This is a genomic window from Ruegeria sp. HKCCE4148 (assembly GCF_017872495.1).
Lineage (GTDB): Bacteria > Pseudomonadota > Alphaproteobacteria > Rhodobacterales > Rhodobacteraceae > Ruegeria.
Genome location: NZ_JAEDOS010000003.1, coordinates 117,843 through 175,513 on the forward strand (window position 1 = coordinate 117,843; position 57,671 = coordinate 175,513).

Consider the following 57,671-nt stretch of genomic DNA (forward strand, 5'->3'; position numbering starts at 1 on the left):
CTAAGAAACCAACGCTGAAAAGCATTGTCGAAGATGCACTGAAGAAGCACGGGATGCCAGTGGGCGGAGCAAACAAAATCAGCAATCAGATGAAGGGCGAGGGGTGGATTACCACCGTAAATGAAAAGCGGCCCAATTCCGAAAATCGGACGGGAATAAAACGTTCCATCGTCGGCCCGAATGACCCGCATGAAGACGACGAGGAATAGCCGAAATGTATGAGAGTTAGAAATTTGCCTATATATAGAGAGGTTCTAACTCTTCTCACACTCTCACAAGTGGCGGTGAAAAGTGATGAAATCAGCCTTCAATCGTGCGCCCCCTACTATGAGCGGCCCGCCCGCCTGTGGCGGGGCGGGACAGGCGCGCCACTCACAACGGATGGCAATTAGTGAGAGGTGTCAGAGGAGTGTGAGAACAGTCCTCTCACAACTCTCACAAGTCGGCGCGTGGCGAGCGCCACATGACCTGCAAAGACATGCAAACTTCAGTTCTCGCCAAAACCAAAAAGTGGTATCATGATACCGCAAATTGATAACTAAAACTGCCCAGCCTGGAGAAACAAGAGATGCCCAGCACTCCGAGAGCAAAGGTTTCGAAACAGATATGCGCCAAGATGGAGCTGACCAAAGAAGACATCCTGATCGATCTGGCCGAAAGCTGGCGGAATGCCACTGGCGACCGCAAGATCAAATTGGGTCTCGCCCTGCTGCCGTACTTCATGCCGAAGCTGAAAGCCGTAGATATGACTACGACACAGGACGTGAAAGTGACGGTCAGGATCGGTGGGGAAGAAACGCTGCCCATCGCAGCAGAGTAAGAGAGCGCGTCATGGATGCAGGGAGCCGCGCTGCGGGCAGAGAGCGTCGACTAGCGGCACTGAGGCGGTACAACGAAAGTGGTCGGGGATCGGTCGCCCCGTTCGGCTCAGGCAACCACAAGCGCTGCAATGCGACGCGAATGGACGGCCAGCCCTGTCGCGGTTGGGCAGCCTTCAGAACCCCGAAATGCATCAAGCACGGGGCGCGAGGGCTCGCGGGCAAGCCCAGTCCCAATCGCGAGGTGCGCGCTGCGCGCAACTGGCTCATGGAGAACCGGCCATCACGCGAACTGGTAAACACACCGGAATGGCGGGCGACGGATACGCTGGGAACGAGGAATGGCATCCTGCGAAAGGCGGCCTTAGTGGCCGCATGGGAGGCGGCCCAGCAAGGCGACTGGCGGCTTTGGCGGATGCTGCAGCAGAACCCTCTGCCCCAGAAAATCTGGGCTCAACCCGACGATAATGGATAAGAGCGGGAGAGTTCGTCTTTAAGCTGTTGATTGATTGTAACCCGACGACTGCGTGAGACGCGCATTTGCGGCTTTGGTCAAAATTGACCTTTGTTGTGCAGCTTCTCAACTATGCTATCCCGATAGAGCGGCAATGTAATCTTCCCAAATTCTCTGCGCCTCAAGCCTGCGTTCGAGGATTGTGGATTTGTCGTATGTGCCCGCTAGACCGGGGCGTTTGTGTCCGATCATCCGTTCGGCAGTGTCGAAATCGACCCCGAGTTCGGTAAGGCCGGTGCGGTAGGTGCGGCGCAGACCGTGGATGGACAGGCGGTCGTCGCCGTATGCCTTACGGACCGGGATGATCCGCTTGGACCAGCCAGAGATTGCGGTGTTGGGCGCGCGTGCGCTAGGGAAGATGAGCGCGTCGGTCTTGCCGGGTTTCGCACCTGTCAGTTTCGCGAGGTCCTTGAGCAAGGCGCGCGACAATGGACCGAGTGGGACCGTGTGGGTGGTGGCAGTCTTGGTTCGGTCGGCGGGGATAGTCCAGAGGCTGGTTTTTGTATCGAGTTCTGCCCAGCGCATGTGCGCGATTTCGTTGCGGCGCTGGCCGGTCAGAAGCGTTAGGCGCATCAAGGCTTGGTAGATCGGATCAGGTGAGGTGTTCAGGGCTTTGAGGAACCGCTTAACCTGCTCGGGGGAAGTCATGGTCCATTGTTCGTCCGAGAGGCGCTGTGCGCGCGTCTGGCGAGGCCTGCGGTAGCCTGCGAGAGGCGAGACAGGGATGTGTCCCTTGTCTGCAGCGAAGTTCAGGAAACCAGTGGCGTTCTTGCGGAAGTAGTCGGCAGCGCCGGGACGACCGGATTTTTCGATGCCGTCGATGATCGCGGTCAGGTCGAGGCGGGACAGATCGCCAATGGGACGAGTGCGGTGCGGGTACAGGTTCGTGCGCAGCGATTGCATCATGTCGGTGGTGCGGACGATCTGGCGCGCAATCAAGTCCTGTTCGTAAAGATCCAGAAGCCGGGCTGTAAGGATCGCACCGGTTTGCGGGACGCGCGGGTCGATTCCATTGCGCAAATCGAGGATGTGAGAGCGAGCAAGGTCGCGCGCTTGTTTGAGCGTGATCGTGCGGGTGTCACCGATCTTGATCTGGACGCGCTTGGCTTGGCGACCGGTCCCGAGGCGTGAGCGCAGAATGTAGACCTTTGCTTCGGTCCCAATACGCAGTGCGAGGCCGGGTACATCCGTGTCATTGATTTCGTATCGTTGGGCATGTGGCTTTGCGTTACGAACCTTGGCTTCAGTCAGGGACCGGCGCTGGGCGCTTTGTTTCGGGCTAATCTGGACGATCTTAAGAGCCGTTTGGGACATGAACTGTTTTCCTTGTTGGTAACCACCGCTGGCGACCACATGGCGACCACCGATACGCGCACTCATCACAACAAGACATAACTCACCGCAACATAATGTAAAAGGTTTCAAAAGGTTCTGGCTGCCTTGTGCCTCTAGCGCCACACAGAGCACTCCCTTGGTAAGGGAGAGGTCGAGAGTTCAATTCTCTCCAGCAGCACCATCCATACATCTCCAATATCGTGACCACCCTTGTTTCTATGATTTCGGTCCGCCGAGTTCTAAGCAGGGAAGCGTTAAACAGAAGAGCGTTTAGAAGAAATCCCTTGCCATCTCATGGGGCCGCCAAACCTCAAACTATGGAGCTGCGACCTGCCCGGCGGACACTCGGACCGGATATATTCAAGTGTTAATCCGCCGTTCTCAAAACGACCTTGTCGCTGAAAAATGCAATTAGTTTGATCACCCGATTGGCTTTCTGGCAATCTGACTGACATAGGACATGAAACCAAAAAACGTGTTACTTGAAACGCGACTGCGTGCTTCTGCTTTCAGCGCTTCTGCTGTCTGAGGGAAAAGGACACCTGTTTCGACCATTCGGTCCGCCCCGCGATCTATCACTGTCAGGAAATACCCGGCTTCGCCTTCGGCCACATAGCCATGTCCACAGCGTCGGCCAAGTTCGAACCCTGCGGTACCCAGCAACTCTCCGATCTGACGCATGACCCAAAGATTGGTGACATTCTGGTTGATCATAAAGCGGACAAGCTGATCCAACGGGTCGAAATCTGCAATCTGGGCCGTCGCCGTATCATAGTCGCCATCGCAGACGGCAACCAAACCGCCCGGTTTGAGTATCCTGTGTGCCTCGCGAACGGCGTCTTGCGGATCGGGAACATGGCACAACAGTGTGTGCATCAACACCAGGTCAACAGATGAGGATGGAAGCCCTGTATTCCTTGCATCACCAACCTCAAACCTCAAAGATGGTTTTCCGTCAAAACGTTGCCGCGCTCTTTCAACCATTATTGGTGATGGCTCGATGCCCAGCGCCTTGGTCGCACCGGCCATCTCGATCAAGTCGTTGGTAACGTGCCCAGTGCCAGAACCGAACTCAACTGCATACGCTCCCTCAGGCAGATCAAGATCTCTGAGATAGGCTTTTCTGATCTCAACCTGAGCAGGCTCCAAACAACGGGCATCCATTGCGTCGGCAATACGCGCCTGCAACGCATCGTCTTCGTTGGCCAGATTTGAATATGGGTCAGACATACCTTTCTCCCTTGAATTTTTGGTCTCCACAACACCGCATCAATCAGGGGAAATTCTAACACATCCGGCTTTTTCAACAACGTCAGCGCCTGGCTACAAAGCTTGCCAACCTAGTTCATCTTGCGAAAATTGGCTCGGATGAGGAACACAAGAGCAAGTTGTTCGACTCGCCCTATCGAAAACGACTACTCTTTGGAAACCGTCGATTGTCCGACGAAACCGATGCCCACAATTAAGGCAAAGGTTAAGAAATGTAGGCACAAGAATCTCATGGATGACAAGTTCTCGCAATAGTTATGCCTACATCGCAATCTATTGGTAAATAATCCTGCCGATCTGTTGACTAGTCCGGTTTTAATGAGGGGGTATCTCGGCAGGGTTAGGGGGATGCCCGCTCAGGTCCGATTTGGACCGATGAAGCACGGCATCCCCTGCCGTTTTAATAGTCCTCTTTCCCGCTCAGACGCTTCTCAGTCGATCTTGTTGCGCTGTGCGTGCGGTGTGACACCAAAGCTGGATCGGAACACGCGCGAGAAATGGCCCGGGTTTTCGAAACCACAAGCAATTGCGATCTCGGTGACTGAAGCCTCGGTTTGCAGCAGCAACTTTTGGGCACGTTCCAGGCGCAGTTCCATAAAGTACTTCTTGGGCGATGTGTTCAGATACTTGCCGAACAGCCGCTCTAGCTGCCGGGTGGAAATGCCAAGTTCTTCGGCAATAAAGGACGGCGAGATTGGGGTCTCGATGCTGTCCTGCATGATGTTGATGGCCTTGGCCAGGTGCGCATTGCGCATCCCGTTGCGTGACTGCAGCGAAACCCGCTGTTTCGCCGTTGCATTGCGCACCGCGTTGTAAACCATTTGATCTGCCACATCGATTGCCAACTCTTCGCCATGGTCGCGCTCGATCAGATGCAGCATCAAATCTGCCGTCGCGGTTCCGCCCGACGCGGTGATGTGTTTTTCGTCAGCAACAAAAACACTGCGAACCAGATTAACCTCGGGAAACGCCTCCATGAAGGCATCATGGTATTCCCAATGGATCGCCGCCTGCATCCCGTCCAGAAAGCCGGCTTCGGCCAACACCCAGGCACCCGAACATAGGGCACCGATTGGGGTGCCGCGGGCGCGCGCTCGCCGCAGGGTGGCCAACAGGCGGCGGGTGACGTGCTTACGCATATGAATGCCCGACAGCACAAAAAGCTGGTCGCATTTGGCCAGGTTTTCCAGCCCGGAGTGAACCAGCGTAACTGACCCATTTGAGCACACCGCCTGTTCGCCATGCTCAGACACGAAGTTCCAGCTATAAAGTTCTTCCCCGCTCACAAGGTTCGCAATCCTCAGCGGTTCCACCGCGCAAGAGAACGCAAGGTGCGAGAATTCCTCGACCAGAAGAAATGTGATGCGCCGCGTCTTAGGCATGAGTTGATCCGTTTGAACTTGGGACAGCGCCCGAAAGTGAGTCTATTTTGCAGGAGCCTATGCTGCACGAAATTTTTTTGTATACAAGTTGTATTTTCTTAGCATACATAACCGTGACAGATCGATTCGACCGCTTTATGAAAGATGGATGAGCTAAGGGATGAAAGACGAAGCCAAGTCGCGAAAAGGCGCGTTACAAGAGCACCTGAAAACATCCATTCTGACTCTGCGCTTGCAACCAGGCACAGATCTGGACGAGGCGCATTTGTCAGATGAATTCGGCCTGTCACGCACACCGCTGCGCGAGGTATTCCGGCAACTGGCGGGGGAAGGCTATCTCGACCTGCGTACAAACCGCAGCGCGCGGGTGTCCGAGATGTCTTACACGACCCTGCGCGATTTCTTCCTTGCCGCACCAATGGTGTATGGCGCGATCCTGCGTCTGGCTGCGGGAAACGCGCGCCCTGCGCAGATCGACGCCCTAAAAGACGCGCAGCAAGCGTTCAAAGCCGCGTTACGTACAGGTTCGGCCGAGGATCGGGCGCTGGCCAACAATCGCTTTCACGATGTGACTGGCGAGATGTCGGGCAATGTCTATCTGCTGCCCTCGTTCAACCGGCTGCTGATCGATCACGCGAGGATCGGCATGACGTTCTATCGCCCACAGTCCGATGAAATGTCGGAAAACCTGTCACGCGCCAGCGAACAGCACGATGCCATCATCGCAGCCATCGAGGCGCGGGACGAAGCAGCAGCGGCAAAGCTAGCCGAAGATCACTGGAACCTGTCACGCGATCAGATTGAGATGTTCGTGATGCCAGACGCGCTGGATGTCCCGATGGGCGTCCCACTCCTTTCGAAACCTGCATGAGGACGGAATGAACCCGATTTTCAAGTTTGAGGGGATTTATACCCCTGTGGTCACGCCCTATCACAACGATGGAAGCGTTAATTGGGACGCCTTGTCCAATGTGATCGAATACCTGATCCAGAGTGGCGTGCATGGTCTGATTTCGGGCGGATCGACAGGTGAAAACTATGCCCAGACTGTGGAAGAACGGCTGGAACTGGCCAAATTCACACATCAGCAATTGAAAGGCCGTCTGCCTCTGGTCGTAGGGACCGGGGCCATGCTGACGCCGGATTCCATTGCGCTGGCCTCGGGCGCGCGCGAAATTGGTGCAGATGCGATCCTGCTGGCCAGCCCGCCCTATTCGGTGCCGACCGACCGCGAAAACGCACTGAACGCGCTGGCTATCGACAAGGCCGCGGACCTGCCCGTAATGCTGTACAACTACCCGCACCGCACCGGCACGATGATGGGTGAGGAATTTCTTGACCGTGTAGGCCGCAGCCGGAACTTCTGCGGCATCAAGGAAAGCTCGGGCGATATCAACAGGGTGCACCTGCTGGCGCGGGACTATCCACACATCCAGCTTGGCTGCGGTATGGACGACCAGGCGTTGGAATTCTTCGCCTGGGGTGCGCCGTTCTGGGTCTGTGGCGGGTCGAACTTTCTGCCCACCGAGCATGTGGCGCTTTACGATGCCTGCGTGATCGAGGGGAATTTCTCTAAAGGTCGGCGGATCATGTCGGCCATGATGCCGCTGATGCGAGTGTTGGAACAGGGTGGCAAGTTCATCCAGACCATCAAGCATGGCGTGACCATGAACGGGATCGATGCGGGCGCGATGCGGCCTCCGCTGAAGGGTCTGAACAAAGACGACAAGCGCGCGTTGGAACAGGTGACGCGTGTGCTCAAGAAGACAATCGCTGACATTGTGGCTGAGGGGTAAGAGACATGGATCTGCTGACACAGGACGAATACAAATCCATCGCCGCAGGCCTGACGCTGCCTACAGGCGCTTTCATCGACGGCGCCTTCCGCCCCGCGATTTCGGGTGAGACCTTTGAGACAGTGAACCCAGCCACTGGCGACAAACTGGCGGACATCGCGTCTTGCGGCGCAGCGGATGTGGACTTTGCCGTCGAAAAGGCGCGTGAGGCGTTTGACGATGGCCGTTGGTCCAAGCTGCATCCGAGCGAACGCAAGGATGTGCTGATCCGGTTGTGCAAGTTACTGACCCGCAATACGCGCGAACTGGCGGTGATGGAAAGCATCGACAGCGGCAAGACCATCCTTGATTGCGAATCCGTGGATGTGCCCGAGACGATCCACTGCCTGAAATGGCACGCCGAGGCGATTGACAAGATTTACGATCAAGTCTCGCCCGCCAGCGACGATCACATCGCCATGGTGGTGCGCGAACCGATTGGCGTCGTCGGCCTGGTGCTGCCCTGGAACTTCCCGCTGCTGATGCTGGCGTGGAAAATCGGGCCTGCTTTGGCGGCGGGCTGTTCGGTCGTGGTGAAACCCGCGACTGAGACCACGCTGACCGCTCTGCGTATGGCTGAGCTGGCGATGGAGGCTGGCCTGCCCCGCGGCGTTCTGAACATCGTTCCGGGCGGCGGCGCAGAGGTCGGTGAACCCATCGGGCGGCATATGGATATTGACATGGTCTCTTTCACCGGCTCGACCGTAACCGGCAAACGGTTCCTGACCTATTCCGCCGAAAGTAACGCCAAAGAAGTGGTGCTGGAGATGGGCGGCAAAAACCCGGCCATCGTCATGGATGACGCTGAAAACCTTGACCGTGTGGCCGCGCATGTGGTGAACGGCGCGTTCTGGAACATGGGCGAGAACTGCTCGGCCTCGTCGCGCCTGATCGTGCACAAGGATGTAAAGGCAGAGTTGCTGGAGCGCATTGCACATCACGCCAAACAGTGGAATATCGGTGACCCTCTGAACCCGGAAACCCGTATGGGCGCGCTGGTGAGCGAAGGGCATTATAACAAGGTCTGCGGTTATCTGGATCAAGCCGAGAACGTGGTGATCGGCGGCAAAGCTGACAAAGGCTTTGTCGAGGCTACGGTGGTCGAAGTACCCGGCAATGACGCCACCCTGGCGCGGGAAGAGATCTTTGGCCCGGTTCTGTCGGTGATCGAAGTGTCAGGCTTTGACGAAGCCATCAAGATCGCCAATGACACCGACTATGGCCTTTGTGCCTCGATCTTCACTGCCAACGCCAAGCGCGCCATTCGCGGGGCTCGGGCGATCCGGGCGGGCACCGTGACAGTCAACAGCTTTGGCGAAGGCGACATCACCACGCCATTTGGCGGCTACAAGCAGTCTGGCTTTGGCGGTCGCGACAATTCGGTCCACGCCCACGATCAGTACACCCAGTTGAAAACCATCTGGATCGATCTGGCCGATGACGCAGACGAGGCGGTGGATTGACGCGGTTCGAGGCCAAAAGACTGCCCCGGCAGACGGGCCCGGCCGGATGGAATGCCATCCTGCCACCCCAGACGCCCCTGCCGGAACTGGACAAGGACCTGACTGCCGACATCACTATCGTTGGCGGTGGGTTTGCTGGGCTCAGCACGGCGCGGCGGCTGCATCAACTGGATCCATCACTGAAGGTTGTTCTGCTGGAAGCAGGCCGATTTGCCGATGGTTCTGCGGGGCGGAACTCGGGATTTATGATCGACCTGCCTCATGATTTGGCCTCGGACAATTATGCAGGCGAAGGATTGGAAGAGGATCGCGCCGCAATTGCACTGAATCGCAAGGCCATTGCTTTTGCGAGCGACGTGGCCGGGGAATGCGAGTTAAATCAGGAAATGTTCGACCCCTGCGGCAAGTACAATGCCGCCGCCACCAAGGCGGGCGACGCGCACAACCGCGCGTTTGCGGAACACCTGAGGAAACTGGGTGAGCCTCACACGCTCTATGACCAGCAACAGATGCACGAAATCACGGGCAGCCCACATTACACCTCGGGACTTTACGCGCCAGGAACAGTGATGATCCAACCCGCAGCCTATGCGCGGGCGCTTTCGGCCCAATTGGCTGATCAGATTGACGTGTTCGAAAACTCACCAGTCACCAGTTTCGAAAAGCAAGGCACAAGCTGGGTGGTCAAAACCACCAAAGCCAAGGTCAAGACCGGGCGGATTATCCTCGCCAATAACGGCCATCTCGAAAGCTTTGGGTTCTACCAAAGACAATTGATGCATATCTGCCTCTACGCGTCGATCTCAGCACCTTTGACTGAGGCACAGATCAAAACGCTTGGCGGGCAATCGCGCTGGTCGGTGACACCTGCCGATCCGATGGGCACATCGGTGCGGCGCATTTCCGGCAGCTACGGCGATCGCATCCTGATCCGCAACGGTACCAGCTTTCACCCGACAATCGAGACCAGCCCAATGCGGCTGCGCAATGTCGGCTGGGTTCAGGACCGCAAGTTCATGGAACGTTTCCCGCACCTGTCAGACGTAACGATGGAGCACCGCTGGGCCGGGATGCTTTGCCTAAGCCGCAATGGGTCTGCGGCCTTTGGTGAACTTGAGGACGGTGTGTTCTCGGCCTGCTGTCAGAATGGCCTGGGCATCGCCCGAGGAACCTTGCAAGGCATGGGCATCGCAGAATTGGTGATGCAAGGCGGATCAGAGATCGCCAGTCACTTTCTGGAACAGCCGGATCTTCCGCGATTGCCGCCCGAGCCATTCGCCTCGCTTGGGGCAAACAGCTATTTGATTTGGAAAGAATGGCGATCCGGTAAGGAGTGATGCGTTGGCGTCAGGGAAGGCTAAGCTTGGCCATGCGCCCACCATCTACGGTGTAGACCTGCCCGGTGATAAAGCCCGCCTCCTCTGACGCCAGAAACGCGACGAGGGCTGCAACCTCTTCCGGCCGACCGGTCCGTGCAACAGGGTGGATTTTGGCTATATCATCACGGAATGCAGCAGGGTCAGGCATGGAATCGATGAAATCTTCGTTCAGTTCGGTATCGATCCATCCGGGTGCCACGGCGTTGCAACGGACACCTTCAACCCCGTGATCCACGGCAACGGCGCGGGTCAGACCATGCAGCCCTGCCTTGGACGCGCAATAAGCCGCGTGACCGGGATTGCTGCTCAAACCTTCAATGGATCCGGTATTGACGATATTACCGCGGGTTTGACGCAGATGCGGCAGCGCGGCTTTGATCATCAGGAACGGAGCGGTCAGATTGACCGTCAGATTGCGGTGCCAATCCTCAAGGCTCATGTCTTCGACCAAAACTTCCTGCATCATACCCGCGTTGTTGACCAACACATCCAGGCGCCCAGCATCAGATACCACTTCGCTGACCGCCTGTGCCGGGCTGTCGGGATCGGTGAAATCCGCTGCAATGCCTTGAAACTCGCTGTCTTCTCCACGTTGCGCGGTAAAGACCTGCGCGCCCTCGTCCCGCAACCGACGGGCAATGGCCTGACCGATGCCGCTGCGCCCGCCTGTGACCAATGCCACCTTTCCCTCGAACCGCTTCATGAAACGGGCTTCCCTCCGTTGACCTCGACCAGCGTACCGCAAACATAACGCGACGCATCCGAGACGAGGAACATGATGACGTCTGCAATATCCTCGGGCTCGGCGATGCGGCCCAGCGGCACGCTTTGGCCCAGCTCGGCCACGGCCGTATCGGGATCAAAACCGCGCTTTTCAAAACCCGAGCGCAGCATAGGCGTATTCACCTCATTCGGGCATACAGCGTTGACGCGGATACCCTGATGGGCATGGTCCATACCCATACATTGGGTCAGGGACGCAATGGCCGCTTTTGTCATACAATAAACGGCGTGATTGGGGCCGGGGCGCAGCCCCCAACAAGACGCGGTGTTGACGATAGCGCCCCCTCCCGTTTCAGCCATGATCGGGATCGCCGCGCGACAGATACGAAACGGGGCTTCGACATTGACGCCCAGTGACAAAGACCAATCCGCATCCGACGTGTCGGTGACAGACCCGCGTGTGATGACACCTGCATTGTTGATCACGATATCGAGCCTGCCCAGCGCAGACGCCGCCGCCCTGGGCAATTGGTCGGCATAGTCTGGATCAAGCAGATCGCCCGGCAGATACGCCTCGGCCTCAATGCCATCGACCGACCGGTCCGCAACCGCGACCCGCGCCCCAGCTTGGCGCAAACGCTCAACGATTGACGCCCCGATACCTCCGGCTGCGCCAGTGACCAAAGCCGATTTTCCATTCAGGGTCATGAGATCATCCACGGTTAAAACGACGCAACAGGGGTGCCAAATTGGCTTTCATCAGGCACCACGCCCAGCCCCGGCCCGGTTGTCAACGCAATATGCCCGCCTTTGATCTGGATACCATTTTCGGGATCATAGTTGCCTTCGATATAAGGTGCGGCAAGCCAGACGCCTTCCAGCAGATCGGGCCGAACCGTTGCACCGACATGAGTACAGGCAGCGGCGATGATGTCCCCACCCCAGCTGTCATCGCAGGTGTGCGGAAGGTTTCGGGCTTCGCAAATGTCGCGGAAAGCGCGCATGGGGTTCAACCCGCCGATCCGAGTGACTTTCATCCCGAACCCATCGACCAGACCGGTCCCTGCTGCTGAGATCACAGTGTTCAGACTGGTGCTGTTTTCGTCCATGTAAATGCCGTGCGTGACCTGAGGTCGGATCTTCTGCAAATCCTCAATGGTGTTGCAGGGCTGTTCCATGATGAACGGAATTTCAGGGCATTCGCGGCTGACGCGCAAAGCGTCGCGCGTGGTCCAGCCCCGATTGCCGTCCACGGCCAGACGCGTACCCGACCCTTTGACAACCTCCCAGACCTTGCGGATGGTTTCGATGTCGATCTCGACCGGGCGGCCCCCGACCTTGATCTGCAATCGCGGGTAGCCTTCGGCCATTTTCTCGGCTGCCAGTCGGGCAATATCGTCAGGCGCACCAACGCCAGTGGCATAGTAGGATGGGACTTTGTCAGTTGTTGCACCACCCAGCAGGTCGCTGACAGGCACGCCCAAGTGTTTACCCAGCACATCGTGAACCGCAATATCGACAGCCGCTTTGGCATATGTGTGCCCGTTCAGCAGCCCATCCATCCGGCGATGCAGTGTCAGCGGCAGTGCTTCGGTGCCGATCAAGCCCGGGGCCATTTCGATCAAAGCTGCACGGGCGCCTTTTGCGTGCGCCTCAGCATATGTCGGGCCAACTGGGCAGGTCTCGCCCCAGCCGATCAATCCGTTATCGGCAACGACTTTGACCAGAGTGGTATCAAGCGACCAGACCTGTGCATTGGCCATGGTGTAGGGTCCGTTTTTGACCGGCAGGTCGTGGCTGTAGATATGGAGTTCGGCGATCTTCATGCTGCTCTGCTTGTCCTGAACGAAAAAAGGGCCCACCCGGATTGCGGGCGGGCCAGTACGGGGAGATTGTATCAGTAGGTCTGGTTCAACTCATCCGCCGCCGGGATTTCCCTTTCGCGGCGCGCGATATAGTCCAGAAGCGCTTCGTTTTTGGCTTTGTCCAGTTTTGGCTCTTGGTACTCGGCCAGTAGTTTTCGCGCGTGCTTCAAGGCGCGTTCTGTGATTTCCACTTCGCCCTCAGCCACCCATTGTTCGATCGAGTTGTTGTCAAAGAGTTCAGGCATAAAGAACGCCGTCTGGAAATTGTCCTGCGTGTGCGGGTGGCCAAGGTAGTGACCACCAGGGCCTACATCCGGAACCGCGGCAAGCGCCTGATCGAAATCGTGCCACTTCGGGCCTTCCGCCATGCGGTAAGCCATCGCGCATTGTTCGGCATCCACCACGAACTTGGCAACTGAACAGTGCATGCCCGCCTCATTCCAGCCTGCCGAATGCCAGATATAGTTGGCTCCGGCATGGATCACCGCGCTGAGCGTTGTGGCGGATTCGTATCCCGCTTGCGCGTCAAACGTTTTGGCGCCGCCCAGCGTGTTCGAAGTGCGCCATGGCACGTCGTAATACCGCGCCATCTGGCCGATCATGAAATTCATCAGGCTGATTTCAGGCGTGCCCGCCATGGGCGCACCGGATTTCATCGACACGGTCGACAGGTAGTGCCCCCAGATCGCAGGTGCGCCCTTGCGGATCACCTGTGTGTAGGCCAGCGCCGACAACGCCTCGGCTGTCAGCTGCGCTACGGTCGCGGGGACCGAAGCGGGTGTGTTCGCGCCACCCAAAACGAAGGGCGAGCACAAAACTGGCTGGTTGCGTCGGCTAAAGGCGCGCATCGCGCCCAGCATGGTTTCATCCCACACCAAAGGGCTGTTGCCGTTGCAGTTGCCGGTGGTGACAGGATGGTCGTCGATAAAGCCTTCGCCGAACAGGATATCGCACATATCCATCACATCCTCGGCGTTCTTAGGCGATGTCGTCATGCCCATGAAAGTCTTGTCCGAGTATTTCATCGAAGAATATGTGATGCGCAGGTGCCGCTGGCTGATCGGGTGATCATAAGGCTCGACAATATGGTGGGCCGAGCTGTGTAGTGCAGGCATCATGTGCGACAGCTTGTGGAACATCGCCAGATCATCCAGCGTCGGATTCCGCCGCACGTCATCCAGATCGCGCAGGAAAGGCGCGCCGGTCATTGGCACAAAGATCGAATGTTTGCCGCCCAGTGCAAGGTTCTTTTGCGGGTCACGCGCATGATAGGTGAACTGCGATGGAATGGTCGAGATCAGCTCGCGTACCATGTTGCGGTCCAGATAGACCAACTCTCCGACAACCTTGGCTCCGGCTGTCTTCCAGTCTTCCAGCGCGATGGGGTCGCGGAATTGAACACCGACATTTTCCAGAATATCCATTGCCGCGTTGTCGATACGTTCGACCTGGCTTTCGTCCATGACTTCGCAAACGGGAATGCCTCGGGTCAAACCCGGCAGCATGGCAAAGTTTGGAGCAGTACGTTGGGCGCGACGGGCAGAGCGTCCACCGGACCGCGCGGCAGTGCGAGTAGTCAAAGGGCAATCCTCCAATTTTCAATCATACTGGCGGATTCGCGGAGCGATCACCTCTCTGATTGCGATATGTGCTTGCAGGAAGCGACACGGGCCACATCGCGGGATTTTCGCGCTTGCACTGCGCAAATGAACCCTTGGTTACCTTTCGTTAAGTAACCTGCTTCACTGTCAATCAGGTGCATACATCTGCAACACGTACCCGTATGGTTGTTTCAGGAGGGGCGCAGAAATGCACCACAAAACAGAGATGCTCATCATTGGCGCCGGGTTTTCAGGGCTGACCATGGCGCTTGAGGCGCGCAAACGTGGGCTCTCCGATCTTGCGATTCTGGAAAAGGCAGATGATATCGGCGGCACGTGGCGCGAAAACACATATCCCGGCGTGGCCTGCGATGTGCCTTCACATCTATATTCTATGGCGACCCACCCTAATCCCCATTGGAGCCGCGCTTATGCCGGAGGCGCTGAAATTCAGGCTTACCTGAAGGGCGTCGCGCAGCACGAGGGATTGTATGACCTCTGCCATTTCGGCCAGGAACTGAAAGCGGCCAAGTGGGACGGCGCGCGCTGGCAAGTGGAAACCATGGACGGGCAAAGTTGGTCGGCGCGGTTTCTGGTCTCGGCCATTGGGGCGTTGCATCACCCCAGCATTCCCGATCTTCCCGGCGCGGACGGTTTTCCTGGGCCATGCTTCCATTCGGCTCAATGGGATCACGACGTTGATCTGACCGGCAAACGAGTGGCCGTTGTGGGCACCGGGGCGTCGGCGGTTCAGTTCGTGCCAGAGATTGCCAAACTTGCCCGCCACGTGACTATCTTTCAGCGCAGTGCGCCTTATGTCATGCCGCGCCCGGACGGCCCAATTGCGCCCTGGGTGCGCAAGCTATATGCCCACCTTCCCTTACTGCCGCGTATCCGGCGCAAACTGATTTTCATGTTTTTCGAGTTCCGACACCGGGTGTTCAGGGGCGAGGAACGGGCGATGAACTTTGCCCTTAAGATGTGGCGTAAATCGCTGGAGGGGGCGATAATCGACCCCGAAGAACGGCGCATTCTGACACCCGACTATCAGATTGGTTGCAAACGTATCCTTAGCTCGAACGACTGGTACCCAACCCTGGCCCGCGACAATGTCAGTGTCGTGCCACAGGGCGTTGCCCGTATCGATAGGGATACGCTCATCACGTCAGACGGCACCAAAGTCCAAGCTGATGCCCTGATCTGGGGCACCGGATTTCATGTGACCAATGTTGTCGAGCGATTGGACATCACAGGTTCCGGTGGCCTGACACTGCGAACGGCCTGGGCTGACGGCATGAATGCAAATCTGGGCACAGCGATTGCGGGCTTTCCAAATTTCTTTATTCTTATGGGCCCGCATACCGGTCTTGGCCACAACTCGGTCGTGCTGATGATCGAGGCGCAGGTTGGACATATCGGTCGCGTCCTAAGCGAGATGCAGCGCAAAGGGATTGCCGCGATCACACCTGATGCAAAGAAACAAGCGGGTTTCACCCAAGAGATGCAGGACCGTCACGCCGACAGTGTCTGGCAGACGGGGGGGTGTACATCCTGGTACATTGACGAAGACGGCAGGAACACGACGTTATGGCCCGGGACTGTTGGTGAATATCAAGCGCGTATGGCACAGTCGGGATTGGAACAATACACTACCGTCGGACAGGAGACAGCTAGATGACACTTATTCTAAGCCTGATTGCAGCCTGTATCGTCTTTCTTCTGGCCATGGCCGTTTGGACCCGGCGGTTGACCCGTCAGGGGCTGAGCACCGTACCACAAATGGGCCAGATCGTGCCCGTGCAGGGCGGCAGTATCCATTATGTTGAAAAGGGTGATCCTGACGCGCAAACGCTGGTCCTTATACATGGTCTGGCGGGGCAATTACAGCATTTTACCTACGCCTTGGCCGATCAACTGGCCGAAGAATACCATGTCATTGCGCTGGATCGGCCAGGCTGCGGATATTCTACCCGTGACACGGCAGAACTGGGGCAATTGCCGCAACAAGCCGCAATGATTGCCGAGTTTCTGGAGATAAAAGGCGTCGATCAAGCGGTTCTGGTCGGGCATTCACTGGGCGGCGCAGTGTCACTGGCGCTGGCACTGGACCACCCCGAACGCGTATCAGGTCTTGCATTGCTGGCGCCTCTGACGCACAGGCTGCCTGAAACGCCGGTGATCTTTAAGCCGCTCGATATCCGATCCGGATGGCTGCGCAGCCTGATTGCAAATACGATTGCGGTGCCTATGGCCGCGAAAACTGCACCCTACAGCCTGGGCGTAGCGTTTGGCCCTGAAACCGCACCAGATGACTTTCTGGATCGTGCGGGCGGCGCGCTTGGGTTGCGCCCCTCGGCGTTTGTTACGGCCTCGCAAGACGTTGCCGGGCTGGACGCAAGTTGCGACGCGCAGGTGTCCAGATACCCCGAGCTATCCGTGCCGGGCGGTATCTTGTATGGCCGCCAGGACGCGCTCTTGTCCCCTGCCCTTCACGGCCCTCCGATGATCAAATTTGGTCTAAGCTATGAAGAGCTGGACGGGTTGGGACACATGATCCTGATCACCGAGCCGGAAATCTGTGCCGCGTTTATTCGCCGGATGGTGGCGGAAACCAAATCACCGCAGACACCCCTGAAGGAACCAACCGCCGCGCCTGTGAAAGAAATCCCTGGTTAGGTTGATTTCCCTCTTGACCCTCCCCGGCCCCTCGCTTACATCGCCTCTCACTCAAGGCGGAGTAGCTCAGTTGGTTAGAGCAGCGGAATCATAATCCGCGTGTCGGGGGTTCAAGTCCCTCCTCCGCTACCATTAACCTTCCTATTACCTGTTGGTATTGTTGAGAAATCACCCCATGCACACGTGGGCAGTATACATTTCGATATACTCTTTACGGCTTAGGATCACATTGAACCGAGCAACTACCTGACAACTCTACTAAATTGTTGGGTACGGAACACATCAGTTTTAACGCCACAGTGAATAAACGAACCACGCATCTTAGGTCAAAACCCCCGGTAGAAACGTTGAAATTGGCGACAACGCACACAAAGTCGGCAAAAACTCACAATAAATCCGTTCACTTCGGCAATAAATGCAGATAAATCGACGAAAACTCGAGTTTGGACACCATGCTAAAGAAGATTGTCTTGGTATGCGCAGCAGCCATCACCCTGACCGCCTGTGACACTACGACGATGGGGACTGGCACAAACTTGCAAGAAGCAGGTTGGTTGTTGGTTGCGAAGAACGATGAAAGAAGCGAGTTTTACATTCGAAAAGCGGAAGGCGTTCCAGGAACCGTATATTGGGAAACGATCAGAACGAGCGACAGTGAGTTTGTCTTCCAGAGAGAGTATGACTGCAAGAACAGACGCTATCGCGATCTGATCGCCCCTGTTGAACGTACGAAGGGATTGCGACTGAAACACCGGAACAAGGAATGGGCACCGATGTCATCCCTTATTCCCGACAGCGCTCCCGCATACATCGCCGACATGATCTGTAGCGGCCGGATCGTTCCCTACGCCACATGATCTATCGCAAAAAGCTGCTTTTGATTTTAGGTCGCAAAGGTGGGCCATAGTTCGGCAGATATGGGATCAAGCCATTAGTTTGGGCGACGCCCATTGTAAAAGGTCGTCTATTTGAACCACTAAACACTCCGCAAAACGCCCCGTGTGGGGGTGAAATGGGTGTCCCCGGCGGCTGTACCGGACAGGGGGTTTTCAACTGCGCATCGGGGTTGCCGTTAACCGCTTCTATGCATTGCTCGCAGGCTCAAACCGTTTAAGTATCAAGCTAAGACACAAATGGAGATTTGACTTGGTAGATATTCCAGCCACCATAACCGCACTTTCTGGCTCCTTAGATATAATTAAAGCAATTCGAGATACCAATCACGCCTACGACAAGAGTGAACTCAAGAACCGGATGGCGGACCTATACACAGATCTTAGCGACATCAAGATGGCGCTTAGTGATGCACAGCAAGAGATAAGAGATCGTGAAGAACAGATCCGTAAACTGGAAGAGGACTTAGAGTTCAAAGGGTCTGTGATCGACATAAATGGTTTCAAGTATGACGAGGTTGAAGGTCAGCCAGTTGGGCTGCCTTATTGCCCCAGTTGTGAAGTCGATCAGGGCAAGTTTTTCCGCTTAGTTCGAATAAACAGAGACACAATGCCGAGGTGTCCAAAGTGCAGAAACTTCTACAGGGTCTTTCCTGACGGGAATGTTCCAATAATTCCCGCACCGGACAAATAAACACATACCACCAATCCCTAAAATCCACCAAACACCCCGTTTTTAGGGGGTACAGGGTAGTGAAATAGTTTTTTTGGGGGGGGGTGCCACTGCCCCCTCAGACAAAAACCCCTGTACGGGAAAAATTTTAACAGCCTCGCAAATCTAGTGTACGCAATATATCGCTTACAGTATCTCCGAAAGCGAGGTGAGCCAACAAGCCAATAGATTAAGACTTGGCAGCGGGCTCACCCCTTAGATCCAACCGTGTACCCCCTCGTTAGCGAACATCCACACAAACAATTCGGCAGGACCGCTATAGGATCTCTTGTCACGGTGGCAAACGATAGCTTTGAGACGCCAATTTCTTGTTCGTTTCTATCAACTGCCGACACGCAGGACATTTGGCAAAATGGCGAAAGACTTTGGCCGAAAACAACTTCGTCTCGGAAGCTTGGCCCCCCAAATTCAAACCAGGCAAGCCAAAGCAGTTCCTCGCTGCCAAGGCAGTTAGTTATACCTAGTAAGGAGGCTTTAAGGTGAGAGAGAATTTTTACCCAATAAAACAACCGATTGCACACGCCGTTTATAAGATCGTAGATGACGCGGTAGGAGCTGGCGAAGACCCCTTTGACGTCCACTGCAACGTTGCTGAAACAGCAATGGCGCTTCTGAGATTGTATGCAATTCGCCAAGTGGCGAACGACGCAAGATCAAATGGACTGGAAGTGAAAGTACCGGAGTTGCTGGACGCCTCTGATCGATTGGCGGCTTTGGTTTCTTCAAATTCCGTAGTGAAAGCAATTTCCACGATGAAGTCAGATATTGATGCCGCTGACCCCGTTTATTGACAATGGAAAAAATTCACGCGTGTAAAATCAGCTGCGAAACAAATCCAAGCCTCAGGACAGCAGAAAGGGTGTCGACGCTGGTTCCCAAACCTAAAAGCAACAACAAATGGCATCACGGAAATTGGACACATGAAACCCTATGATTTCACTCTCAATGAACTCTTGAGCAAACGGGGCTTTGTACTGTCGCGCACCAGGTATGTCCGACACGATTATAGGGCCTTAGCTGCTTGGCGTCGTGGTTCGGCCAATTTCGATCATTTTGTTAGTTATCAGAGAGATGATAGCTTATCCCCCTACAATGGAGCGGAAATAGCCGTTCAATTTGTCCCTCAAGGATCGACTGGCGCACTTTTCGTAGGCGCCCACTATGTCGTCGATAGCTGGACAGCAAGCGATAACCCAGAAAGAAATCCATCCCTTTGGACGCCTTTCGAGGAAGACTATGGCCAGGATTTGGACCATCGGCGGTATGACTTGGCGCGCATTGATGTCGTCGAGGACTTGGTCGGGCGTCTTATTATTGATTGGGGCGCAGCCACCAGAAGCTGGTCCCAATGGGCCGAACGAAGACCAAAACCCATAGTCGAGCTGCGAGCGACTGCTGAAGATGAAGCGTTCCCTGGTTTCGGAGAGTTCACCTCAACTGTCGAGGAGCTGCTAGCGCTTCCATCTAGTTGGCAAAACGCTTTGGCGTCAGTGAACGGGGTATACCTCCTCGTCTGTCCCGAAACTGGAGAACAGTATGTGGGTTCCGCATATGGTGATGGTGGTTTCATGGGAAGGTGGACATCATACGCCGTCAACGGTCATGGGGGAAACAAGTTGCTACTGGTAAGAAAAAGAACCAATTACGCGATCTCTATCCTAGAAATTGCTTCTCCAGACATGTCTGCTTCTGAAATCATTAACCGCGAAAGCGCTTGGAAAACCAAACTTGGCAGCCGTGCTCACGGACTAAATGCGAACTAGAACAAAAGAGTGTGCGGCAAATGTCTGATATTATACCAAATTTCGATTTTACCCACGGAAAGTCCTCTGAGCAGCGGCGTGATCCTGACGTTTTCTTGGATGCGACAAGATATGCCAAAGTTCGACCTGAAAAGGGCGGTCGTAAACTAGTGGCTATCTTTGAAGCGCAAAACCCGAATGGTTTGTTGTCGCGTTTGAGAGCGCGAAGTGAAGAGGTACCCACGAACGAGCGGTTACCTTGGAATACGATGTGGTATCCTTTGTCGCTTTGACTGCGTTCAATATAGTGACCTTCAGGCCCGGGCGAGCAAACAACGGCGTCGCGATGAAACGCGCAAAAAGATTATCTATGGCGCTGCTGTTTTGAAGCTTCTCGAGGAAATTGAGAGAGACAAAGCTGATCGGTTGCTCAAGCTTCTGCACGAACTTATCTCACGCGACTCAGATCGAGAGCTGTTAGGGCTGTAAACCCAGTTAGATCTTCTTGAGGCACTGCACGCTCTCAGAAGGTTTGGCTGACTTGGGCCTATTGAAAGAAAAAAAACTGGCGCGGCTTACCGCGCTCAGTGTCGTCAGGTGGCGACGTGAGAAACATCCTTGTCCGGCGAATAAATGTCCAGGATGTTCCAATGACCGGTCGTTGGCGTCGGGTTGTTGATCATTGGGACATCAAGGACAGTAGGTTTGCCGCTGGCAATTGCAGCTTCTAATGCGGGCAACAACTCGTCAGCAGCGCTGAGCCTGTGCCCTTCCGCGCCATAAGCTCTTGCAATGTCAGCATAACCCGGCCCGTTCGCGGGAGCTGCGGCTGATCCGGGGAACGTTGTTCCATAGGTCAGGCCGTAATGCGCCTTTTGCAAACCCGCTATAGTTCCGAAGGCGTTGTTGTTCATGACCAGCCAGATGATGCCCAGATCAAGTTCGACGGCCGTCGCGAGCATCGACGGATTTTGACCAAAGCCACCATCACCGACCAGACTGAGGACAACGCGATCAGGTGCCGCCAGTTTCGCACCGATCGCGCCCGGAGGGCCAAACCCCATAGTCGCGAACCCGCCCGGAGTCAGGATCGAACCGGGTGTCAGGATATCGAACTGTTGCCCAACACCGTTCTTGTTCCAGCCAACGTCCGTAGTGATGATGGCATCCTCAGGCAGTGCCTTGCGGGTATCTGCCAGAATGCGCTCGGGCATCATCGGAAAGGCCGATGAGGTCGCCATTTCCACGTTGCGCGCTTTGAAATCCGTTCGGAAGTCGGCGATCTTCTGTTCCAGCGCGGGGCGTTTGAAGCCGTCCGGATACATCTCGCGGGCGACCCGGTTGAGGACGCGCAAGGCGGCCTTGGCGTCCGCGACCACACCGATCTCGGTGGGATAATTCCGGCCGATCTCCTGCGGTTCGATGTCGATATGAATGACTTTTGAGCCGGGAATGTTGAACGTGTAGCCAGGATACCAGCTGGAGCAATCGGCCTCTTTGAACCGTGTGCCCACGGCAAAGATGTAGTCCGCGTTCAGGCAAGACTGGTTGACCAGCTCGGTGCCCCAAAACCCGGTCATTCCCAGCACGAGCGGATGGTCGTCCCGCAGCGCGCCCTTGCCCATCAGGGAATGCGCGACGGGCAGACCCATATGTTCAACAAACTCGCGCAACTCCTCACAGGCCTGCGCCAACAGGATACCGCCGCCGACATAGGCAACCGGGTTTTCGGCCTTCGCCAGCGCTTCGGCAATCTCTCGCGCTGTTTCATCCTCAATCGACGGTTTCTTGAGCGCGCGCGTGTTATCGCGGATACGGTCGAAGCTGTCCGAGGGGATCACCTCGGAGAAGATGTCCATCGGCACATTGACCAGCACCGGCCCGGGCTGACCGCTTTCAGCCAGATGGAACGCCTTTTCCAAGATTTCGGCCATCAGGTCGGCGCGATCCACCCGCCACGCACGTTTGACGAAGGGGCGATAAATCTCCCATTGGGCCGCGTCTGCGTGCAGGTTCACTTCCTGATGCGGATGCTTGCCGTAGTAATGCGTAGGAATATCGCCCGCAATCACGACCATAGGGATACAGTCCAAGGCCGCGTTGGCGACCCCGGTGGCGCAATTGGTCAGTCCCGGGGAGAGGTGGGACAGCACCACCGAGGCCTTGCCCGTCACGCGGGCATATGCGTCCGCCGCGTGGCTGGCGATTTGTTCGTGTCGTACTGTGACGAAATCAATTGGACTTTCGGCCAAAGCAGCCAGAACCGCGATGTTCGTGTGGCCGCACAGGCCGAACACATGTTTGACCTCACGACGTTCCAAGAAATCAACGATGTGTTCGGCGACGGTTTTACCCTCCAGTTTGCTTGCGTCCATCACGCGACCTCCTGTCCGTAGAACTCACCGAACAAGTCCGGCTCCGAGGGGCGATCCTCAGGGATCGGACGACTGACCCAGGTGTAGTTCATCATGTGTTTCATGGTGACGTTTTCGTTGGTGATGTTGCCGCCCCAGATGCCGCAGCCCAGGCTGCTGGTCATAGGCATACCATTGGTCCAGGCACCCGCATTGGCCTTGGACTGAGGCTGTCGAACCATCATGCGGCTGACCGGAGCCAGACGCGCCAACCGGTCGATGTGATCGTCATTGTGGCTGTAGATACCGCAGGAATGACCCTTGCCCCCGGTGTTGTAGATCTGGCTGACCGTTTCCAGCGCGTCATCGAACGTGTCGAAGTGATAAAGCGCCATCAGAGTGGTCAGTTTTTCCTTGGAGAACTTGTGCTGCGGGCCGATTTGCCCCTGGTTTTCAACCATCAAAAACTTTCGATCTTCGGGGATGTTAAAACCGGCGACCTTGGCCGTTTGCTGCGGCGGACAGGCGATGGTTGGAAACGTACGGTTTCCCTTTTCATCCCACATGGCCGCTTCGAGCATGGCCTTCTCTTCATCCGAACACAGGTAGCCGCCCTCGGCTTGAAGCGCCTTGACCATATCGTCGTAAACTGAGCGCTGGATGATGATGTTGCCGTCGGCCGAGCAGCCCGACCCAAAGTCGGAGGTCTTTGAAATGCGAGTGTTCTGCGCGGCGATGTCCAGATCGGCGGTTTCATCGATGACGATGGACGAATTGCCCTCGCCGACACCATAGGCCGGGCGCCCAGAACTGTAGGCCGCTTTGACCATCGGCTTGCCGCCCGTCGCCAGCGTCAGATCACAGATCTCCATCAGATGTTGCGTCAATGGGATCGACGGTTTGCGAATGGACTGAAACAAGTCCTCGGGGGCACCGGCAGCACGACAAGCTGCGCGCATGACCTCGACCATCTCAAAGGTGGTATGGGCGGTTCGCGGATGCGGGCTGAAGATGACGGCATTCCGGGCGTTGGCAGCGGAAACGCCGGTCACCGGTGGTGTCATCGCTGGGTTAGTCATTGGGATCAGGGATGCGATGACGCCAGCAGGTTTGGCATATTTCACCAGACCTTTTTCCTCATCAACCTCGACGATGCCGGTCGAGGGTGTGCGCAAGACATCTCGCAGCACCATGTGAATCTTGAAGCGCTTCGCTGGGCGGCCTTCGCGATCTCCGATACCGCTCTCGTCCACGCCTTGCTGGGCCAGCCGGGTGAAGGTTTTCTCGTTCCCTGCGTACCACGCAATGGCCTGAGACAGGCGGTCCAGCCTGTCCTGATCCCAATCCTCGATCTCGGCCATGGCAGCGCGGGCGCGTGCCAGCATATCTGCCGCCATGTTGCGGTCGTTTTCAGTGAGCTCTTTGCCCATGATGATCCTCTTGGTGTTTTGGAATTGTAGCATCGGGCATACGACGCTGTGACCGCGCCTCGCCGAATGTTCGCTTGGCTTGGCTGAGACAGCGACGCGCGTGTTCTTCATATCCCAACTCGGCAACGCGGCTTTGGTTGGGTAATTCAATGGAGTAGTCGACGGGCGGCATCCGTTCGATGATGCCGGTGAAATCGATCCATCCCTCACCGGGATATAGCCGCGCATCGCGGGCCAGTTGGATCATGCCCTCACGCGTATCGGCGATGCCGGGCAGGCAATCAGAGATATGCAGGAAGTGAAACAGGTCCGAGGGGACGTGTAGCAACTCTCCCAAATCCACGCGGCTGAGATGCAGATAAAGCGTATCAACCAGAATACCGCCATTCGGCTGATCGGAGGCGCGGACAATGTCAAGCGCCTCATCCAGAGTACGAAGGCGGGAAAAGCTTGGGAACTCCAGGTCCACTGTTAGCCCGTAGGGTGCCGCCAGTTCGCAGGTCTCAGAATAGACGTCGATCAGGAAGTCACGATCATCGCGGGTGTTGGTCCACGCGCTCATGATCATACGCTTGGCGCCCAGTTCCCCGCCGATCTCCAGCGACGGCTCGAAACTGCGCGGATCGACATCTTCGGTAATGCGCGCAAGCTCGACATCGAGGACTTTCAAGCCAGTGGTAGAGAGAGCAGTTTTGATGGCATGCACCTGTGCCTTGTCGATTGGAGATTGAGTGAATTCACCGGGCACATGCATCGGAATGAATCTGGGGCTGACGGCATCGTAACCGGCCCGCGCGGCGATATAGACCAGCTCGGGCGGCGTACAGCCAATCAGCGTCAGATGCGCCAAGGAATAGAGAGAGGGGCTTGCGCCAGCCTCTTTGGGTTTCACCATGAACGACAGCTCCACGTGTCTGCGAATCTCAAATTCATCACACGTAGTAAAAAATATCTGATATTTTTTAAAATATCAACTTTTAATACTGAGCAGGAAATGAAAGCGCCCGGGCAACTGCCCGGGCGTGTTTTACATTCTTGTTGGCAGAGCCTTAGAGAGTGACCCAGTCACCTCCGGACTGGTGAGAGCGCACGGAGGCTTCAATAAACCGGACGCCATCTGCACCTTGTTCGACACTGGGATAAGTAAGCCAATCATCCGGAACGGTAACGCCATCCCGACGCGCAGCTACGGCCATAGCAAATTCCGTATAGAGGTTGGCCCAGGCTTCGATAATCCCTTCTGGGAAGCCGCGCGCGGTCCGGATTAGACGTTCTGCGCCGGGGCCGATGCCATGCCCGTGACCTCGGCTGATGATGCGATCCGGCTCACCGAACCGATTGAACTTCAGCTGTTCCGAATTCTCCAGGTCCCACTCGAGACCTCCTTCGTTCCCGAATATGCGCAACCGCAACCCTCCCCGATTTCCGGGGGCAAGGCGTGTCGCCATCAGGGTTCCCGGAACCTCGTTTTGATAGCGGGTGAACATGAATGCTGTGTCTTCCAAAGGCTTTGGCGCGCCGCAGACATGAAATTCAGCCCGTAGGTCGGTCAAGGGCAGGCCCGAGACAAAACTGGCGAGATGCGCGGCATGGGTGCCGATATCGCCGACACAGCTGGTCGGACCAGAAATCTTTGGGTCCAGCCGCCATTTGACGTGGGGCGCATCAGCCACATCATCGGGCGTCATCCAGTCTTGCATGAACTCGACGTGGATTTGGTTGATTTTACCGATGCCGCCTTCCGCCACGATTTGTTTGGCCTGACGGATTACTGGAAAACATGACATCGCATAGCCGACAGCAAAGATGTGTCCCGTGCGCGCGGTAATCTCCTCAATCCCTTCGGCCTCCGCGACTTCGTTGGTCAAGGGCTTATCGCACAGCACGTCAATGCCCGCCTCCAGAAAGGCTTTGGCCGCTTCGAAATGAACGTGGTTCGGGGTGGTGATCATGACGGCATCTACGCCATCCGGGCGTGCCGCCTCGGCCTTTGCCATCTCGTCGAAGGACGCATAGCACCGGTCGGCCGGCAGGAACCACTCGGCCCCGCGCACCTTGCTTCGCATGGCGTCAGAACTGAGCGCTCCTGCGACGACCTCCCACCGGTCGGTCATCCGCGCGGCCGTTGCCTGCGTGACAGAGATACGTCCGCCGCCCACAACACCCAGCCGCAAACGGCGAGACAATCGGGGGAAAGGTCCGTCAAAGTTCAGGTCTTCGGAGAAAAGTCTCTCAGCCATTCTAAATCTCCATTTCCGGGACCCGTACGCCTTCCGGCAGCATTTCCACCGCCATGAAAATGCTGGGGGTAATCGTCTCGTACTGATGCCAGGGATAGTTGCCTTCGGCGTCATACATCGGTTTGTGCGTCGTGCCGGGGGCCATGAATTCTTCGAGGTAAAGGGATTCAACATCCCGCTCACGGCATTGCTGCATTTTCCCAAAGCCTACGATTTGTGTATGCACTTCGCGAAACCCCGGTACCGGGCAGAACGGATGATCCTTGTGCAATCCGACATTCAGCGGCACCGAGCCGGAATGGTACATGGTCAGCCCAACGTTACCCACAAAGACCTTTGGCGACATGTAGTGGCTGACACCGCGTAAACGCTCCTCTTGGCGAACATCAAAAGCAGATGGCCATGTATCTTTCACCCATGCGAACAACTCGTTGTCATCGGCATGGGCGTCGAAATCGTGGACAATGACTGCACGTTCCACGCCGCTAAGCGTGCTGTCTTGCACGATCACAGAGGAAAGCGGTGCAATGGTCTGATCCTCGACAGAGAGATTTCGCCCCCCAAGGTTAAGAACGATGGCGCGACCCTCGATAGAAATCCTGCGCTCGTCAGTTGTGTGCTGGACGCGAAAGAATGGTTGAGCAAAGTCGAGTGTCTCAATCGGCATGAACCAATTCCTTCCTCTCATCGTTAGGGAAATCGACCGGCAAAGGCTCCGGAGCCGCGCAACGGCTTTCTATCGTCTGATAGGCGCCAAATTTTGGTGCCCGTTCGATCGCGTCCATGACCTCGAAAACGTGGTAGGCGAGCGCTCCACTTGCACGGGGTTGGCGTCCTTCTTGCGCCGCCAGAGCCAGATCCAAAAGGCCGAGACCACGGCTGTCCTCATTGAACCCGTGTTTGTTGACGACCACCTGCCAGCCTTCGCGACCGGATGGGCGCGGCTGATGAGACCAGCGCGAGGTCTCCCGCGTTTTCAGCCAGACATCCCCCTGAAAGATGTTGGCACCATGTACCGGGTCAGGGTCTGGGATGCTGATGGTGCCTTTTTCACCGTAGATCTCGAACCGCGGCGTTTCGCTATCCCAGACGTCAAAGCTCATGGTCATCGACCCTATAGCCCCGGAAGAGAACTGCAGCAGGCTTAGGGAATGCGTGTCGACCTCGACATCCATCCATTCACCGTTGCGAGGGCCGTTTTCGATCATCCTTTTGTCGAACGTGCGCCGAGCCATTCCGGCGACCCGGTCAACCGGACCAAGGCAGCAAACCATGGCGGTCAGGTAATATGGCCCAAGGTCCAGCAAGGGCCCGCCACCGGCCTGGTAGTAGAAATCCGGGTTGGGATGGTGGCGTTCCGTCCCGTGGGTACCGACATGGGCAAAAACCCCTGTCGGTTTGCCAATGGCACCCTCATCGATCAAGCGCCGAACGGTTTGCCAACGACCGCCCAGAAATGTGTCGGGTGCGCAACCGACCAGTAGCCCCTTTTCAGAGGCCATGTGCAGAATCGTCTTACCATCCGTTCGATCCATAACCAGCGGCTTCTCGGAATAGACGTGCTTGCCCGCCTCCAACGCACGCAGGCTGATTTCGGCATGCGCCGCCGGAATTGTCAGATTCAGAACGCAGTCAATCGTCGGATCGTCAAACACCCCATCTGGCGCACAGGCCTTGGCGATACCGTATTGATCTGCCTTGGTGCGGCTTTCCGAAGGGTCAAGGCTTGCACAAGCCACGACCTCAACGTTTGAGAATTTGGATAGTGTTTTTAGATAAATATCGCTGATACGACCACAGCCGATAAGGCCGACCCGGAAGGATTTCGATGTCTCACGTGTCATCATTCCTGTCTTCGTAGAGGGGTAAGTAATTAGGGGGCATCGGCCCTTTGTTGCGGCCACCCTGGTTCATCTGTTCCCAAGCGTGGGCGAGTATTCCGACCGAGCGGGACAGGCAGAACAGCCCTCGCGACAAGGGCGCAGGAAAGCCAAGTTCGCAAAAGATCACAGCTGTCGCGCCGTCAATATTCATGGCAATTGGCCGACCGCCTCGTTGACGACCGAGTTCGGCTTGAACCTCTTCTCCGATATCGGCAAACCGGCCAGAAACTGTGCCTTCTGCCGCCGCATCTCGAACAAGTTGCATCAATCGGGGTGCGCGTGGATCGACAGGTTTGTGAAACCTGTGACCGAAGCCCGAGACGATCTTGCCATAGGTCTCGCGCCAGCTGTCCAGACCGTCCTTCACTGCGTCATTCAACGATGCTCCGCAATCCATGCGAGCTGCGATATCATAGTACAGCTCTGCACACTGCTCTCCTGCCCCGCCGTGCACGTCGCCCAGCATGTTCACCGCAGTCGCCATCGCGTTATTGAGACCTACCCCGCAGGTGGCGGCCATACGCGCAGCCGCGATTGAGGGAGCCTGTGGGCCGTGATCCACGCCTGCGACCAAAGCGGCTTCGAACAGGCGCGCTTGCGCGTCGCTGGGTAGATCGCCCCGCACCATAAGCCAGATCATCTGCGGGAAAGATACGTTTCCGATCAGGTCCTCTATGGCGTTGCCACGAAAAGAGATCTGTCCGGGTTTCATGTCGATGATGGAGGTACGCCACCATTGGCGAACGGCGCGCTCATCGTCTGTCGTCTGCGCGGTCATTGCGTCTGCACCTCTTTCACCGGCTGGGTTTTGCTTTGCGCAGCAAGGCGAATGGGTGCATTGCGCGCGCCATAACCGGCATAGCCCATACGGCGTTCAACAATTTCGAAGAAGAAGCCGTTAAAGATGGGGCGGCTGTATATCTGAAAATACTCTGCACCCGCCGCCCGATCGTAGAGAATGTTCCCCCTGCGCAATTGGGCGACCAAATCGTCATCCAATCCGAATGTCGCTTGCAGATCAGCGTAGTAGTTCTCCGGGATGGACAGGCTGGGAAAGCCAGACTTGAGCAACTGGGCTGAAGTTTCAAAAATATCATCCGACTGGAAGGCAATGTGCTGAACACCAGCCCCAAAGCCATCTTCAAGGAATGACGCCGCCAGTGTTCGACGCCCAACTGCCCCATTCAGGTTTAAGCGCACTTCGCCTTCGGGACTTTCGATAGCCTGGCTTTGCACGACACCAGACGGGTCGGCGACGTTCACGATAGGGGATTTTGCCATCTCGAAAGTCGAAATGTAGTAGAGTAGCCAGCTTTGCATCTCATCGTGACGCATCGTCTGGGCCAGATGGTCGATACGACGCAGACCGGCAGGTTGGGTGGCTTTGGTTTTCGCAACCGGCTCGAACTCAATGTCCCATACCCGATGGAGATCGGATTTCTCATCGATGAAATGAACGACGTTGCCACCAACGCCCCGAATGGCCGGGATATCCAGTTCCCCTGTTCCCACCGGTTGTGAGAAATTCGGCGCGCCCAACGCGGTCGCCCGCTGAACCGTCTGATCCGCATCTTTGACACGCAACCCCATGTCACAAACGGAGGGGCCGTGACCCAGGAACGCCGAATGGGCAAATCCTTCCTTTTCGGTATTCACAACGATGTTTATCGCGCCCTGCCGCCACAGCTCGACGGACTTGGATACGTGTTTTCGCTCCATTCGAAAACACATTGCTGACAACATATCTGCCAGCTGCGCGCCGCTTGTTTCGTCGGCTGTAAATTCGACGAATTCGAAGCCTGACGCATAGACGCGTTCCGGCAGGTCCGGGATGCCGAAATCGGTTCCCGGCTCGGTCCGGGATACCTCATCCAGGAGGTTCACCAGCGACCTGTAGCCGTCTCGGGCCAGTGTTCGGCCACCGGGTTGAGGAGCTGCTTCGTTGACGCGTGCAACCGACCAAGGCCCTTTGTATCCGGCGCGGGACAACACGCGAACGAAGCCCGCAAGGTTCAGCGACCCAAGCCCCGGCAGAAGCCCAAAGTGCCGCTTGAGCCGACGTATATCCATCTCAAGCCGGGGTGCATCGGACAGTTGCACATGGAACAGCCGCTCTCCGGGAATGTCCCGAAGGCGGGCTGGTTTGGATCCGTCGGCAAGCGAGAAGAAGGAATTCAAAGCCAACCCCAGATTAGGGCTGTCGACAGCATCAACGACGCCTAACGCCTGTTCATCCGAGTGAATAAGATCCGACCATGGCAAGCCCATATAGGCCAGACGCATCCCCATTTCTTTAGCGATTTGGGCCGCCTCGCCAAGATCTGCGATTACCTGTTCTTCGGTCGCAGCGACATCGACCTCGAAGGCAGACCCGATAAGCAGCAATTCCGTTCCCAGCTCGCTCATCAGGTCGAGTTTGCGCTTCAGTCGATCAAAGGCGCGCTCACGTCCGGCTTCGGGCTCGCCTTCAAGATTATGGAAGGGTTGTAACAGGCATATCTTCAGGCCGAGGTCCGATGCAATCTTGCGGACTTGCGATGGCGGTCCGTCAAAAGCGGTCAAATCCGGTTCGTGTAATTCGACACCCCCGAATCCCGCGTCAGCGATAGCACTCAGCTTTTCAGCCAGATCACCGGGGATCGACGTTGTCGAAACCGACAGGCACATTATCCCTGATATCCAAACATACGCGGCAACCACAGGACCAGATCCGGCATCAGCATCATTATCACCAAGGCGAAGATGAGAACCGCGAGGAAGGCCCAGATTTCGGAGATGATTTCGCGCAGCGGAATGTCCGTCACGGCGTTGATCACAAAGAGTAGAATGCCATAGGGCGGCGTGATCAAACCGATCATTGAGTTCACGACGACCAGCACTCCGAAATGCACCAGATCAATCCCGAGCGCTTCGCAGGTTGGAATGAACAGGGGCACGATCACCAGGATGATCGTTGTTGCGTCTAACACGCATCCCAGCGCGAGGATCAGCAGGTTTACGAGGATCAGGAATACAATCGGGCTAACATCCGAACCCTCCAGCAGTGCCGAGATCGACTGTGGAATCTGTTCCTGAATGACGATGAAGTTCAGAATGAACGCGCCACCAATGACCACCCCGACGGCGGCGGAGGAGCGCGCGCTGTCGACGAACACTTGATAAAGGCCACGGAAGGTCAGCGCGCGGTAGAACAACGCTGCCAGTAGCAGAGCGTAGAATGCAGCAACTGCGGCGGCTTCGGTCGGAGTGGTGACGCCGCCATATATACCGTACAGCAGGATTGCGGGCATCAGCAGTGCCGGAAACGCGTTGGCGGTTTTAGCCGGCAATTCGCGCAGAGGAACAGGTTCTTCCAATGCAAAGTTCCGCTTTCCGGCCAGATAATAGTTCATCGCCATGAGGACGACGCCCATGATCAGGCCCGGAAGAATACCGGCCAGGAACAGCGACCCGATAGAGGCCTTGGAAACGAGCGCGTACAAAACCATCGGGATCGAGGGCGGAATGATCGGGCCAATCGTCGCCGACGCCGCCGTGATCGCGGCTGCGTAACCTCGGCTGTAGCGGCCATCCTTGGTCATCATCTCAATGATGATTTTACCGATCCCCGCGGCATCCGCGACGGCCGAGCCGGACATACCCGAAAAGATCAGAGACGCTACCACGTTGACGTGCCCGAGACCGCCCTTGAACCGACCAACAGCGGCGACGCAGAAGTTCAGCAGACGGTCCGTGATCGAGCCCGCGTTCATGATATTGGCGGCGACGATGAACAAAGGCACGGCAAGCAGGATCGTGCTTTTGTAGAAGCCCTGCAGGATCTTCTCGCCTGCGAGTGCTACGTCCAGTCCGGCTGTGCCCAGATACACCAATGAGGCCAAGAGGATGGAATAGCCGATAGGTGTCCCGATGCCTGCCAGAAGAAAGAGAGCGAGCAGGCAGGAAAGAAGTTCAAAACTCATTTCTTAACTTCCTCGTCCTCTTCGACGTCGACACGGGGATGGTCGTCAACCACGTTGTACCCAACAACCAGTTCCAACTCTGTCTTTGGGGGGCCATTGCGCATGACGTCGAAGAATAGCCACGCGTAGCGCGCTGCGACGACCAGCATGAATACCGCGTAAATCGAGAATACTGTGCGCAAAGGTATCTTCTCGCCGGAAAACGGATTGCGGACAGTCGATGTCTTGCGGATTTTCATCCAATCGATGTAGTCCCACGTCGGAAGGAAGCTGTAGAGCATACCGACCACGATCGCTGCGGCCGCCAGCATCGCAAAGACCTGCCGCACGCGCATCGGCACGGAAAGGTAGATGATGTCGAACTTCACGTGATCCCGTTCGCGCACTATGAAAGCGCAACTGAAGAAGATCACCCAAACCCACAGAATGCCGATGAGTTCAAGCGTCCATCCGGCGGGGGTAAAGAAGTAGCGCAAGAGTATTTGCAATAGGAAAATCAGGAAGATTGCCGCCAGCATCCCGCCGGCAATCGCTTCGGTCAGTCGGGAGAACCCCTTTATGAAGGCTTTCATTATGGTTCTCCCTCCCTTGTCTTACTGGGCTCAGTTGCCCAAAGCGTTGATCTGATCCAGAACGCCTTCGGGCCATGAGCCAGCGAATTCGCTGTCCAGATACATAGACTGTACCTGATCGCGGAACGCAGCGAGATCGGGTTCGTAGATCTCCATGCCTTGCTCTTTCAGGAAGCTGACAAGATCTTCTTCTTTCTGAAGCTGCTTCTGACGGCCTGATTCAGCTGCTGCGTCCGCAGCTTCCTGAACCTTGGCTTGCTGTTCCGGCGTCAACCCGTCCCAAACTTCCTTGCCAATGGCGATATAGTTCAAGTCGACCAAGTGAGATGTCAGGATGATCTGGTTGGTCACTTCGTAAAACTTGGCATCAACCACGGTCGGCAATGGGTTGTCCTGACCGTCAACGGCACCGGTCGACAGAGCTGTGTAAACCTCTGAGAACGCCATTGGTGTCGGGGCAGCACCCAGCGCTTTGCCAAGGAACTGCCACGCATCTGTGCCCGGCATCCGCAGGTTCACACCCTCCAGATCAGCCGGGGTGCTGACGGTCAGTTCATCCTTGGGTTGGCGCAGGTTCACCTGACGACGGCCCAGATACATGACCGACAGCAGTTTGACGCCCAGTTCTTCTTCGGCCTTTTGCTTAAAGGCATCCATCAAGGGATCGTTGAAGACAGCCACCTGATGCGCGGCGTCCTGGTGGACATAGCCTGCTGTAAAGATCGAAAACTCGGGGAAGAACTGTGCCAGTTCCTGCGCCGAGGTGATCGACATTTCCAGGTTGCCCCGGCTGATGGCGTCCAACTCGGTGCCTTGGGCGAAGATGGTTCCATTATAGCTGGGCTCGTAGCTTGCGAAATCAGCGACCATGGGCGCGAAAACCTCGGCCATAGCGACCGAGCGCTGATCGGTCTCCGACCCTGATGTTGCGAGGCGAAGTTGGACTTTGTCTTCCGCCAGCGCACCACTTGTTGCGCTAAACAGAACACCGGTTGCGACCAGGGCTGATACAGCAGCCCGGCGGGTAAGTTTGGTAATCACTTTGCTCCTCCCTGAGACATCATGATGCTTCTTTTTTGCGATTCAGAGTTTTGACCTATTTTGGACATTTTGCAAGATTTTTTACAAAATATCTGATATTTTAGACTGCCGTCATACCTACCACTGGTGTTCTTTGTAAGTTTTTGATCCTGACCGTATCACCTGTTCTGCAGGAATTCTGAATAGCTTCAATAACTTGAAGCGTTCTGAAGCCTTCCCATCCAGACACAATCGGTTCTGCTTCGTGTCGAGCTACTTCAACAAAGTGCCTAAGCTGATTGACCAGAGGGTCAGACGCCCCCTTCTTCAGCGCGGTCGATGAGATTGGCGTCCACCAGTCCCTTTGCTCACTCTGGTAACTCCACAGGCGAAGATCGGGAACGGACAACGAACCATGAGAGCCACCTATCATGTAGCTACTCTCAGTGGTTGCAGGATAGATGGGATATTCCTGAGACGTCATCTCCCAGCTCCACGGGGCGACGATGCTGTCGGATACACTTATGGTCCCTATCGCCCCGCTTTCGAACGTCAACAGAGCACCGGCAACATCTTCGTTTTCGTAACCCCGCTGCGATGAAGCCGACTGAGCCTGAACGGTCACGACTTCTCCGGCCAGATACCGCAGCAGATCCACATCGTGGACCAGATTGACCGAGATGGGCCCTGCACCGGGTTTCTTTCGCCAGGGCGCAGCATCAAAATACTCGTCTGGCTTATAGAACCAGCAATTCGCATGGACAGCGCGCACATCTCCAATCTTCCCATCGACAATGGCTGCCTTAGCCGACCGGATCAGAGGATTGTGCCGACGATGATGTCCAACCATCAGTGGCACATTGGCCTTCTCCGCCGCTTGAACAAGCTCAAGCGCAGCTGCGGCTTCCACGGCGATCGGTTTTTCGACGAGAACGGGGCAACCATGTCGAACACACGTGAGGCCTTGTTCGACATGAAGCGTCGTGGGCGTCGCAAGCACAGCTCCGTCCGGCGTCTGATTTGCAAACATTTCCTCAAGGGTCGCGTAACATGCGACCCCGTGCTCAACGGCGTAAGCACAACCTTCATCGCTGGGGTCGACCACCGCGACGAGATCAACATGGCGCAACGCTCGGATAGCGTCTGCGTGGCGGCGTCCAACAAGACCAATGCCGACAATGGCAATGCGAAAGTTCTTAGACACTTTGCTTCCTTCCGGAGGGTCCGGAAAATCCCGAAACCGATGATAGCGATCGAGCTACTTTGCCCAACTTGGTCACGACCGTATTGGGGTTTTCGCGATTCCGCAATAATGTATGATATTTTTATTTTTACCATACATCAGTTTGGATTGCTGATTTCTCTGAAAAATGCTAACTGAACGAGGAAACTGATAATATCGGGTGAAACGCATGGCGAAACAGCCGTCTACGATAGGTGCAAGCACCTATCAGCGCATCAAGCGAGACATCATCTTCGGGGAGCTGCAACCCGGCTCCAAACTGAAGCTGGACGCCTTGAAGGAACGCTACTCGGCAAGCCTTTCGACACTTCGTGAAACGCTGAACAGGCTCGCCAGCGACGGATTTGTCGAAGCTCCCGAGCAACGGGGTTTCCTGGTCACACCAGTTTCACGAGAAGACCTGACCGAGATTTCAGAGCTGCGGGTCCTGTTGGAATGCCACGCGTTGGAATTGTCCATTGCGAATGGCGACACGGATTGGGAAGGCAACCTCGTTGCCGCACACCACAAACTGCACCTGATGGAACAGCAGCTTCTCAAGGGCGACGAGTCCGAGAAAGAAACCTGGAAACGATATGATTGGGAGTTTCACCAAGCGATGATCGCGGCCTGCAACTCCAAAAACCTTCTGTCTCTGCACTCCATCATCTACGACAAGTACTTACGGTATCAGATGCTTGTGCTGACTTATCGCGGCGAAGAGGCGGTCAAGGAGCACAAGGGCATGTTCGATGCCGCGCTGGCCAGAGACGCCGACACGGCGAAGAGGCTGTTGGAAGATCACATTCGAAATGGCCTCCAGCATACCTTGGAGGCTATGTAAGACGTTCCCATTGCCGCAATAGCGACAGCCTTCAACGCAGAGCACCCCGGTGAAGGCGAATTTCTTTTGATCGAATTCGCCAGTCAGGGCACCGCTACGACAATTGACCTTTCGGCTTACCCCTTGAAGGTCACGGCACGCATATTTTACAGAGTGTTAATGTGTGGGGTTTGTGTCCAAGACGGACCTCCGCTACCATCATCCAGAAAATTTTTTTTGAATGAACCCTTCGTGGGCGAACTGGACCTTGGCCTAGAATAAACCTCTTTCAAATCTGTCTTTGGACGACGATCAAATCTGAGCTCGTCAGTTAGCAGCCGTGACTGGGAAGCCCGCCGAGATTTCGAAAGCCGCCGCTTTGAGTTTGTGAGGCTAGAAACCGCTAATACGCTCGATAAGCCAATACATCGACACGGAACCGATGCCATAGGCGGCGACAACTGTTGCCCTTTGGCTGATCGGAAACGCAATCACACGCCAAATCATCAAAGAAAGCGCCAAGGCTGTGATGAAAAACAGCTGACCGGCTTCAACGCCCAGATTGAACGCAAGCAATGCTGCGGGGATGTCGTTTGGCGGCAGACCAATATCGGCCAATGCCCCAGCAAAACCAAGACCGTGTAAAAGCCCGAATCCGAAACAGACGATCCAGGGTTTTTGACTTGAAAGCCGGAACCGTCCTTCACCGCCTTTGACAATCTCCATCGCCAGAAAAACGATCGACAAGGCGATGACGGCCTCAACTGGTGGGCCGGGAACGTTCAGAACGCCAAAGGTTGCAAGCGCCAATGTTATCGAATGCGCAAGCGTGAATGCTGTTACAGCTCCGACCAACCTCCACGGATCGCGAACCAAAATGAACAGCGCTAAGACAAAAAGCAGATGGTCCCAGCCTTCCAGTATGTGCTCGAACCCCAACTGGAAATAGGCGACAAATACTGACGATGTCGTCTGTTCAGATGGAATGTCCTGAACCGCGGCATCTGGCGTGAAACGAAGCGTCGCGGGCTCGGATTCTAGTGGGTGCAAACGGACCAAAACATCGTTTTGCTGAGCCTCAAGGCCCTCGATGGCGATGGGTTGGCCCGCGATCGTTGCGTCGCACTCGGCAACCCAGGATGAAACCCATGCTCGCCCGTCGAAAGCCGGGTCAGGCCCACGTGCAGGAGCGCATCCATCCGGCAAAACAGCATCAATCGCCATTGGCTGACCACTCACATCTGGCTTCCGCCAATGAACGCTCCACGTACCTGGCCCGATTTGACGCATGTCCAGGTATCCCGGATCAAGCGCATGCGCTGCCACGTTACCTACGGGCCAAGCGAACAGAAGCGCAAGCACTATGCAGATCAAAGCCCTCATTCGGTCGCGCCTGACAGGTCGGGCACCACAATCTTGTACGTACCCGCAAGAGCTTCATACTGCGCTTGCGCCAGATCTTCACTCATGGCGCGACGCCAATCCCGTAAAACCGCATCGTGAATGTCTGACAAAGCCGGCGTTTGGCTGGGCTCAATGGCGGTCACCTGAACAAGGTGAACCCCGTAACCTGACCGGATCGGACCGACCCACTGGCCAGCTTCGAGCTCTAACAGAGCGTCGGAAAATCCACCTCCAAAGACCGAGTCCACCACTCTGGTCACGGTCAGGGGCATTGAGGTCGGCAAGAGTGTCGAAGCCCCGTATGCAGACATGTCTTGCCCCTCGTCTAGCGCAACCAGGGCCGTCTCAAGTTCTGCATCACTTGGCCGTTCGCCCAAAAAGACCTGATTGAACGCCACCTTGTCGGGGGTAGCATAGCGTTCAGGACTTTCTTCAAGAAACGCCTCTAGATCCTCATCTTCTGGAACCACTGATGTGGCGATCGCTTCTGTAAGAAAATCCATCTTCTGACTTAGACGAGACCTGATCACGCTATCCCCACGATCAAGGCCAAGTTTTCGTGCCTCCCGCACAAGTACCTCTTCGCGAATTGACGCGTTGACCAAGGCTTGCAGCTCAGCATTGTCGGGCGGGCGTTTCCACCGCGCTTCAAACTGAGTAGACAAAAGCGCGATATCGTCTTGGTCGAATGTTATCGTTTCAAGGTTTTCGACAGTCTGGTCGTTCGGCGCAACGATATGGAACCAAATGAAAATTGCTACCCCAATCAAGAAAAAGTGGAACAGGGGTTCTTTCAAAAATCGCATGAAGTCTCCTGCGTAAAACGTGCTCTGGTTCTACGTACTGATGCTGGCATCAGCTGATCGGGTTTTGCAAGAAAATGAATGCTATGAGCATTGCAGAAGTTTCAAACGACCACCGAGGTAGCGACGGCTACCTCGGCTTCGAAATCCGTGAAGCATGCAATTCACTCGGACGGCGTATACCAAATCGGCGAGGAATAAGCGCGTTCTTGATGCGTAAGAACCGCATCTTCGGGCAGGTCGATGCCATATCTCAGCTTGTCATACAGGATCCAACGCGGGGTTGGGATTTCCAGAGCGCGAACGTAATAAAATGCCCGCGCATTCGGATCGAAATCCGGGTCTGACCAAACGGTGACAAGTTCGGCGGTTCCGATTGTGTTGGTCCAACTGGCGGTGTCTACATCCACGGTGTTTCCAACGGCGGGGATTTTGCCGTTTTCGTCAGCTTCGCGGTTATCCGACCAGGCGACGTCATAAACCTTCTCTTGCAGCGCGCCTTCGGAATCCAGCCACCCTTTGATCACCTGCACGCGATCCAGATTGGCACCAACCGGGTCGCGCAATGCGGCGATCAGGAAGCTGGGCGCACCATCGCCCTCGCGCGGGCGCAGGTCCGAACCCATTGGCACACCTTTGGTGTAGCCCACATTCGCAAGGAAGCGGGTTTCAACATCGGCATCGCTGAAGCCCCAACCACCAAAGAACCGCAGGCCAATCCGCGGTCCCGTGGTTGCGTAAGTCTCGCGTCGCTTGAACGCATCGAAGATCGCGGAACGCGTATTCTCGGTCGCCCAAACAGCCGTGTATCCGGACGCCACAAGAAGGTCGCCGGGAATTTCGCCTAGATCATTTGCAATGAAAGGATGTTTGATCCGAGATGCAGAAGGCTCGACACTGACGGACTTCCCAAAAAAGTTGTCTTCCTCGGCAGTGGCCAAAGACGTATGACTGTCCGTCGCCCCGCCCATACCGAACTTATAGGGGTTCACTCCGAACTTTTCTTCCAGCATCAAACCGCGCTTCAGGGCTTCGCGCGCGTATTCTCCGGCTAGCATATCATCGGTCTTCAACTCGGTAATATCGAGATTGCCAACGTCCCAGTTTTCATAATCCGCAAATTCGTCATCTGGGCTCAGGAACGGGTGCGCCTCACCATCACCTTTGATTTGAGTGACCTCATAGTGGGGTTCCCATTTTGCGCGGGCCGCAACGTATTCTTCGTCAACCTTGCCGCCGTGATACGTGTCTTCGGTAGGGAACATCCATCCGTTCGACAAGTTACCGTTATGGGCAAAGGCAACGGCGCGTCCCCCTGTTTTCTCCTGATACTCTTCAAGCCAAGCATAAAGCGACTTTGGGTCTGTATCGCCGTAGGGGGGTTGCGTGACCGGGGGCACCATTTGCAAGGCCCGGATCGGCCCGTCACGCAGCATGACGTTTCGGTGCAGGTTGAATCCCTTGGGGACCGAGGTCCACTCGAATCCGATGAACGCCGTAAAGTTACCCGGATCATTATGACGCTCGGCCGCCAGAACGATATGCTCCCAAGTGAAGGCAAAAGCGTCGGCGCCCGGGCTGTACGACTCAAGAAGAACTTCCGGCAAGGTCATTTGCGAAAAGTTGGTGATGATATCAAAGGCAGTTTTCCCCGCCTCTTCGCCGCCCGCTTTGTAACCTTCGTACCATTCCAGACCTTTTGGGTCAGCAAGAACACCGGGCTTGCCGGCTTGTAGATCCGGGGCAAACCCCATCAGGTCCGTGTGGTCAGTCAGAACCATCCAATCCAATGGTCGGGCCAGCCGTACAGCTTGGCCTGTCGAGGAAATGACCTGCTCGCCTTTTGCGAACCGCCACGCTTCGTCAGGCAACAAGGTGTTTCCAAAGGCACCGGCATCAAGGGACAATCCGGTGTGCAAGTGTGTGTCGCCCCAGAGGGGACGTTCCGGAAAGGTACGCTGCGCATAAGGGGAATACGGTTGATCAGAAAACAGGCCTTCAGCTGCCTGTTCGCTCGGAACGGCGTCAGCCAGACCGTTTGTTGGTGCCAAAAGCAACGATAGAATACAGATGGAAATTCGATTCATAGTGCCCCCCTAATGCAATAATTCATGGCGAAATCGCAGAGCTTTCAGTAGCTCTTTTTATATTCGATTTTGTTCATAACATACCTGGCCAACCCGTGTTAATTGATTTGTTCGTAAGGTCATTTTCGGTGCCGGCCATCAAGGTCGGAGGGCGTAGATCCAACGCTGGTCAGAAGCCCCAGAAGTGCAATCAGGCAGTCCGTTCCGGGCTTGGGTCTGCCAGCAGAGGGATTGGACAAACAAAGTTCCCTCCCGATACTGATCGGCAATTCCAAAACCAACCTACTCAGTTGACAATTCAGTTCCCAAAACGAAGTTGATCATAAACTGAGTTGCAGGGTCTGTTTCTTCCTCAGCAGCCAAAGCCTCAAACTGTTGATGTAAAACCGTTCGCCCCCAACCCCGCGTTCCAACAGCAATTTGGACGGCCAAGTCACTATTCCCGGTTAACGCCTCAGACAGAGTTCGTACGGCTTCTGGTCTCAACCTTGGCTGCGTTGAACCGGCCTCGGTCAACGCGCGGATCAGCAATTTCTTGTCTTCTGACGCCCTTTGTGGATTCTGAAGCGCAAGGCCAATCGCTCTGATTGCAGATGTATTTTCAGCCTCTATCCCAGCTAGGGCCCATTCGTAGCCGTTGAAACCACCGGACTTCAAGGACTTGGCGAAGCCGGAGCGTATGACTGAACGCGCGTGAGGATCAGTTTTTAACCCCAGCAAACGAATTGCGGCCGACCTGCAGGCAAAGCGGTTCAAGTCATTCAACTCGCTCACAATCTGCTCTGTCGAATACCTGCCACCCAAGGGACGCACGCGTTCATACGGCGCAAGGCCGATTTCGACCAATGCCATGTTATGCAGCGCTTGATCCGGGTGCCACAGGTATTCAGCAAAGAACAAAACTCGCTCTGCGCTGTCTCTTTCTCCATAGGCCCACAGCCGACCCGTGGTTTGAAGTTTCTCAAAAAACGCAGTTCGGTCCGGGTTCATTATGAATATGCGCTGCCACGCCCTTGAAAGTCCGCGGCCAGCGTTATCCCTGTAAGTCGGCCCATACGTGAGCAGAACGGTTCGCGTCGGATCGGCACGGAATGCTCTGCGCGTAACACTATCAATCAAAAAAGGGATTTCCGGCACAGCACTAAGACGTTCGGGACTTCCTTTAAGGATTTTGCGCGCTGTAAATCTGAATGGATTTTCTGTTGTCGGGCCAGCCAGCACAATGACTTCCGCCGATAGTATGTGATCCGCGATGGATGCGTCCGGCAGGTCTGTACAAACTACACAGGCATATGAAGCCCGAGGCGCAACCAGCCCGAGAATGCATATCAGAATTGCAAGATGCTTTCGCAGCATCGGGCATACAATCTTGATTATCCAGCTTTGAACAGCCATCGGTAAATACAGTTACCAAAAAAGATGGTTTGACGGAATGCTGTCGATGTCTTTGGTCATCGCGTCGCCCGAAGCCATCGATATTTCTACGGAAAAATCACTTCGGGCGCGGCGCGCGTAGCTTCACGGGTTTGTTCCGTCCCATCAGCTTTAATGCGGACAGTCAGCGTTTCCGATCCGCTGAAACGGTCGAAATAAGCAAAATCGAACCTGTCCAGCGCGCTCATGTCCTGACATTGAACGACATAGTCCGCCTGAAATTCCGCATGACTTTCGTCGGTCGGCGATCCGCTGGACGCGCGGCCCGTATCGTTCTGATCCACAATCTGGTGCATTAGGATCACATTGGCAGAAGTCGTGAAGCATCCTGCTTCGAGCGGGACAACAAACAGGTCAAGCGGCTTGGACAGCTCGGACATCGCGATTGCAACTTTCGCGCGCTCATCGTCGTTGGAGATCGGAGCTTCGAACCCCACGACATCCACGGTTGGCACCTTGAGTTTCAGGGAAAACCCGGTCTGGGACAAGACAACATCCAGTCGACCAGCATCACGGTGATCAGGCGTTGTAACTTGCGTCGCTTGCGCCGCAAGAGCTGCGGGGAGCAGGGACATGGCCAAAACTGCACACTTCATCAACCAAACCACCACAAACAGAATCACCGCGTCAATTCTAACGGGAAGCACCCGCCGCGCAATCGCAACCGCCCGCTCCGGCCCTACCAGATATGGGGAGTGTAGCGTCACTTAAACATAGATTCCAAACCTGACAATAAAACTCAGGTTGACATTGTTGACTATTTCACTCAGTTACTCAAAGGCAATATCAGCGGGGCATTCCCGCACGAGTAGATAAGAAAGTACCACTTCCATGACAAAAATGTTTGCTGCAGCCAGCTCTCTGACACTTTGTGCAGCGACCGCTGCATTTGCCGCTGATGCGCCCGTGAAAACGGATGTGCTTGAAAACTACGCCAATATTGCCGAAGCGAAATTTGAAGACAGCCTCATTGCCGCGCAGAGTTTGCAATTATCGGTCGATGCCCTGATTGCCGATCCGTCGGATGACACGCTGAACACAGCCCGTGCGGCATGGATCGCGGCGCGCGTACCCTATCAGCAAACCGAGGTTTATCGCTTTGGCAACGCCATCGTTGATGACTGGGAAGGCAAAGTGAATGCGTGGCCTCTGGACGAAGGTCTGATCGATTATGTGGATGCGGCCTATGGCGGCGCCACCGACGAGAACGAATTCGCCGTTTTGAACGTCATCGCCAACCCTAGCTTCGAGTTGTCGGGCATGCCCATTGACGCGAGCGAAATTACCCCCGAACTGCTGAGCGAAACGCTGCACGAGGCCGATGGAATCGAAGCCAACGTGGCAACAGGCTATCATGCGATCGAGTTCCTGCTATGGGGGCAGGATATGAATGGCCACGGCGCAGGTGCAGGCAACCGCCCGGCCACCGACTATGCGAAAGGCGATGACTGCACCGGCCGCAATTGTGACCGTCGCGCCCAATATCTGAGTGCTGCTACCAATCTGTTGGTCACTGATCTTGCCTGGATGGCAGATCAGTGGAAGGAAGGCGGAGCAGCCCGCGCCGCCCTGATGGAGAACGAAGCCGCAGGCATCAGTGCGATCCTGACAGGCATGGGGTCACTGTCTTACGGTGAGCAGGCCGGTGAAAGGATGCGTCTGGGGCTTATGCTGAACGATCCAGAAGAAGAGCATGACTGCTTTTCGGACAACACCCATAACAGCCATTACTACGATGGCCTGGGTGTCCAGAACGTCTATCTGGGCAGCTACACACGCATCGACGGCACCCCGGTTTCGGGCGCGTCCCTGTCGGATCTGGTTGTCGCAACCGACCCGGCGCTGGATACCGAGATGAAGGCGAAACTGGCCAGAACCATGCAAGCATTGGGCAAGATCAAGTCGACCGCCGAAGCGGGGTTTGCCTATGATCAGATGCTGGAACGCGGCAACGAAGGTGGCGAAGCCCTGATCATGGGTGGCGTCAACGGTCTGGTCGATCAAACCAAAACCATAGAACGCATCGTGACAGCACTTGAACTGGACGGGATCGCGTTTGAAGGGTCCGACAGCCTGGATAACCCCAACGCCGTTTTCCAATAACCCCCGAGCGGGCCGGGAAGATCTGTTTCCCGGCCCATATCCCCACCTGATCGCCTGAAAAAACCGAGCCAACGACAATGATTGTCTGCCACTGCACCAACATCTCCGATCATGATATCCGCGCGACCATTGACTGGATGCGATCGGCGGACCCGTAGACAGTAATCACCCCCGGTAAAATCTATCATGCCCTTGGAAAGTCGGCGGATTGAGGCGGGTGCATGCCCCTTGTCCTAGCCACGATGCGGTCAAACGATAGTCTGGAATTACCGATGCAGCTCCGCGCTTTGCGTGCCGGAGTAACACAGGAGAAAGCAGATGAAAGGCGATCCAAAGGTCATCGAATACCTCAACAAGTCTCTGCGGAATGAGCTGACCGCCGTAAGCCAGTATTAGCTGCATTATTGGCTGCAAGAGGATTGGGGTCTTGGACATATGGCCAAGAAAAGCCGCGAGGAAAGCATCGAAGAGATGCAGCACGCGGACAAACCGATCGAGCGGATCATCTTTTTGGAAGGCCACCCCAACCTGCAGAAACTGGACCCGTTGCGCATTGGACAAACGCCCAAGAAAACACTGGAATGTGACCTTGCTGCCGAGTTGGACGCGCGTGCTCTTTATGCCGAAGCACGCGATCATTGCCGCAAAGTGGGCGACTATGTCTCAATGTCGCTTTTCGAAGGATTGATAGCGGATGAAGAAGGTCATATCGACTTCCTCAAAACGCAGCTCGACCTGTACGAGAGAATCGGCGAAGCCAATTATGCACAACTCAACGCGTCAAAAATGGACGAAGGTGAGTAGCCTTTTTGCCTTGATGGTGGCCGCTTTTGCGGCTGCCCCTGCCCTGTCTGCCGATCTGAAGGATCTGCATCTGAACATCACCCCTCGAACCACGGATGAACGCGCCCGCATCGCCGGCGTCACAGCCCCACCGCAGGACTTCAGCGCACCGCAGCCGTTTGAAGAGCTCTCTGCCGGGGCCGCGACTGTACGAGTGCGCAATGACGCAGATGCGTTTTCACAGCCCTCTGGCAATCTGAGCTTCGATCAAGAGCTGGACTTCAAGGTCGGCAATGGGTTGTTCAAAAAAAAATGGGTCTCGTCGCCTTCCTCCACGCTGGCCTCTGACGGGTTGGGGCCGCTGTTTAACGCACGATCCTGCCAACGCTGCCATATCAAGGATGGACGCGGGCATACCCCGAACGGGCTTGAAGACAAGGCGATTTCCATGTTCCTTCGGATCTCGATCCCCGGAGCGCCAGAAGATGGCTATGCCGAGATCGCAGACTATGTCGCCACCCTTCCCGAGCCCACCTATGGCGGACAGATGCAGGATTTTGCACTAGCAGGGCATCCGGCGGAGTACCGGCTGGATATCTCGTACGAGGAAATCCCGATCGCGTTGTCAGGGGGTGAAACCGCGTCACTGCGCCGCCCAACCTACCGGGCAGCCGACCTTGGCTACGGGCCCCTGCACCCCGAGGCGATGCTAAGCCCACGGGTCGCCCCTCAGATGATCGGGCTTGGCCTGCTTGAGGGGATCCCAGTCGAAGATCTATTGGTCAACGCTGATCCTGAAGATGCGGATGGGGATGGCATTTCGGGTCGTCCCAACATCGTCTGGTCCTTGGAATATGGCGCACCGATGATGGGTCGGTTCGGGCATAAAGCGGGAATGCCGACAATCATGGAACAATCGGCTGCGGCATTTGCCGGGGATATTGGAATCTCCAGCCCACTTTATCCTGCCCCGCAAGGCGATTGCACCGAATTGCAGGTGAATTGCGTTGAAGCACCTCATGGCGACAATGATTTGCGCGGGTTCGAGATTGATCAGTTGGGCATGGACCTGGTGGCCTTCTACAGTCGCAATCTGGGGGTGCCCGGTCGCCGGGATGTAGACAGCCCCGAAGTGCTGCGCGGCAAGGAAGTATTTCACGCCACCGGTTGCGCTTCCTGCCACACGCCGTCGCATGTCACCCACCGCATGGACGACCGGCCCGAACATAGTTTTCAGCTGATCTGGCCCTATACCGATCTGCTGCTGCATGACATGGGCGACGGTCTGGCAGACAATCGCCCCGAGGCCCGCGCAACGGGCCGCGAATGGCGCACACCGCCCTTGTGGGGTGTCGGCCTGACTGAACGCGTCTCGGGCCACACTCAGTTCCTGCATGACGGGCGGGCGCGCAATCTGTTAGAGGCGATCCTATGGCATGGCGGCGAAGCACAAGCTGCACGCGATAGCGTGGTGTCGATGCCCAAACCGGACCGCGATGCCCTGATCCGTTTCCTGGAGAGCCTTTAAACATGCGTTACCTTCCTCTCCTCGCTGCGTTGATAATGCCCGTCGTGTCACTGGCACAAGATCGCGCCCCAATCCTGATGGATGTGACCGAAACGCATATCCTGCCTCGGTTCGACAAGCTGCCAGAGACAACAGGTGCTCTGGTCAGTGCCGCGTTGGTGGATTGCACCCCGACCTCACCCGGGCTGCGTGCCGCATATGGTGACGCCTTCGACAGCTGGATTTCCGCCAGCCATCTGCGATTTGGCCCAACCGAGGTAGATGACCGCGCTTTCGCAATGGCTTTTTGGCCCGACACGAAAGGTTTCACCTCCAAGGCGCTGTCGCAACATATCGCCAGTAAGGATGAAGCGGTCCAAAGCCCCGAAGCTTATGCCGAGACGTCCGTCGCAGGGCGCGGTTTCTTTGCGCTGGAACAGATGCTTTACGACCCCGCCTTTGCTGATCAGGGCGACGCAGAATACCGCTGTGCTCTGATTCAGGCTATCACGGCGGATATCAGTGCCAACGCACAAGCAATGGCCGAAGACTGGCTGAGCTATGCCCCAAACCTAACCCGACCCGGAGAGGACAGTCGCTATCGGACGCAGGATGAGGCGATGCAGGAGTTATTCAAAGCCCTGTCTACAGGTCTTGAGTTCACCGCCGAAACCCGGCTGGGTCGTCCATTGGGCACATTCGACCGCCCCCACCCCAACCGCGCAGAAGCACGCCGGTCCGAGCGGTCCCTGCACCACATAGAGCTCTCGCTGATCGCCCTGCGCGATCTGGCCGCCCGACTGTCCTTCGATTACCCCGAAATCGCAGTCGATCTGGACGCTGCCTTTGAACGCGCAATCGAGAACGCCCAGTCTATTGATGATCCGGCCTTGGCGGGTGTTGCCGACCCGCAAGCGCGGTTCCGCATCGAGGCCCTGCAACAATCCATTCGCGATATCCGCACCATTGCCTCCACCGAACTTGGCCCGACACTGGGGATCAGCGCAGGTTTCAATTCGCTGGACGGAGATTGATCCATGCCGTCACGCCGTCACTTCCTGGCCGGTCTGACCGCAGCCACTCTCTCGCCGATCCGCGGCTGGGCTTCGGTTGGGGCGCCCGACTTTCTGGCTGCAGGGCTGTTTCCCGATGGTTCACATAGGCTGGCGGGTCTGAATGAGCAGGGCGAAACCCTGTTCTCGGTGCCCTTGCCTGCGCGTGGGCATGCCGCCGCAGCGCATCCGTTCAAAGCACAGGCCGTAGCTTTTGCCCGTCGCCCCGGAACATTTGCCGTGGTGGTCGACTGCGCCACCGGCGCGCAGATTGCGCAACTCACCGCTCCTGAGGGCCGCCATTTCTATGGCCATGGCACCTTTTCACCCGATGGTACAACTTTCTTCGCGACCGAGAACAACTATGAGGCCGGAATAGGAGTCATAAGTGTCTGGAACGCGGACAGCTTTGTACGGATAGCAGAGTTTCCCTCGGGTGGCGTCGGACCGCATGACATGCGCTTGATGCCCGATAGGCAAACGCTGGTGATTGCCAATGGCGGGATCCAGACACATCCCGAAACCGGGCGCACCAAACTGAACCTGCCGGTGATGGACCCCAATCTGACCTATCTGAGCCTTTCCGGCACTTTTCTTGAGCAGATTTCCTTGCCCCGATATCTACACAAGAACTCGATCCGGCATCTGGCCGTTCGACAAGACGGGCTGGTGGGCTTTGCGATGCAGTGGCAGGGCAGCACGTCTGAACACCCGCCGCTGCTGGGCCTGCACCGTCTCGGCGAAGCCCCGCGCCTGCTGTCGGCCCCCGACAAGGATCAAAGCATGCTCCAAGGCTATGCGGGGAGTGTCGCGTTTTCGGCGGACGGTACGGCCATTGCCATCACTTGCCCGCGCGGCAATGTACTACATCAGTTTGACGTCACCAACGGGACCTTTGCGAATGCCCATGCATTAGAGGATGTCTGCGGCTTGGGTGCAGGGTCAGACGGGTTGGTCTTTACCACCGGAACTGGCTTGTTTGGTACTTTGACCGGTTTGTCCCCTATGATCCGCGCCCACGCACACTGTCAGTGGGACAATCACCTGATACCGATCCGCCACCCTGAGTAAAACTCGGTTTTCTTCGTCACTTAGTTTACACTTGGAAGAATCAAACTGCTGCCGTATTGGCGGGCGCGAAACTGGCACCCTTACGTTAAGGATCAACTTGATTGAAACAGACGCCCGATGCACCGCATTCCATCTACGGGATTGAGAAATGGGGCAAAGGCCTCATCGAGGTGACGGATCAGGGCGAGATCGGTCTGCGCAACCCCATGTCGCCAGAGACAGCAGCGATCAGCCTGCTGGGTATTATCAGCGATTTAGATGACCGTGGCATCAAAGCCCCCATGGTTCTGCGCGTGACCTCTTATTTGGAACATGAAATCGCGCATCTGAACGATAGCTTCCGCGAGGCCATCGCGCGTGTTGGGTACAAGGGATCCTATCGCGGCGTTTTCCCGATCAAGGTGAACCAGCAGGCACAGGTCGTCGACCGGATCGTCGAGTTCGGTAAGAAGTACAACTATGGCCTCGAGGCCGGGTCCAAGCCTGAACTGGTGGTAGCCCTTGCGCATCGACTGGCGTCTGAGGCGCTGATCGTCTGCAACGGTGTCAAAGATGCCGAGTTCATCCAGCTGGCGATCCTGTCTCGTAAGATTGGTTTCAACACAGTCATCGTTTTGGAAAGCCCGAAAGAGGCCGACACGGTGATCAAGGTCTACAACGAACTGGGCATCGAACCTCTGATCGGTGTCCGGGTCAAACTGACCAACCAGATCAGCGGCAAATGGGAAGAAAGCTCGGGCGACCGCTCGGCCTTTGGCATGAACACGGATCAACTGGTCGCTACGGTGGACAAGCTGCGCGACGCAGGGCTGTTGCATTGCCTAAAGCTGCAACACTCGCATCTGGGCAGCCAAGTTCAGGACGTCAACGATGTGCGCCGTGCTGTGGGCGAAGCCTGCCGGTACTACACCGAGTTGACCCGTGAAGGCGTGCCGCTGACCCATCTCGACCTCGGCGGCGGCATGGGAGTGGACTATACCGGCGAGAAGAAGGCCGCCGAAAACTCGATCAACTACACGGTCGAAGAATACTGCGCCAACGTCGTTGAAACCGTGGCCTATGCAATGGATGAGGCCGAAATCGACCACCCCACGTTGGTCACCGAAAGCGGGCGCGCAGTGGTGGCGACGTCCTCAATGCTGGTGTTCAACGTGCTGGAAAGCACATTGTATGATGCGCCAAACGGCCCCGAGGTTGAGCCCGATGATCACCACATGGTCTCGGACCTTGCTGCAGTGCGTGGATATCTCAGCAAAGATCGCCTGCAGGAATGCTGGAACGACGCCACCTTCTATCGCAACGAGTTGCGCGCCCTGTTCCGCCGTGGCTATGTCGACTTGCGGCAGATGGCCCGCGCCGAACGCATCTACCTGTCCCTGATGGCGCGTCTCAAGGCGCTTGCTGCCAGCGACGATCTGGAAACGGATGTGGATGATCAGCTTGAGAAAGTGGCCGATATCTACCACTGCAATTTTTCGCTGTTCCAATCCCTGCCCGACGTCTGGGCCATCGACCAGCTCCATCCAATCGTGCCGCTGCAGAGTCTTAACCGGACACCCGACCGCCGCGCGGTGCTGTCCGACATTACCTGCGACAGCGATGGCAAGATCGACCGCTTCATCCTGGCCGACGGCGTCTCGCCCAGCCTGCCGGTGCATTCTCTGCCCGAAGATCAGGAATACTTGATGGGTGTCTTCTTCGTCGGCGCCTATCAGGAAACGCTGGGCGATCTGCACAACCTGTTCGGCGACACCAACGTCGTCACCATCGACCTGCGCGCCGATGGCGGCTTTGACTTGTTGCACGAACAAGAAGGCGACACGATTTCCGAAGTCTTGTCTTATGTCGAGTTCGACCCGCAGGATTGTGTCGCCGCCTTCCGCAAAATGGTGGACGAGGCGATCTCGACCGGTACTCTGAAAGCCAAGGACCGCAAAACCCTGATGAGCGCCTATCGCGGCTCGATCAACGGCTACACCTATTACGAATAATTAGGAGACGACCCAATGGGAAAAACACTGGTTGTCGGTGCAGGCGGCGTATCCCACGCAGCCGTGCACAAGATGGCGATGAACTCGGACATCTTTACCGAAATCACCCTGGCCAGCAGGACCAAGTCAAAATGCGACGCCATCGCCAAAGCGGTGAAAGAGCGCGTGGGTGTTGAAATCGCAACCGCCGAACTGGACGCCTACAAGGTCGAAGACACAGTCAAGCTGATCAAGGACACCGGCGTGGAAATCCTGGTGAACCTCGCCCTGCCCTATCAGGATCTGGTGCTGATGGACGCCTGCCTTGAGGCCGGTATTCACTACCTCGACACCGCAAATTACGAGCCCGAGGATGAGGCCAAGTTCGAATACCATTGGCAATGGGCCTATCAGGAACGGTTCAAAGAGGCCGGCCTGACCGCCATCCTCGGTTCGGGCTTCGATCCAGGCGTGACCAGCGTGTTTGCCAAATGGCTGAAAAAACACAAACTGGACACGATCCGCCAGATCGACGTGCTGGACGCCAATGGCGGCTCGAACGATCAGGAATTCGCCACCAACTTCAACCCAGAAATCAACCTCCGCGAGGTTCTGGCCGAGGTGCGCCACTGGGAAGGTGGCGAGTGGAAACACTCCCCCGCCATGACCCACAAGGTCGAGTTCGACTTTCCTGCCATCGGCCCCAAGAACATGTATCTGATGTATCACGAGGAACTGGAATCGCTTTCGACCCACTTCCCCGAGATCGAGCGTGCCCGCTTCTGGATGACCTTCGGCGACGCCTACATCACCCACGCAAAAGTGCTGGAAAACGTAGGCATGACCCGCATCGACCCGGTGATGCATGACGGCAAGGAAATCATTCCGATCCAGTTCCTGAAAACCCTGCTGCCCGATCCCGGCGATCTGGGCGCGGAAACCAAAGGCAAGGCCTGCATCGGCGATATCGCCACGGGTCAGGCCAAGGACGGCTCGGGCGAAAAGACCTTCTACATCTACAACATCTGCGACCACGAAGAATGCTATGCCGAGGTAGGATCACAAGCCGTCAGCTACACCACTGGCGTTCCCGCCATGATCGGTGCCGCCCAGGTACTAAAAGGCAACTGGCGTGAGCCGGGCGTGTGGAACATGGAACAACTCGACCCTGATGACTTCATGGATATGCTGAACGAACACGGTCTGCCATGGCAGGTCCACGAACTCGACCGCCCGGTCGAATTCTGACTAACCAGTGGGGATATCGCTCCCCTTCTTCTTGTTCACAAATACGGCGGGGGTCCGGGGGCAGAGCCCCCGGCCTCTCCACAACCCAGAGACGCCGGACATGCCCGACATGATGACCACGCAGGCCGGAGACGCAGGTGCCTTGCGCAATTTCGACCTCACCCTCGTCCCCACGCCCTGCTTTGTGGTCGACGAAAAAGCCGTCGAACGCAACCTGACCATCCTTTCCGACATTGGCACGCAATCCGGCGCACATGTCCTAAGCGCGCTGAAGGCGTTTTCGATGTTCTCGTTGGCACCTTTGGTGCGTCAGCATCTCGGCGGCACCTGCGCGTCCGGCATCTATGAGGCCCGCCTGGGTCGCGAGGAATATGGTGGAGAGGTTGCCACCTTCTGCGCGGGATACAAAGACGCCGACATAGATGAAATCCTATCGCTTTCGAACCACATCATCTTTAACTCTCCGGCACAAAAGGACCGGTTTCTTGCCAGGGCTCAGGCTGCCAAGGTGCAAGTCGGTCTGCGCATCAACCCGGAACATTCCGAAGGCGAAATTCCAAAATACGATCCCTGCGCCCCCTGTTCGCGGCTTGGAACCCCAGTGAGTCAATTGACCACCGAGGCTTTGGCCGGTGTCGATGGCCTGCATATGCACACGCTCTGCGAACAAGGGTTCGAACCGCTTCAACGTACCTGGGAGGCCGTTCAACCCAAAATCGCCCCCTTTATGGGCCAACTCAAATGGCTGAACTTCGGCGGTGGCCATCATATCACCCGTGACGATTACGACCGCGAAGGGCTGGTTGCCTTCATCAAAGCCATCCGCGAGTCCCATGGCGTCGAGGTCTACCTCGAGCCCGGTGAAGCCGTCGCGTTGGATGCGGGTATTCTGGTTGGGGAAATCCTCGACCTGCCGAAAAACGGCATGAACCTCGCAATTACTGATATCTCAGCCACATGTCACATGCCCGACGTGATCGAAGCCCCCTATCGCCCCGCCCTGATGGACGAGGCCGAGGCGGGCCATACCTACCGCTTGGGTGGTCCCTCCTGTCTGGCCGGCGACGTGATCGGCGACTACACTTGGGACAAGCCATTGCAGATCGGTCAGCGGTTCGCCTTTCTTGATCAGGCCCATTATTCAATGGTCAAAACCAACACCTTCAACGGCGTTCCCCTGCCAACCATCGCCTTGTGGAACAGCGAAACGGACGAACTGAAAATCATCAAAAAGTTCGGCTATAACGACTTTAAGGACCGCCTCTCATGAGCATTTTCCTCGATAGTGAACTGACCGAAGCCGAGCGTACCGAGGACGCCCGTTTTCGCGTGATCCCGGTCCCGCTGGAACGCACCGTGTCTTACGGGTCAGGCACAGCCAAAGGCCCCGAGGCGATTATCGAAGCCAGCAACGAACTGGAACGTATCACCGGCCACGCGGAACCCTGTGTCGAAGGTATCTTCACCGAAGAGCCGCTGGATTGCGACGCTGCCCTGCCCAACATCATGGAACGCCTCGCCCAACGCACCGAAGCTGCCGTCCGAGCAGGCAAAGTGCCCGTAACATTGGGAGGCGAGCATTCCCTCAGCTACGGCGCAGTGATGGGCGTGGCGCGCGCGCTGAACCAACCCATCGGTATCGTTCAAATCGACGCTCATGCTGACCTACGCAACGCCTATCAGGGCGAAAAACACAGCCACGCCTCGGTCATGCATCTGCTGGCCGAGGAAGGCATCCGTTTGGCCCAATTCGGCGTCCGCGCCTTTTCCACCGAAGAAGCCAAAAGCCGTCTGAAAAACCGTGTTTTTCATTTGGACGCAGAGGAACTGGTCACCGGAAACATCCACGCAGTCGACCTGCCCGAAGATTTCCCCGAGCTGGTCTATGTCAGTTTTGATGTCGACGGCCTGGACCCCTCCCAGATGCCCGCAACAGGAACGCCCGTGCCAGGAGGTTTGGGCTACTATCAGGCCTTGCGTCTGGTCGAACACGCACTGAAGGGCCGCATATGCGTAGGTTTCGACGTGGTCGAACTGGCCCCGGACGGCAATGCCGCCTGGGACTTCACTGCCGCGCAGATCGTTTATCGCCTGATGGCGGCCTGCTAAGCGTCAGAGGTTTCGTTCAACTCCATATGCCCCTCGCCTTTGTTCAGGACACGGCGCAGCATGGGCTCGAAAAACTCCAACGGTTTGGTCGGATAATCCGGGTCGAACGCTTTCTGATCGTATTCGTGACAGAAATAGCGGCAGTCCTCCCAATAGGGGCTGTCGCGGTACTTGTCGCGCGCGTTGCGATCACCGCCCAAGTGGTGGTTGTAATAATAGCCCTGAAACACACAGTGATGTTTGAGAATCCAATAGGTTTTCTCGCTGACATAGGGCTTCATCATCGCCGCTGACAGCTCACCATGGTTGTAGGGTGACAGAATATCGCCAGTGTCATGGATCAGGGCCGCGACCACCAACTCTTCATCTGCCCCGTCTTCATACGCGCGCGTCGCGGCCTGCAGGCTGTGTTGATAGCGGTTCACGGGATAGGGTGTCCATTCCTCGTCCAATGACCGAATGGCGTCGAGGATTCGGTCCGGCAAAGCTGCATTATACGCTTCCTCATATTCCAATACGGCGTCCCAGTCGGCCTTGGTCGCTTCTTCAAAACTAGTCCAGGTCGGCTTGTGGCTTTTATCCAGCATGGTTGTTTCTCCGGCGTGTTTCCTGCCCCGCAGAATACAGCGAGTCTCCTACTCAAAAAAATGAATTGATTTTATCACTTCGATGAAAAAATACTTTCAATATGCAAACCAAAGCTCTTGAGACTTTTCTATGTGTTGCTGAAACGGGTGGGTTCCACGCGGCGGCCCGAAAGCTGAACGTGACCCAGACAGCCGTTAGTGCCCGCATTCGCCTGATCGAGGAGGAAACCGGCAGACCGCTTTTCACACGTGGTGCCGGTGGCACGGCGCTGACTGGATTCGGGCAGCAATTCAAGCCTTATGCTGAGCAGATGCTGTCGCTATGGGCGTTTGCCTCGCGCGAATTACCTGATCAGACCCAAAGCCGCCCTGCGCTGCGCCTGGGTGGGCAACTCAGCATATGGGACCCATTGCTGGTGGACCTTGCCGTACGCTTTGAACAGCGCTTTGACAAGCTTCTACTGACGCTCAACTACGACCACGATCTGAACATGATCGAGGCAGTGGCAACTCATGTGCTGGATGCAGCCATCACGCATGAAAAGCCTGCGGACCGGCGGGTGACTTGGTGCGAATTGGAACCTGAGGCTTTGTCATTGGTGCAGACGCCACAGAAGCACACCGCCGAAGAGGATCTGGTTTTCGTCAATCTTGAGCTGGGCGAAGTCTATCAGGACCATGTCAGATCCGCCGCGCGACAGGCGTCTGGTCAGACCCTGTTTCTGGGCAATTGCATAATGGCGCTGCGTTATGTCCTAAAACGCGGCGGACGCGGCTATTTCCCCGATTACGTCATTTCAGATCATTTGAAATCTGGCGATCTGGAACGTGTTGCAGAAAGCGTTCCATTGCGGTTGCCAGTGTACTTGGTCACACGCAGTGACCAGCCGGAACTTGACGAGCTTCTGAGTTGCCTCACCGACCTGCGCGCCTAGGCGGGCGTGACCAACGTCTTGTCCGAACGCATTCGCTTGCGCAGGATCGGACGCCCCGCGATCAACAGGAAGACACCGGAAATCAGCACCCCCATGATAGCCGGAAGATAAAGTAGGATCCAAAGCTTGGGGTCGTCGATAACGACAGGAGATACAAACCCGCGCACACCTTCGAGCAGCACCAGAATCGTGAACGCACCCAGAATTTGGGGCCAGAGTCCAAACCGCGAAAAGCTGCCCAGCATAAGTGTCGAATACCCTGCCAGGGCAACAGCGACACAAATGGCGATCCAGGAAAACCGCTGATGCAATTCTTCGACCAGCTTGCCCTCGCTATACCCTTCGGCGGCAGAAATCTCACTGCGGTTCTGAATCAGCTCAACGGTTGGGATAGCCTCAAGACTACGTTTGGCCATCGGGCTTGTACTGGTCAATTCGGAGATGTCGTATGACGCGTCCTGAAACAGGGTCGAAGATAACCGTCTGCCTTCTTTGGTCAGGCGCAGCGCCACGCCGTCAACCATAACAAGGTGAATGCCGATGTCATTGTTGACCAGATAGGCAGTGGCACTGGAGTAGCTGACCGCGTTTTCAGGATCGCGCCGGTCCGAGACAAATACCTCACGCAGTGTCCCGTCCAGATCGATCTGGCCGATATATACAGTAACATCTTCGGCCGGGTGCAGGAACTCGCCTTCGTTCAGCAACTGCGCCGTCACATCGCCAGCGACCTCTGCTTGCCGAATCTCCAATTGCTCGACCGAAGCGGGGCGCAGAAAAACACTGATTGCCGCCATCATCAGGCCGGTAATCGCCCCAAACAGAACGACGGCACGGGCTAACCTGCGAGGGCTGGAGCCCGTGGCCAGCATTACCGTCAACTCACTTTCCCGGCTCAGACGATTGGTGGCGTAAACAGCAGCAGCAAACACGGCCATGGGCATGACCGTGCGGATCAAAGTTGGCAGGGTCAGGGCAGTGAATTCCAGAAAAACCATCGCGGACTGACCACCGCTGATCACGCGGTCAAACAGGCTGACCGACCGGGTGATCCAGAACACGCCGACTAGCACAAGGGTGAAAAAGCCAAACAGAATCAGCAATTGCCGCAGGAAATATCCATCAAAGCGCGACATGGGTCCTCGTGCGTGTGTTCGTTTGCACCGGACACTAGGGCATTCGGCGGTCAGAGGAAACAGGGATTGGTTGGCCAGAGGAACCCTGTTTGCGCTTTGGCTGAAGAAGTCCAAAGCATTGATCAGAACATTGAGCTTTGTGAAAAGGGCGCTTCGTGGCACATTTCTTGGATTACTTGGAATGGAGTTTGACACATGGCCCTGTTTTTTTCCCGCCGCACCTATAACGCGCAAAAAAAGAAATTCACTTTCAAGCCCGCTGCAAAAACCAGATACGTTCACATCACGCAAAAAAGCCCGAGCGGTAAAATTCGCAAAGGCGGCATCGTCAAAAAGGCCAAATGGCTTGATCTTGTCCGCCAAGAGGGCGGAGATTCGGACGTCCTGATCTATGTCCATGGTTTCAACACCAGCCAGAAGAGTATGCTGGACCGGCTTGAAAAGATTGAAAACGGGGTAAGGGCCAACGGGTATCAGGGGGCCGTTGTGGCCTTTGACTGGCCAAGTGATGGGTCGATTCATGCGTATGACTCAGACCGCTCCGACGCCAAGGCAGTTGCCCCACACCTCGTGGGGGATGGAATTTTACCGCTGTTGGGGATGCCTTCTCGCCCAAGGGTTCACCTGATTGCACATTCCATGGGGGCTTTGGTCGTTCTGCGCGGTTTCTCGGATTTCGGGGATTCGGCTGGACCGGGAAACAAGATTTGGTCCGCGGGTCAGATCATGTTTGCGTCTGGCGATGTCGACGCAGAGTGGCTTGAAAAAGGCGCTTGGGGAGATCTGGTTCTCAAAAAGCGTAGCAAGCGATTCACCAACTATTACAGCAGCAGGGACAAGGTTTTGGCCCTGTCTGGCGGACTTGTGCATGGCGGGCGGCAACGCGTGGGTCGCGTTGGAATGCCAAAGCTGACCTCGAAAGGTCATTGGGACATTTATTGCAACGAGCAATACAAGCGCGACGTACCAAAGGCGCAGCGCAAAATGATGAAATCCCATCGCTGGTGGTTCGACAGCGACGGGTTTTATCAGGACCTTGCGCTGACGATCGGCGGGCATCCTGCAAAAACGATGCCTACTCGGCGGAAGACAAACATCGGAGACCAAGCACTGCTGGTCTGACCCCTCGGTCGCCTAGCTTTTATCCGTCGAAGCAAACTGTTTTCGCTAATGGTTAACAGTCCGTGGACGCCCCGTTGGCCACACGTTCATGTGGCAGCTGCATAACGGACCATGAAAAAGTGGCCAATTCACGCGCCACGCCTTTATTGAAACGGTTTCGACTGACGCGGGGATTTGGCGCCAACGCACAAGTAGTCAACACTGGAAGCCGCTGCACTGCACGCTCAAATACCAAAAAAAGCGACGCCGAATACGGCATCGCCACTTGGGCCGCTTGCTCCTTGGCAACTCTTCACCCAAAGAATTCCGAACTGTTTCAGGATTATCGGCAAATTTGGGCACAGAAACCGAAGCCAATCTCTCTTCCTGAAAATTCAGAATGACTTGAACCACATCGCAAGACGCGTCCCGGCGCGCTTCAGGTTGTCAGCAGTGTTTACACCTAAAAAACGTGCGAACCATTGGGCGTGCTCTGCACATTACCAAACCAAGTTCTTGCTGTGGTTTTTAATGGCAGGGGCAGCAGGGTTCGAACCCGCGACCTACGGTTTTGGAGACCGTCGCTCTACCAACTGAGCTATACCCC

The 57,671-nt window shown here is 56.2% G+C and carries 50 protein-coding genes, 2 tRNA genes and 2 pseudogenes (2 of these 54 cut by a window edge); 27 read left to right on the top strand and 27 right to left on the bottom strand.

What is annotated here, in order from left to right; genetic code table 11:
* From I9187_RS10430 to I9187_RS10440, 3 genes are all read left to right on the top strand, one after another.
* On the top strand, window positions 1-209 hold the final stretch of the coding sequence (locus tag I9187_RS10430; protein ID WP_209509500.1) for a hypothetical protein. The gene continues 1,444 nt to the left of window position 1, outside the view; 209 of the gene's 1,653 nt are visible here — the last part of the coding sequence; the start codon falls outside the window, past its left edge; its stop codon occupies window positions 207-209.
* 359 nt (window positions 210-568) lie between these two features.
* Complete coding sequence (locus I9187_RS10435) at window positions 569-820, top strand: hypothetical protein (protein ID WP_170353311.1); 252 nt, start codon at window positions 569-571, stop codon at window positions 818-820.
* An 11-nt stretch (window positions 821-831) separates the two neighbouring features.
* Window positions 832-1,293 (top strand): hypothetical protein, encoded by a 462-nt coding sequence (locus tag I9187_RS10440; protein WP_170353312.1) that lies wholly within the window; start codon window positions 832-834, stop codon window positions 1,291-1,293.
* 114 nt (window positions 1,294-1,407) lie between these two features.
* Here the strand turns inward: I9187_RS10440 and I9187_RS10445 are convergent, their stop codons facing one another.
* The 3 genes from I9187_RS10445 to I9187_RS10455 all read right to left on the bottom strand — a co-directional run bounded on the left by I9187_RS10445 (window position 1,408) and on the right by I9187_RS10455 (window position 5,318).
* Window positions 1,408-2,646, bottom strand: coding sequence for a site-specific integrase (locus tag I9187_RS10445; protein ID WP_170411855.1), 1,239 nt, complete (start codon window positions 2,644-2,646; stop codon window positions 1,408-1,410).
* Between the two features lie 441 nt (window positions 2,647-3,087).
* Complete coding sequence (locus I9187_RS10450) at window positions 3,088-3,897, bottom strand: methyltransferase domain-containing protein (RefSeq protein WP_171175895.1); 810 nt, start codon at window positions 3,895-3,897, stop codon at window positions 3,088-3,090.
* A gap of 470 nt (window positions 3,898-4,367) precedes the next feature.
* Complete coding sequence (locus I9187_RS10455) at window positions 4,368-5,318, bottom strand: GlxA family transcriptional regulator (protein ID WP_171175897.1); 951 nt, start codon at window positions 5,316-5,318, stop codon at window positions 4,368-4,370.
* Window positions 5,319-5,478: 160 nt separating this feature from the next.
* Between I9187_RS10455 and I9187_RS10460 the strand changes: the two genes are divergently transcribed.
* Genes I9187_RS10460 through I9187_RS10475 form a run of 4 tightly spaced genes read left to right on the top strand, consistent with a single transcriptional unit; the run spans window position 5,479 to window position 9,953 of the window.
* Complete coding sequence (locus I9187_RS10460; protein WP_171175899.1) at window positions 5,479-6,189, top strand: GntR family transcriptional regulator; 711 nt, start codon at window positions 5,479-5,481, stop codon at window positions 6,187-6,189.
* Between the two features lie 7 nt (window positions 6,190-6,196).
* Complete coding sequence (locus I9187_RS10465; protein WP_171238612.1) at window positions 6,197-7,114, top strand: dihydrodipicolinate synthase family protein; 918 nt, start codon at window positions 6,197-6,199, stop codon at window positions 7,112-7,114.
* Between the two features lie 5 nt (window positions 7,115-7,119).
* Window positions 7,120-8,616 carry an aldehyde dehydrogenase gene (locus I9187_RS10470; protein ID WP_171621256.1) on the top strand — a complete coding sequence of 499 codons (1,497 nt, stop codon included), beginning with the start codon at window positions 7,120-7,122 and terminating at the stop codon, window positions 8,614-8,616.
* A complete protein-coding gene (locus tag I9187_RS10475; protein WP_171175905.1) occupies window positions 8,613-9,953 on the top strand; it encodes an FAD-binding oxidoreductase in 1,341 nt (446 codons plus the stop codon). The genes I9187_RS10470 and I9187_RS10475 overlap by 4 nt, the downstream gene beginning before the upstream one ends.
* A 10-nt stretch (window positions 9,954-9,963) precedes the next feature.
* On the opposite strand, the gene I9187_RS10480 is transcribed toward I9187_RS10475, so the two are convergent.
* The 4 genes from I9187_RS10480 to I9187_RS10495 all read right to left on the bottom strand — a co-directional run bounded on the left by I9187_RS10480 (window position 9,964) and on the right by I9187_RS10495 (window position 14,163).
* A complete protein-coding gene (locus I9187_RS10480; protein WP_171175907.1) occupies window positions 9,964-10,698 on the bottom strand; it encodes an SDR family oxidoreductase in 735 nt (244 codons plus the stop codon).
* Window positions 10,695-11,426 carry an SDR family oxidoreductase gene (locus tag I9187_RS10485; protein ID WP_171175909.1) on the bottom strand — a complete coding sequence of 244 codons (732 nt, stop codon included), beginning with the start codon at window positions 11,424-11,426 and terminating at the stop codon, window positions 10,695-10,697. Before I9187_RS10485 ends, I9187_RS10480 begins: the two co-directional genes overlap by 4 nt.
* A gap of 14 nt (window positions 11,427-11,440) precedes the next feature.
* Window positions 11,441-12,544: a mandelate racemase/muconate lactonizing enzyme family protein gene (locus tag I9187_RS10490; RefSeq protein ID WP_209940178.1), complete on the bottom strand. Its 1,104-nt coding sequence runs from the start codon at window positions 12,542-12,544 to the stop codon at window positions 11,441-11,443.
* Between the two features lie 71 nt (window positions 12,545-12,615).
* Window positions 12,616-14,163 carry a trimethylamine methyltransferase family protein gene (locus I9187_RS10495; protein WP_209940179.1) on the bottom strand — a complete coding sequence of 516 codons (1,548 nt, stop codon included), beginning with the start codon at window positions 14,161-14,163 and terminating at the stop codon, window positions 12,616-12,618.
* 229 nt (window positions 14,164-14,392) lie between these two features.
* On the opposite strand from I9187_RS10495, the gene I9187_RS10500 reads away from it, so the two are divergent.
* The 7 genes from I9187_RS10500 (at window position 14,393) to I9187_RS10530 (ending at window position 20,249) form a co-directional block, all read left to right on the top strand.
* Entirely contained in the window at window positions 14,393-15,862 is a 1,470-nt protein-coding gene (locus tag I9187_RS10500) for an NAD(P)/FAD-dependent oxidoreductase (RefSeq protein WP_209940180.1), read from the top strand.
* A complete protein-coding gene (locus I9187_RS10505; protein WP_171175917.1) occupies window positions 15,859-16,860 on the top strand; it encodes an alpha/beta hydrolase in 1,002 nt (333 codons plus the stop codon). Before I9187_RS10500 ends, I9187_RS10505 begins: the two co-directional genes overlap by 4 nt.
* Before the next feature lie 55 nt (window positions 16,861-16,915).
* A tRNA-Met gene (locus I9187_RS10510) sits at window positions 16,916-16,992 on the top strand.
* Between the two features lie 320 nt (window positions 16,993-17,312).
* A complete protein-coding gene (locus I9187_RS10515; protein ID WP_209940181.1) occupies window positions 17,313-17,717 on the top strand; it encodes a hypothetical protein in 405 nt (134 codons plus the stop codon).
* A 289-nt stretch (window positions 17,718-18,006) separates the two neighbouring features.
* A complete protein-coding gene (locus I9187_RS10520) occupies window positions 18,007-18,447 on the top strand; it encodes a hypothetical protein (RefSeq protein ID WP_209940182.1) in 441 nt (146 codons plus the stop codon).
* Window positions 18,448-18,965: 518 nt separating this feature from the next.
* Window positions 18,966-19,277, top strand: coding sequence for a hypothetical protein (locus I9187_RS10525; RefSeq protein ID WP_171676871.1), 312 nt, complete (start codon window positions 18,966-18,968; stop codon window positions 19,275-19,277).
* A gap of 129 nt (window positions 19,278-19,406) precedes the next feature.
* Complete coding sequence (locus I9187_RS10530; RefSeq protein WP_209940183.1) at window positions 19,407-20,249, top strand: GIY-YIG nuclease family protein; 843 nt, start codon at window positions 19,407-19,409, stop codon at window positions 20,247-20,249.
* 572 nt (window positions 20,250-20,821) lie between these two features.
* Here I9187_RS10530 and I9187_RS10535 read toward each other — a convergent pair.
* From I9187_RS10535 to I9187_RS10590, 12 genes are all read right to left on the bottom strand, one after another.
* Window positions 20,822-22,603 carry a thiamine pyrophosphate-binding protein gene (locus tag I9187_RS10535; RefSeq protein ID WP_170568798.1) on the bottom strand — a complete coding sequence of 594 codons (1,782 nt, stop codon included), beginning with the start codon at window positions 22,601-22,603 and terminating at the stop codon, window positions 20,822-20,824.
* Complete coding sequence (locus tag I9187_RS10540; protein WP_209509503.1) at window positions 22,603-24,012, bottom strand: aldehyde dehydrogenase family protein; 1,410 nt, start codon at window positions 24,010-24,012, stop codon at window positions 22,603-22,605. Before I9187_RS10540 ends, I9187_RS10535 begins: the two co-directional genes overlap by 1 nt.
* Window positions 23,993-24,907, bottom strand: coding sequence for a sugar phosphate isomerase/epimerase (locus I9187_RS10545; protein WP_170568796.1), 915 nt, complete (start codon window positions 24,905-24,907; stop codon window positions 23,993-23,995). Before I9187_RS10545 ends, I9187_RS10540 begins: the two co-directional genes overlap by 20 nt.
* A gap of 154 nt (window positions 24,908-25,061) precedes the next feature.
* Window positions 25,062-26,252 carry a Gfo/Idh/MocA family oxidoreductase gene (locus tag I9187_RS10550; protein WP_170568795.1) on the bottom strand — a complete coding sequence of 397 codons (1,191 nt, stop codon included), beginning with the start codon at window positions 26,250-26,252 and terminating at the stop codon, window positions 25,062-25,064.
* Window position 26,253: 1 nt separating this feature from the next.
* Window positions 26,254-26,919 (bottom strand): hypothetical protein, encoded by a 666-nt coding sequence (locus I9187_RS10555; protein ID WP_170568794.1) that lies wholly within the window; start codon window positions 26,917-26,919, stop codon window positions 26,254-26,256.
* Window positions 26,909-28,096: a Gfo/Idh/MocA family oxidoreductase gene (locus I9187_RS10560; protein ID WP_245223190.1), complete on the bottom strand. Its 1,188-nt coding sequence runs from the start codon at window positions 28,094-28,096 to the stop codon at window positions 26,909-26,911. Before I9187_RS10560 ends, I9187_RS10555 begins: the two co-directional genes overlap by 11 nt.
* Entirely contained in the window at window positions 28,086-28,913 is an 828-nt protein-coding gene (locus I9187_RS10565) for a citryl-CoA lyase (protein ID WP_170353336.1), read from the bottom strand. The genes I9187_RS10560 and I9187_RS10565 overlap by 11 nt, the downstream gene beginning before the upstream one ends.
* Window positions 28,910-30,802, bottom strand: a complete 1,893-nt coding sequence (locus I9187_RS10570; RefSeq protein WP_209940184.1) for a sugar phosphate isomerase/epimerase and 4-hydroxyphenylpyruvate domain-containing protein — start codon at window positions 30,800-30,802, stop codon at window positions 28,910-28,912. Before I9187_RS10570 ends, I9187_RS10565 begins: the two co-directional genes overlap by 4 nt.
* On the bottom strand, window positions 30,802-32,097 hold the full coding sequence (locus tag I9187_RS10575) for a TRAP transporter large permease (protein WP_170328647.1): 1,296 nt from the start codon (window positions 32,095-32,097) through the stop codon (window positions 30,802-30,804). Before I9187_RS10575 ends, I9187_RS10570 begins: the two co-directional genes overlap by 1 nt.
* Complete coding sequence (locus tag I9187_RS10580) at window positions 32,094-32,669, bottom strand: TRAP transporter small permease subunit (RefSeq protein ID WP_170460347.1); 576 nt, start codon at window positions 32,667-32,669, stop codon at window positions 32,094-32,096. Before I9187_RS10580 ends, I9187_RS10575 begins: the two co-directional genes overlap by 4 nt.
* A gap of 30 nt (window positions 32,670-32,699) precedes the next feature.
* A complete protein-coding gene (gene dctP, locus I9187_RS10585) occupies window positions 32,700-33,710 on the bottom strand; it encodes a TRAP transporter substrate-binding protein DctP (RefSeq protein WP_170429695.1) in 1,011 nt (336 codons plus the stop codon).
* Window positions 33,711-33,810: 100 nt separating this feature from the next.
* Entirely contained in the window at window positions 33,811-34,893 is a 1,083-nt protein-coding gene (locus I9187_RS10590) for a Gfo/Idh/MocA family oxidoreductase (protein ID WP_209940185.1), read from the bottom strand.
* 208 nt (window positions 34,894-35,101) lie between these two features.
* Between I9187_RS10590 and I9187_RS10595 the strand changes: the two genes are divergently transcribed.
* Complete coding sequence (locus I9187_RS10595; RefSeq protein WP_170353340.1) at window positions 35,102-35,755, top strand: GntR family transcriptional regulator; 654 nt, start codon at window positions 35,102-35,104, stop codon at window positions 35,753-35,755.
* 372 nt (window positions 35,756-36,127) lie between these two features.
* Here the strand turns inward: I9187_RS10595 and I9187_RS10600 are convergent, their stop codons facing one another.
* From I9187_RS10600 to I9187_RS10620, 5 genes are all read right to left on the bottom strand, one after another.
* Window positions 36,128-37,117 carry a HupE/UreJ family protein gene (locus I9187_RS10600; RefSeq protein ID WP_171175933.1) on the bottom strand — a complete coding sequence of 330 codons (990 nt, stop codon included), beginning with the start codon at window positions 37,115-37,117 and terminating at the stop codon, window positions 36,128-36,130.
* On the bottom strand, window positions 37,114-37,944 hold the full coding sequence (locus I9187_RS10605) for a peptidylprolyl isomerase (protein ID WP_209940186.1): 831 nt from the start codon (window positions 37,942-37,944) through the stop codon (window positions 37,114-37,116). The genes I9187_RS10600 and I9187_RS10605 overlap by 4 nt, the downstream gene beginning before the upstream one ends.
* A gap of 161 nt (window positions 37,945-38,105) precedes the next feature.
* Window positions 38,106-40,028, bottom strand: a complete 1,923-nt coding sequence (locus tag I9187_RS10610; protein WP_171175938.1) for a DUF3604 domain-containing protein — start codon at window positions 40,026-40,028, stop codon at window positions 38,106-38,108.
* Window positions 40,029-40,310: 282 nt separating this feature from the next.
* The gene (locus I9187_RS10615; protein WP_209940187.1) at window positions 40,311-41,018 is read right to left on the bottom strand and encodes a hypothetical protein; all 708 of its coding nucleotides are present in this window, start codon (window positions 41,016-41,018) and stop codon (window positions 40,311-40,313) included.
* A gap of 491 nt (window positions 41,019-41,509) precedes the next feature.
* Window positions 41,510-42,037 (bottom strand): DUF2796 domain-containing protein, encoded by a 528-nt coding sequence (locus I9187_RS10620; protein ID WP_171235682.1) that lies wholly within the window; start codon window positions 42,035-42,037, stop codon window positions 41,510-41,512.
* Window positions 42,038-42,293: 256 nt separating this feature from the next.
* Here I9187_RS10620 and I9187_RS10625 point away from each other — a divergent pair, with 256 nt between their 5' ends.
* The 10 genes and pseudogenes from I9187_RS10625 (at window position 42,294) to speB (ending at window position 53,305) form a co-directional block, all read left to right on the top strand.
* Window positions 42,294-43,565, top strand: coding sequence for an imelysin family protein (locus tag I9187_RS10625; protein WP_171175945.1), 1,272 nt, complete (start codon window positions 42,294-42,296; stop codon window positions 43,563-43,565).
* A gap of 77 nt (window positions 43,566-43,642) precedes the next feature.
* A pseudogene (locus I9187_RS21955) lies at window positions 43,643-43,936 on the top strand ((2Fe-2S)-binding protein).
* Window positions 43,884-44,369, top strand: a pseudogene (bfr, locus tag I9187_RS10630) (bacterioferritin). Before I9187_RS21955 ends, bfr begins: the two co-directional pseudogenes overlap by 53 nt.
* A 13-nt stretch (window positions 44,370-44,382) precedes the next feature.
* Entirely contained in the window at window positions 44,383-45,876 is a 1,494-nt protein-coding gene (locus I9187_RS10635; protein ID WP_171176273.1) for a di-heme oxidoredictase family protein, read from the top strand.
* 2 nt (window positions 45,877-45,878) lie between these two features.
* Window positions 45,879-46,889 carry an imelysin family protein gene (locus tag I9187_RS10640; RefSeq protein ID WP_171175947.1) on the top strand — a complete coding sequence of 337 codons (1,011 nt, stop codon included), beginning with the start codon at window positions 45,879-45,881 and terminating at the stop codon, window positions 46,887-46,889.
* 3 nt (window positions 46,890-46,892) lie between these two features.
* Window positions 46,893-47,978 (top strand): DUF1513 domain-containing protein, encoded by a 1,086-nt coding sequence (locus I9187_RS10645; RefSeq protein ID WP_171175949.1) that lies wholly within the window; start codon window positions 46,893-46,895, stop codon window positions 47,976-47,978.
* 101 nt (window positions 47,979-48,079) lie between these two features.
* Window positions 48,080-49,969, top strand: coding sequence for a biosynthetic arginine decarboxylase (gene speA, locus I9187_RS10650; RefSeq protein ID WP_171175951.1), 1,890 nt, complete (start codon window positions 48,080-48,082; stop codon window positions 49,967-49,969).
* 15 nt (window positions 49,970-49,984) lie between these two features.
* A complete protein-coding gene (locus tag I9187_RS10655; protein ID WP_171175953.1) occupies window positions 49,985-51,196 on the top strand; it encodes a saccharopine dehydrogenase family protein in 1,212 nt (403 codons plus the stop codon).
* A 100-nt stretch (window positions 51,197-51,296) separates the two neighbouring features.
* Window positions 51,297-52,466 (top strand): carboxynorspermidine decarboxylase, encoded by a 1,170-nt coding sequence (gene nspC / locus I9187_RS10660; protein WP_171175955.1) that lies wholly within the window; start codon window positions 51,297-51,299, stop codon window positions 52,464-52,466.
* The gene (gene speB, locus I9187_RS10665; protein ID WP_209940188.1) at window positions 52,463-53,305 is read left to right on the top strand and encodes an agmatinase; all 843 of its coding nucleotides are present in this window, start codon (window positions 52,463-52,465) and stop codon (window positions 53,303-53,305) included. The genes nspC and speB overlap by 4 nt, the downstream gene beginning before the upstream one ends.
* Here the strand turns inward: speB and I9187_RS10670 are convergent.
* On the bottom strand, window positions 53,302-53,892 hold the full coding sequence (locus I9187_RS10670; protein ID WP_050604869.1) for an HD domain-containing protein: 591 nt from the start codon (window positions 53,890-53,892) through the stop codon (window positions 53,302-53,304). The two genes, speB and I9187_RS10670, sit on opposite strands and share 4 nt — an antisense overlap.
* Window positions 53,893-53,993: 101 nt before the next feature.
* On the opposite strand from I9187_RS10670, the gene I9187_RS10675 reads away from it, so the two are divergent.
* Window positions 53,994-54,827, top strand: a complete 834-nt coding sequence (locus I9187_RS10675; protein WP_171175960.1) for a LysR family transcriptional regulator — start codon at window positions 53,994-53,996, stop codon at window positions 54,825-54,827.
* Here the strand turns inward: I9187_RS10675 and lptF are convergent.
* A complete protein-coding gene (gene lptF / locus I9187_RS10680; protein ID WP_171727387.1) occupies window positions 54,824-55,963 on the bottom strand; it encodes an LPS export ABC transporter permease LptF in 1,140 nt (379 codons plus the stop codon). The two genes, I9187_RS10675 and lptF, sit on opposite strands and share 4 nt — an antisense overlap.
* Before the next feature lie 195 nt (window positions 55,964-56,158).
* Here lptF and I9187_RS10685 point away from each other — a divergent pair, with 195 nt between their 5' ends.
* Window positions 56,159-57,085: an alpha/beta fold hydrolase gene (locus I9187_RS10685; RefSeq protein WP_171175963.1), complete on the top strand. Its 927-nt coding sequence runs from the start codon at window positions 56,159-56,161 to the stop codon at window positions 57,083-57,085.
* Between the two features lie 511 nt (window positions 57,086-57,596).
* Here the strand turns inward: I9187_RS10685 and I9187_RS10690 are convergent.
* A tRNA-Trp gene (locus I9187_RS10690) sits at window positions 57,597-57,671 on the bottom strand; it runs 1 nt beyond the window's last position.

Coding starts and splice junctions, on each gene's coding strand:
- I9187_RS10435 (WP_170353311.1), top strand. CDS start 569: ATGCCCAGCACTCCGAGAGCAAAGGTTTCGAAACAGATATGCGCCAAG.
- I9187_RS10440 (WP_170353312.1), top strand. CDS start 832: ATGGATGCAGGGAGCCGCGCTGCGGGCAGAGAGCGTCGACTAGCGGCA.
- I9187_RS10445 (WP_170411855.1), bottom strand. CDS start 2,646: ATGTCCCAAACGGCTCTTAAGATCGTCCAGATTAGCCCGAAACAAAGC.
- I9187_RS10450 (WP_171175895.1), bottom strand. CDS start 3,897: ATGTCTGACCCATATTCAAATCTGGCCAACGAAGACGATGCGTTGCAG.
- I9187_RS10455 (WP_171175897.1), bottom strand. CDS start 5,318: ATGCCTAAGACGCGGCGCATCACATTTCTTCTGGTCGAGGAATTCTCG.
- I9187_RS10460 (WP_171175899.1), top strand. CDS start 5,479: ATGAAAGACGAAGCCAAGTCGCGAAAAGGCGCGTTACAAGAGCACCTG.
- I9187_RS10465 (WP_171238612.1), top strand. CDS start 6,197: ATGAACCCGATTTTCAAGTTTGAGGGGATTTATACCCCTGTGGTCACG.
- I9187_RS10470 (WP_171621256.1), top strand. CDS start 7,120: ATGGATCTGCTGACACAGGACGAATACAAATCCATCGCCGCAGGCCTG.
- I9187_RS10480 (WP_171175907.1), bottom strand. CDS start 10,698: ATGAAGCGGTTCGAGGGAAAGGTGGCATTGGTCACAGGCGGGCGCAGC.
- I9187_RS10485 (WP_171175909.1), bottom strand. CDS start 11,426: ATGACCCTGAATGGAAAATCGGCTTTGGTCACTGGCGCAGCCGGAGGT.
- I9187_RS10490 (WP_209940178.1), bottom strand. CDS start 12,544: ATGAAGATCGCCGAACTCCATATCTACAGCCACGACCTGCCGGTCAAA.
- I9187_RS10500 (WP_209940180.1), top strand. CDS start 14,393: ATGCACCACAAAACAGAGATGCTCATCATTGGCGCCGGGTTTTCAGGG.
- I9187_RS10505 (WP_171175917.1), top strand. CDS start 15,859: ATGACACTTATTCTAAGCCTGATTGCAGCCTGTATCGTCTTTCTTCTG.
- I9187_RS10515 (WP_209940181.1), top strand. CDS start 17,313: ATGCTAAAGAAGATTGTCTTGGTATGCGCAGCAGCCATCACCCTGACC.
- I9187_RS10530 (WP_209940183.1), top strand. CDS start 19,407: ATGAAACCCTATGATTTCACTCTCAATGAACTCTTGAGCAAACGGGGC.
- I9187_RS10535 (WP_170568798.1), bottom strand. CDS start 22,603: ATGGACGCAAGCAAACTGGAGGGTAAAACCGTCGCCGAACACATCGTT.
- I9187_RS10540 (WP_209509503.1), bottom strand. CDS start 24,012: ATGGGCAAAGAGCTCACTGAAAACGACCGCAACATGGCGGCAGATATG.
- I9187_RS10545 (WP_170568796.1), bottom strand. CDS start 24,907: ATGGTGAAACCCAAAGAGGCTGGCGCAAGCCCCTCTCTCTATTCCTTG.
- I9187_RS10550 (WP_170568795.1), bottom strand. CDS start 26,252: ATGGCTGAGAGACTTTTCTCCGAAGACCTGAACTTTGACGGACCTTTC.
- I9187_RS10555 (WP_170568794.1), bottom strand. CDS start 26,919: ATGCCGATTGAGACACTCGACTTTGCTCAACCATTCTTTCGCGTCCAG.
- I9187_RS10560 (WP_245223190.1), bottom strand. CDS start 28,096: ATGACACGTGAGACATCGAAATCCTTCCGGGTCGGCCTTATCGGCTGT.
- I9187_RS10565 (WP_170353336.1), bottom strand. CDS start 28,913: ATGACCGCGCAGACGACAGACGATGAGCGCGCCGTTCGCCAATGGTGG.
- I9187_RS10570 (WP_209940184.1), bottom strand. CDS start 30,802: ATGTGCCTGTCGGTTTCGACAACGTCGATCCCCGGTGATCTGGCTGAA.
- I9187_RS10575 (WP_170328647.1), bottom strand. CDS start 32,097: ATGAGTTTTGAACTTCTTTCCTGCCTGCTCGCTCTCTTTCTTCTGGCA.
- I9187_RS10580 (WP_170460347.1), bottom strand. CDS start 32,669: ATGAAAGCCTTCATAAAGGGGTTCTCCCGACTGACCGAAGCGATTGCC.
- I9187_RS10595 (WP_170353340.1), top strand. CDS start 35,102: ATGGCGAAACAGCCGTCTACGATAGGTGCAAGCACCTATCAGCGCATC.
- I9187_RS10600 (WP_171175933.1), bottom strand. CDS start 37,117: ATGAGGGCTTTGATCTGCATAGTGCTTGCGCTTCTGTTCGCTTGGCCC.
- I9187_RS10605 (WP_209940186.1), bottom strand. CDS start 37,944: ATGCGATTTTTGAAAGAACCCCTGTTCCACTTTTTCTTGATTGGGGTA.
- I9187_RS10610 (WP_171175938.1), bottom strand. CDS start 40,028: ATGAATCGAATTTCCATCTGTATTCTATCGTTGCTTTTGGCACCAACA.
- I9187_RS10615 (WP_209940187.1), bottom strand. CDS start 41,018: ATGAACCCGGACCGAACTGCGTTTTTTGAGAAACTTCAAACCACGGGT.
- I9187_RS10620 (WP_171235682.1), bottom strand. CDS start 42,037: ATGTCCCTGCTCCCCGCAGCTCTTGCGGCGCAAGCGACGCAAGTTACA.
- I9187_RS10625 (WP_171175945.1), top strand. CDS start 42,294: ATGACAAAAATGTTTGCTGCAGCCAGCTCTCTGACACTTTGTGCAGCG.
- I9187_RS10635 (WP_171176273.1), top strand. CDS start 44,383: ATGGTGGCCGCTTTTGCGGCTGCCCCTGCCCTGTCTGCCGATCTGAAG.
- I9187_RS10640 (WP_171175947.1), top strand. CDS start 45,879: ATGCGTTACCTTCCTCTCCTCGCTGCGTTGATAATGCCCGTCGTGTCA.
- I9187_RS10645 (WP_171175949.1), top strand. CDS start 46,893: ATGCCGTCACGCCGTCACTTCCTGGCCGGTCTGACCGCAGCCACTCTC.
- I9187_RS10655 (WP_171175953.1), top strand. CDS start 49,985: ATGGGAAAAACACTGGTTGTCGGTGCAGGCGGCGTATCCCACGCAGCC.
- nspC (WP_171175955.1), top strand. CDS start 51,297: ATGCCCGACATGATGACCACGCAGGCCGGAGACGCAGGTGCCTTGCGC.
- speB (WP_209940188.1), top strand. CDS start 52,463: ATGAGCATTTTCCTCGATAGTGAACTGACCGAAGCCGAGCGTACCGAG.
- I9187_RS10670 (WP_050604869.1), bottom strand. CDS start 53,892: ATGCTGGATAAAAGCCACAAGCCGACCTGGACTAGTTTTGAAGAAGCG.
- I9187_RS10675 (WP_171175960.1), top strand. CDS start 53,994: ATGCAAACCAAAGCTCTTGAGACTTTTCTATGTGTTGCTGAAACGGGT.
- lptF (WP_171727387.1), bottom strand. CDS start 55,963: ATGTCGCGCTTTGATGGATATTTCCTGCGGCAATTGCTGATTCTGTTT.
- I9187_RS10685 (WP_171175963.1), top strand. CDS start 56,159: ATGGCCCTGTTTTTTTCCCGCCGCACCTATAACGCGCAAAAAAAGAAA.